This is a genomic window from Neisseria sp. P0009.S008 (genome assembly GCF_051958615.1).
GTDB lineage: Bacteria > Pseudomonadota > Gammaproteobacteria > Burkholderiales > Neisseriaceae > Neisseria > Neisseria subflava.
In genome coordinates, this window is sequence record NZ_JBQCVG010000004.1 from 57,672 (window position 1) to 115,342 (window position 57,671).

Annotated in this window: 51 protein-coding genes and 3 pseudogenes (2 of these 54 cut by a window edge); 24 read left to right on the top strand and 30 right to left on the bottom strand. The window is 47.6% G+C overall.

Annotated elements, in window-relative coordinates; translation table 11 throughout:
* The 4 genes and pseudogenes from ACTHSQ_RS04290 to clpP all read left to right on the top strand — a co-directional run.
* Positions 1-229: pseudogene (locus tag ACTHSQ_RS04290) on the top strand (DNA translocase FtsK 4TM domain-containing protein) (its annotated part extends 474 nt beyond the left edge of the window); the annotation flags it as partial.
* 98 nt (positions 230-327) lie between these two features.
* Positions 328-1,971: pseudogene (locus tag ACTHSQ_RS04295) on the top strand (DNA translocase FtsK); the annotation flags it as partial.
* A gap of 192 nt (positions 1,972-2,163) precedes the next feature.
* On the top strand, positions 2,164-3,474 hold the full coding sequence (gene tig / locus ACTHSQ_RS04300; protein ID WP_440371295.1) for a trigger factor: 1,311 nt from the start codon (positions 2,164-2,166) through the stop codon (positions 3,472-3,474).
* 90 nt (positions 3,475-3,564) lie between these two features.
* A complete protein-coding gene (clpP, locus tag ACTHSQ_RS04305; RefSeq protein ID WP_049352273.1) occupies positions 3,565-4,185 on the top strand; it encodes an ATP-dependent Clp endopeptidase proteolytic subunit ClpP in 621 nt (206 codons plus the stop codon).
* 65 nt (positions 4,186-4,250) lie between these two features.
* Here clpP and ACTHSQ_RS04310 read toward each other — a convergent pair whose 3' ends face one another.
* Both ACTHSQ_RS04310 and clpB read right to left on the bottom strand, forming a co-directional pair.
* Positions 4,251-6,239, bottom strand: coding sequence for a site-specific recombinase (locus ACTHSQ_RS04310; protein WP_440371296.1), 1,989 nt, complete (start codon positions 6,237-6,239; stop codon positions 4,251-4,253).
* A gap of 232 nt (positions 6,240-6,471) precedes the next feature.
* Positions 6,472-9,045 (bottom strand): ATP-dependent chaperone ClpB, encoded by a 2,574-nt coding sequence (gene clpB, locus ACTHSQ_RS04315; RefSeq protein WP_440371297.1) that lies wholly within the window; start codon positions 9,043-9,045, stop codon positions 6,472-6,474.
* A gap of 258 nt (positions 9,046-9,303) precedes the next feature.
* Here clpB and trpS point away from each other — a divergent pair, with 258 nt between their 5' ends.
* The 3 genes from trpS to tpx all read left to right on the top strand — a co-directional run bounded on the left by trpS (position 9,304) and on the right by tpx (position 11,472).
* Positions 9,304-10,314 carry a tryptophan--tRNA ligase gene (gene trpS / locus ACTHSQ_RS04320; RefSeq protein WP_440371298.1) on the top strand — a complete coding sequence of 337 codons (1,011 nt, stop codon included), beginning with the start codon at positions 9,304-9,306 and terminating at the stop codon, positions 10,312-10,314.
* 81 nt (positions 10,315-10,395) lie between these two features.
* Positions 10,396-10,935, top strand: a complete 540-nt coding sequence (locus tag ACTHSQ_RS04325; protein WP_440371299.1) for a hypothetical protein — start codon at positions 10,396-10,398, stop codon at positions 10,933-10,935.
* A 42-nt stretch (positions 10,936-10,977) separates the two neighbouring features.
* Positions 10,978-11,472 (top strand): thiol peroxidase, encoded by a 495-nt coding sequence (tpx, locus tag ACTHSQ_RS04330; protein WP_440371300.1) that lies wholly within the window; start codon positions 10,978-10,980, stop codon positions 11,470-11,472.
* 103 nt (positions 11,473-11,575) lie between these two features.
* Here the strand turns inward: tpx and ftsH are convergent, their stop codons facing one another.
* Both ftsH and ACTHSQ_RS04340 read right to left on the bottom strand, forming a co-directional pair.
* Positions 11,576-13,537: an ATP-dependent zinc metalloprotease FtsH gene (gene ftsH, locus ACTHSQ_RS04335; RefSeq protein ID WP_440371301.1), complete on the bottom strand. Its 1,962-nt coding sequence runs from the start codon at positions 13,535-13,537 to the stop codon at positions 11,576-11,578.
* A gap of 70 nt (positions 13,538-13,607) precedes the next feature.
* Positions 13,608-14,228 carry an RlmE family RNA methyltransferase gene (locus ACTHSQ_RS04340; protein WP_004520613.1) on the bottom strand — a complete coding sequence of 207 codons (621 nt, stop codon included), beginning with the start codon at positions 14,226-14,228 and terminating at the stop codon, positions 13,608-13,610.
* Positions 14,229-14,339: 111 nt separating this feature from the next.
* Here ACTHSQ_RS04340 and yhbY point away from each other — a divergent pair, with 111 nt between their 5' ends.
* The 6 genes from yhbY (at position 14,340) to ACTHSQ_RS04370 (ending at position 23,618) form a co-directional block, all read left to right on the top strand.
* Positions 14,340-14,627, top strand: coding sequence for a ribosome assembly RNA-binding protein YhbY (gene yhbY, locus ACTHSQ_RS04345; protein ID WP_049352285.1), 288 nt, complete (start codon positions 14,340-14,342; stop codon positions 14,625-14,627).
* A gap of 224 nt (positions 14,628-14,851) precedes the next feature.
* Positions 14,852-16,279, top strand: a complete 1,428-nt coding sequence (locus ACTHSQ_RS04350) for a tetratricopeptide repeat protein (protein WP_440371302.1) — start codon at positions 14,852-14,854, stop codon at positions 16,277-16,279.
* 620 nt (positions 16,280-16,899) lie between these two features.
* Positions 16,900-19,563, top strand: a complete 2,664-nt coding sequence (aceE, locus tag ACTHSQ_RS04355; RefSeq protein WP_440371303.1) for a pyruvate dehydrogenase (acetyl-transferring), homodimeric type — start codon at positions 16,900-16,902, stop codon at positions 19,561-19,563.
* Positions 19,564-19,707: 144 nt separating this feature from the next.
* The gene (gene aceF, locus ACTHSQ_RS04360; RefSeq protein ID WP_440371304.1) at positions 19,708-21,327 is read left to right on the top strand and encodes a dihydrolipoyllysine-residue acetyltransferase; all 1,620 of its coding nucleotides are present in this window, start codon (positions 19,708-19,710) and stop codon (positions 21,325-21,327) included.
* Positions 21,328-21,405: 78 nt separating this feature from the next.
* Positions 21,406-23,190, top strand: coding sequence for a dihydrolipoyl dehydrogenase (lpdA, locus tag ACTHSQ_RS04365; RefSeq protein ID WP_440371305.1), 1,785 nt, complete (start codon positions 21,406-21,408; stop codon positions 23,188-23,190).
* Between the two features lie 89 nt (positions 23,191-23,279).
* A complete protein-coding gene (locus tag ACTHSQ_RS04370) occupies positions 23,280-23,618 on the top strand; it encodes a P-II family nitrogen regulator (RefSeq protein WP_003683576.1) in 339 nt (112 codons plus the stop codon).
* A 218-nt stretch (positions 23,619-23,836) separates the two neighbouring features.
* Here ACTHSQ_RS04370 and ACTHSQ_RS04375 read toward each other — a convergent pair whose 3' ends face one another.
* On the bottom strand, positions 23,837-24,088 hold the full coding sequence (locus ACTHSQ_RS04375) for a hypothetical protein (RefSeq protein WP_440371306.1): 252 nt from the start codon (positions 24,086-24,088) through the stop codon (positions 23,837-23,839).
* On the opposite strand from ACTHSQ_RS04375, the gene ACTHSQ_RS04380 reads away from it, so the two are divergent.
* Both ACTHSQ_RS04380 and ACTHSQ_RS04385 read left to right on the top strand, forming a co-directional pair.
* On the top strand, positions 24,074-24,793 hold the full coding sequence (locus ACTHSQ_RS04380) for an aldo/keto reductase (RefSeq protein ID WP_440371307.1): 720 nt from the start codon (positions 24,074-24,076) through the stop codon (positions 24,791-24,793). The genes ACTHSQ_RS04375 and ACTHSQ_RS04380 overlap by 15 nt on opposite strands.
* Before the next feature lie 74 nt (positions 24,794-24,867).
* Positions 24,868-25,986 carry a low temperature requirement protein A gene (locus ACTHSQ_RS04385; protein WP_440371308.1) on the top strand — a complete coding sequence of 373 codons (1,119 nt, stop codon included), beginning with the start codon at positions 24,868-24,870 and terminating at the stop codon, positions 25,984-25,986.
* Here the strand turns inward: ACTHSQ_RS04385 and ACTHSQ_RS04390 are convergent.
* Positions 25,957-26,280, bottom strand: a complete 324-nt coding sequence (locus ACTHSQ_RS04390) for a BCCT family transporter (RefSeq protein ID WP_049352299.1) — start codon at positions 26,278-26,280, stop codon at positions 25,957-25,959. The two genes, ACTHSQ_RS04385 and ACTHSQ_RS04390, sit on opposite strands and share 30 nt — an antisense overlap.
* A gap of 58 nt (positions 26,281-26,338) precedes the next feature.
* Positions 26,339-26,458: pseudogene (locus tag ACTHSQ_RS04395) on the bottom strand (hypothetical protein); the annotation flags it as partial.
* A 199-nt stretch (positions 26,459-26,657) separates the two neighbouring features.
* Here ACTHSQ_RS04395 and mpl point away from each other — a divergent pair.
* Entirely contained in the window at positions 26,658-28,034 is a 1,377-nt protein-coding gene (mpl, locus tag ACTHSQ_RS04400) for a UDP-N-acetylmuramate:L-alanyl-gamma-D-glutamyl-meso-diaminopimelate ligase (RefSeq protein WP_440371309.1), read from the top strand.
* Between the two features lie 262 nt (positions 28,035-28,296).
* Here the strand turns inward: mpl and ubiT are convergent, their stop codons facing one another.
* Genes ubiT through ubiU form a run of 3 tightly spaced genes read right to left on the bottom strand, consistent with a single transcriptional unit; the run spans position 28,297 to position 30,661 of the window.
* A complete protein-coding gene (gene ubiT / locus ACTHSQ_RS04405) occupies positions 28,297-28,737 on the bottom strand; it encodes a ubiquinone anaerobic biosynthesis accessory factor UbiT (protein WP_440371310.1) in 441 nt (146 codons plus the stop codon).
* Entirely contained in the window at positions 28,724-29,641 is a 918-nt protein-coding gene (locus tag ACTHSQ_RS04410) for a U32 family peptidase (protein WP_049352306.1), read from the bottom strand. Before ACTHSQ_RS04410 ends, ubiT begins: the two co-directional genes overlap by 14 nt.
* 12 nt (positions 29,642-29,653) lie before the next feature.
* The gene (ubiU, locus tag ACTHSQ_RS04415) at positions 29,654-30,661 is read right to left on the bottom strand and encodes a ubiquinone anaerobic biosynthesis protein UbiU (protein WP_040564456.1); all 1,008 of its coding nucleotides are present in this window, start codon (positions 30,659-30,661) and stop codon (positions 29,654-29,656) included.
* Between the two features lie 455 nt (positions 30,662-31,116).
* Here ubiU and ACTHSQ_RS04420 point away from each other — a divergent pair, with 455 nt between their 5' ends.
* The gene (locus ACTHSQ_RS04420) at positions 31,117-31,770 is read left to right on the top strand and encodes a DUF1287 domain-containing protein (RefSeq protein ID WP_003683582.1); all 654 of its coding nucleotides are present in this window, start codon (positions 31,117-31,119) and stop codon (positions 31,768-31,770) included.
* A gap of 949 nt (positions 31,771-32,719) precedes the next feature.
* Here ACTHSQ_RS04420 and ACTHSQ_RS04425 read toward each other — a convergent pair.
* From ACTHSQ_RS04425 to lon, 5 genes are all read right to left on the bottom strand, one after another.
* Entirely contained in the window at positions 32,720-32,848 is a 129-nt protein-coding gene (locus ACTHSQ_RS04425; RefSeq protein ID WP_003683546.1) for a FeoB-associated Cys-rich membrane protein, read from the bottom strand.
* Positions 32,845-34,713, bottom strand: coding sequence for a ferrous iron transporter B (feoB, locus tag ACTHSQ_RS04430; protein WP_440371366.1), 1,869 nt, complete (start codon positions 34,711-34,713; stop codon positions 32,845-32,847). Before feoB ends, ACTHSQ_RS04425 begins: the two co-directional genes overlap by 4 nt.
* 27 nt (positions 34,714-34,740) lie before the next feature.
* A complete protein-coding gene (locus ACTHSQ_RS04435) occupies positions 34,741-35,010 on the bottom strand; it encodes a FeoA family protein (protein ID WP_049349822.1) in 270 nt (89 codons plus the stop codon).
* Positions 35,011-35,356: 346 nt separating this feature from the next.
* Positions 35,357-35,626 (bottom strand): HU family DNA-binding protein, encoded by a 270-nt coding sequence (locus tag ACTHSQ_RS04440; RefSeq protein WP_003683413.1) that lies wholly within the window; start codon positions 35,624-35,626, stop codon positions 35,357-35,359.
* A 185-nt stretch (positions 35,627-35,811) separates the two neighbouring features.
* Positions 35,812-38,271: an endopeptidase La gene (gene lon / locus ACTHSQ_RS04445; RefSeq protein ID WP_440371311.1), complete on the bottom strand. Its 2,460-nt coding sequence runs from the start codon at positions 38,269-38,271 to the stop codon at positions 35,812-35,814.
* Between the two features lie 216 nt (positions 38,272-38,487).
* On the opposite strand from lon, the gene ACTHSQ_RS04450 reads away from it, so the two are divergent.
* The 3 genes from ACTHSQ_RS04450 to lipA all read left to right on the top strand — a co-directional run bounded on the left by ACTHSQ_RS04450 (position 38,488) and on the right by lipA (position 40,478).
* Positions 38,488-38,763, top strand: coding sequence for an HP0495 family protein (locus ACTHSQ_RS04450; protein WP_250579846.1), 276 nt, complete (start codon positions 38,488-38,490; stop codon positions 38,761-38,763).
* Entirely contained in the window at positions 38,763-39,365 is a 603-nt protein-coding gene (gene lipB, locus ACTHSQ_RS04455) for a lipoyl(octanoyl) transferase LipB (protein WP_440371312.1), read from the top strand. Before ACTHSQ_RS04450 ends, lipB begins: the two co-directional genes overlap by 1 nt.
* Positions 39,366-39,494: 129 nt before the next feature.
* The gene (lipA, locus tag ACTHSQ_RS04460) at positions 39,495-40,478 is read left to right on the top strand and encodes a lipoyl synthase (protein WP_003683323.1); all 984 of its coding nucleotides are present in this window, start codon (positions 39,495-39,497) and stop codon (positions 40,476-40,478) included.
* A 203-nt stretch (positions 40,479-40,681) separates the two neighbouring features.
* Here lipA and hemB read toward each other — a convergent pair whose 3' ends face one another.
* From hemB to ybaK, 5 genes are all read right to left on the bottom strand, one after another.
* Positions 40,682-41,683, bottom strand: a complete 1,002-nt coding sequence (hemB, locus tag ACTHSQ_RS04465; RefSeq protein WP_003683488.1) for a porphobilinogen synthase — start codon at positions 41,681-41,683, stop codon at positions 40,682-40,684.
* A 32-nt stretch (positions 41,684-41,715) separates the two neighbouring features.
* Positions 41,716-42,426: a DUF6973 domain-containing protein gene (locus ACTHSQ_RS04470; protein ID WP_137040825.1), complete on the bottom strand. Its 711-nt coding sequence runs from the start codon at positions 42,424-42,426 to the stop codon at positions 41,716-41,718.
* 160 nt (positions 42,427-42,586) lie between these two features.
* A complete protein-coding gene (locus tag ACTHSQ_RS04475; protein WP_440371313.1) occupies positions 42,587-43,459 on the bottom strand; it encodes an EamA/RhaT family transporter in 873 nt (290 codons plus the stop codon).
* Positions 43,460-43,462: 3 nt separating this feature from the next.
* Positions 43,463-44,050, bottom strand: coding sequence for a DnaJ domain-containing protein (locus tag ACTHSQ_RS04480; protein ID WP_440371314.1), 588 nt, complete (start codon positions 44,048-44,050; stop codon positions 43,463-43,465).
* 15 nt (positions 44,051-44,065) lie between these two features.
* Positions 44,066-44,551, bottom strand: coding sequence for a Cys-tRNA(Pro) deacylase (gene ybaK / locus ACTHSQ_RS04485; protein ID WP_137040827.1), 486 nt, complete (start codon positions 44,549-44,551; stop codon positions 44,066-44,068).
* Positions 44,552-44,650: 99 nt separating this feature from the next.
* Between ybaK and ACTHSQ_RS04490 the strand changes: the two genes are divergently transcribed.
* The 3 genes from ACTHSQ_RS04490 to ACTHSQ_RS04500 all read left to right on the top strand — a co-directional run bounded on the left by ACTHSQ_RS04490 (position 44,651) and on the right by ACTHSQ_RS04500 (position 46,740).
* Positions 44,651-45,004 (top strand): RidA family protein, encoded by a 354-nt coding sequence (locus ACTHSQ_RS04490; protein ID WP_003683286.1) that lies wholly within the window; start codon positions 44,651-44,653, stop codon positions 45,002-45,004.
* Between the two features lie 128 nt (positions 45,005-45,132).
* On the top strand, positions 45,133-46,092 hold the full coding sequence (ttcA, locus tag ACTHSQ_RS04495; protein ID WP_003683461.1) for a tRNA 2-thiocytidine(32) synthetase TtcA: 960 nt from the start codon (positions 45,133-45,135) through the stop codon (positions 46,090-46,092).
* Positions 46,093-46,251: 159 nt separating this feature from the next.
* Positions 46,252-46,740: a DUF456 domain-containing protein gene (locus ACTHSQ_RS04500; RefSeq protein ID WP_036472395.1), complete on the top strand. Its 489-nt coding sequence runs from the start codon at positions 46,252-46,254 to the stop codon at positions 46,738-46,740.
* A 61-nt stretch (positions 46,741-46,801) separates the two neighbouring features.
* Here the strand turns inward: ACTHSQ_RS04500 and ACTHSQ_RS04505 are convergent, their stop codons facing one another.
* From ACTHSQ_RS04505 to ACTHSQ_RS04530, 6 genes are all read right to left on the bottom strand, one after another.
* Positions 46,802-47,461 carry a YecA family protein gene (locus tag ACTHSQ_RS04505; RefSeq protein WP_049352331.1) on the bottom strand — a complete coding sequence of 220 codons (660 nt, stop codon included), beginning with the start codon at positions 47,459-47,461 and terminating at the stop codon, positions 46,802-46,804.
* Positions 47,462-47,495: 34 nt separating this feature from the next.
* Complete coding sequence (locus ACTHSQ_RS04510; protein ID WP_440371315.1) at positions 47,496-48,287, bottom strand: TrmH family RNA methyltransferase; 792 nt, start codon at positions 48,285-48,287, stop codon at positions 47,496-47,498.
* A 118-nt stretch (positions 48,288-48,405) separates the two neighbouring features.
* On the bottom strand, positions 48,406-48,954 hold the full coding sequence (locus ACTHSQ_RS04515) for a sigma-E factor negative regulatory protein (RefSeq protein ID WP_440371316.1): 549 nt from the start codon (positions 48,952-48,954) through the stop codon (positions 48,406-48,408).
* Positions 48,955-48,959: 5 nt separating this feature from the next.
* Positions 48,960-49,559: an RNA polymerase sigma factor RpoE gene (gene rpoE, locus ACTHSQ_RS04520; RefSeq protein ID WP_440366413.1), complete on the bottom strand. Its 600-nt coding sequence runs from the start codon at positions 49,557-49,559 to the stop codon at positions 48,960-48,962.
* Between the two features lie 219 nt (positions 49,560-49,778).
* Positions 49,779-51,104, bottom strand: a complete 1,326-nt coding sequence (tilS, locus tag ACTHSQ_RS04525) for a tRNA lysidine(34) synthetase TilS (protein ID WP_250589875.1) — start codon at positions 51,102-51,104, stop codon at positions 49,779-49,781.
* Between the two features lie 88 nt (positions 51,105-51,192).
* Complete coding sequence (locus ACTHSQ_RS04530; RefSeq protein WP_440371317.1) at positions 51,193-52,152, bottom strand: acetyl-CoA carboxylase carboxyltransferase subunit alpha; 960 nt, start codon at positions 52,150-52,152, stop codon at positions 51,193-51,195.
* Positions 52,153-52,356: 204 nt separating this feature from the next.
* Between ACTHSQ_RS04530 and ACTHSQ_RS04535 the strand changes: the two genes are divergently transcribed.
* Positions 52,357-52,758, top strand: a complete 402-nt coding sequence (locus ACTHSQ_RS04535; RefSeq protein WP_003679090.1) for an RNA-binding S4 domain-containing protein — start codon at positions 52,357-52,359, stop codon at positions 52,756-52,758.
* 94 nt (positions 52,759-52,852) lie between these two features.
* On the opposite strand, the gene ACTHSQ_RS04540 is transcribed toward ACTHSQ_RS04535, so the two are convergent.
* From ACTHSQ_RS04540 to ACTHSQ_RS04555, 4 genes are all read right to left on the bottom strand, one after another.
* Entirely contained in the window at positions 52,853-54,052 is a 1,200-nt protein-coding gene (locus ACTHSQ_RS04540) for a hypothetical protein (protein WP_440371318.1), read from the bottom strand.
* Between the two features lie 96 nt (positions 54,053-54,148).
* Positions 54,149-55,912, bottom strand: a complete 1,764-nt coding sequence (gene recD, locus ACTHSQ_RS04545; protein ID WP_440371319.1) for an exodeoxyribonuclease V subunit alpha — start codon at positions 55,910-55,912, stop codon at positions 54,149-54,151.
* A 131-nt stretch (positions 55,913-56,043) separates the two neighbouring features.
* Positions 56,044-56,727 (bottom strand): lipoprotein-releasing ABC transporter ATP-binding protein LolD, encoded by a 684-nt coding sequence (gene lolD, locus ACTHSQ_RS04550; RefSeq protein ID WP_003683651.1) that lies wholly within the window; start codon positions 56,725-56,727, stop codon positions 56,044-56,046.
* Positions 56,720-57,671, bottom strand: the 3' portion of a protein-coding gene (locus tag ACTHSQ_RS04555; protein WP_004519734.1) for a lipoprotein-releasing ABC transporter permease subunit. 299 nt of this gene lie beyond the right edge of the window; the window shows 952 of its 1,251 coding nt (coding positions 300-1,251); the start codon falls outside the window, past its right edge; the stop codon is at positions 56,720-56,722. The genes lolD and ACTHSQ_RS04555 overlap by 8 nt, the downstream gene beginning before the upstream one ends.

A 57,671-nucleotide genomic window follows, 5' to 3' on the forward strand; every position in this document is an offset into this window, starting at 1 on the left:
GCCGCTTTGGCATTGTTTCTCCTGCTGGTGTGCAGCCCGATTATCGAACATTTCCTGTTTGACAATGCATTGAGCGAATCCCTTCCCGTCGGTGCGGGCGGCTTAGTCGGCTTGTTGGCCGGTTCAGGCTTGGCTTGGCTGTTGGGCAAATCGGGCAGTCTGTTAATTATGCTCGTAATGTTGCTTTTATCCATTTCCCTGCTGGCTCAGGTGTCATGGTTGGAAGTCATGGCCAAATCCGGCAGCCATATGGGCGGTCTGTTTGGCAATTTGATGAAAAAACTGTCTCAATTCCAAAATAAAAAAGAAGATATCCGCACCGAAGCTTTGGAAACTCAAAATACGCGCCGCATGGTTAAAGAGGCCAAAACCATTACCGCCACTCCGGTTGCTCCGTTGGCAGGCAGCAGCAGCAACCGTAAAACCGTTGCCGTATCCGTTGCGCCGCCTCCTAAAATCCAAACTTCCCTGTTTGACGATACTGAACCTAAAAACAACGGCGAATATCACAAGCCCAACATGAACCTGTTGCGTATGCCGTCTGAAGAACCGGTTGCCGTCAATCCGGATGAATTGCAACAGACCGCAGAATTAATTGAAGCCAAGCTGGCTGAATTCGGCATCGGCGTACAGGTTGTTTCCGCCACTTCCGGCCCCGTGATTACCCGCTACGAAATCGAACCGGCACAAGGTGTCAAAGGCAGCCAAATTGTCGCCCTGTCCAAAGATTTGGCGCGCTCGATGTCTCTGCAAGCGGTACGTATCGTAGAAACCATTGCCGGTAAAAACACCATGGGCATTGAATTGCCCAATGAGAAACGCCAAGACGTCATGTTGAGCGAAATCCTCTCTTCACCCGTATTTACCGACGCCAAGTCCAAACTGACTGTTGCCTTGGGTAAAGATATTGCGGGTACGCCCGTTGTCGGTGACTTGGCAAAAATGCCGCACCTTTTGGTCGCAGGCATGACCGGCTCTGGCAAATCTGTCGGCGTGAACGGCATGATTATGTCCATGCTCTTCAAAGCCACGCCTGACGAGGTCCGTTTCATTATGATTGACCCGAAAATGCTGGAATTGAGCATTTACGACGGCATTCCACACCTGCTCTGCCCGGTTGTGACCGATATGCGCGAGGCGGGACAAGCATTGAACTGGTGCGTTGCCGAAATGGAAAAACGTTATCGCCTGCTTTCCCATGCCGGCGTGCGTAATTTGGACGGTTTCAACCAAAAAGTTGAACAAGCCAAAGCGGCAGGCAAGCCATTACTCAATCCGTTCAGCTTAAATCCTGATGATCCTGAGCCTCTGGAAAAACTGCCGTTGATTGTGGTCGTTATCGATGAGTTGGCTGACTTGATGATGACCGAACGCAAATCCGTTGAGCAGCAAATCGCACGCCTTGCCCAAAAAGCGCGTGCAGCAGGCATTCACATGATTGTCGCCACCCAACGCCCGAGTGTCGACGTGGTTACCGGCCTGATTAAAGCCAACATTCCTACCCGCATGGCCTTTACCGTACAAAGTAAAATCGACAGCCGCACCATTCTTGACCAAATGGGTGCAGATGAATTGCTCAAATACGGCGACTCGTTATTCCTGCAACCGGGCAGCGCAGAACCGACACGCCTGCAGGGTGCATTTGTTTCTGATGATGAAGTACATCAAGTCGTCAATTTCGTCAAAGAACAGGCTCCGACCAATTATGTTGAAGGCCTGCTCAGTGGCGAAGCGGCCATCGAAACCACCAATATTGTCAATCCGAACGCAAACAGCGATGAGCTATTCGATCAAGCCGTTGCCTTCGTATTGGAGAGCCGCAAGACTTCCATTTCCGCACTCCAACGCCAATTGCGCATCGGCTACAACCGTGCCGCCAATTTGATAGATGCGCTTGAAAATGCCGGTGTTCTCTCTCCGGCAGACATCAACGGCAGCCGACGGATTCTGGCACAAAAAGACCAGCTGTAAAAAACAATAATATCGAAACGCAAAGGCCGTCTGAAAAGAATTTCCCACTTTTCAGACGGCCTTTTTATGTTATTCGTGAAACATTGTGTTATACTAAGCAGCTAAATTTTGACCTTATGCACGCTTCCGAAATTCTTCGGGATACTGAGCATAAGGATAACCGTTTAAACACAACAAATTTAAGGGCTTACGATGAGCGTAACTGTTGAAACTTTAGAAAATCTGGAACGCAAAGTAGTATTGTCTCTGCCTTGGTCCAAAATCAACGCAGAAACTGAGAAAAAACTGAAACAAACCCAACGCCGTGCAAAAATTGACGGCTTCCGTCCGGGTAAAGCACCGTTCAAAATGATTGCCCAAATGTACGGCGCAAGCGCACAAAACGACGTTATCAACGAATTGGTACAACGCGAATTCTACGAAGTTGCCGTTGCTCAAGAATTGAAAGTTGCCGGTTACCCACGCTTTGAAGCCGTTGAAGAACAAGACGATCAAGAGTCTTTCAAAGTTGCCGCTATTTTTGAAGTTTTCCCTGAAGTAACTATTGGCGACCTGTCTGCCCAAGAGGTAGAAAAAGTTACTGCGACTGTTGGTGATGCCGAAGTTGACCAAACTGTAGAAATCCTGCGCAAACAACGCACCCGCTTCAACCATGTTGACCGCGAAGCCCAAAACGGCGACCGCGTCATCATCGACTTTGAAGGCAAAATCGACGGCGAACCTTTCGCTGGCGGCGCGTCTAAAAACTACGCTTTCGTATTGGGCGCAGGCCAAATGCTGCCTGAATTCGAAGCCGGTGTTGTCGGCATGAAAGCCGGCGAAAGCAAAGATGTTACCGTAAACTTCCCTGAAGACTACCACGGTAAAGATGTTGCCGGTAAATCTGCCGTATTCACCATCACTCTGAACAATGTTTCTGAAGCTACTTTGCCTGAAGTTAACGCAGACTTCGCTAAAGCTTTGGGTATTGAAGACGGCGACGTTGCCAAAATGCGTGAAGAAGTGAAGAAAAACGTTGGCCGCGAAGTTGAGCGCCGCATCGGTGAACAAACCAAAGAATCTGTCATGAACGCCCTGCTCAAAGCGACTGACTTGCAAGTTCCTGTTGCTTTGGTCAACGAAGAAGCGGCCCGCTTGGCAAACGAAATGAAACAAAACTTCGTTAACCAAGGCATGGCTGACGCTGCAAACTTGGATCTGCCTTTGGATATGTTCAAAGAACAAGCAGAACGCCGCGTTTCTTTGGGTCTGATTTTGGCTAAATTGGTCGAAGAAAACAAACTTGAGCCAACTGAAGACCAAATCAAAGCCGTTGTTGCCAACTTCGCTGAAAGCTACGAAGACCCTCAAGAAGTTATCGACTGGTACTACGCAGAGCCTTCCCGCCTGCAAGGCCCGACTTCTTTGGCAGTAGAAAGCAACGTTGTTGATTTCGTTCTGAGCAAAGCTAAAGTAACCGAAAAAGCGCTGTCTTTTGACGAAGTAATGGGCGCACAAGCTTAATTGCTCTAAGGCCGTCTGAAACAGACAATCAAAAGCACCGAAGCGCTTTAAATGGCTTTGGTGCTTTTCCATCATTAACAGGAGACAAAAATGTCCTTCGATTTCAATAATTACCTTGTCCCTACCGTTATCGAACAAAGCGGTCGCGGCGAGCGCGCATTCGACATCTACTCACGCCTTTTGAAAGAGCGCATCGTTTTCTTAGTCGGCCCGGTGACAGACGATTCAGCCAACTTGGTTGTTGCGCAATTACTGTTCTTGGAGAGCGAAAACCCTGATAAAGATATCTTCTTCTATATCAACTCTCCGGGCGGTTCGGTTACTGCCGGTATGTCGATTTACGACACCATGAACTTCATCAAGCCTCATGTTTCTACTTTATGCTTGGGCCAAGCGGCAAGCATGGGCGCATTCCTGTTGTCCGCAGGCGAAAAAGGCAAACGCTTTGCCCTGCCAAACAGCCGCATCATGATTCACCAACCGCTCATCAGCGGCGGCTTGGCCGGTCAGGCCTCCGATATTGAAATTCACGCTAAAGAGCTGCTGAAAATCAAAGAGAAACTGAACCGCTTACTCGCCAAACATTGTGATCGCGATTTGGCCGACTTGGAACGCGATACCGACCGCGACAATTATATGTCTGCTGATGAAGCTAAAGAATATGGTTTGATTGACCAAGTTTTGGAAAACCGCGCCTCTCTGCAAGCCTAACCTTTATCGGTTTTAAATCAAAAGGCCGTCTGAAAAATATATATTCAGACGGCCTTTCTTCAATCTTACTTCGTATTTTCTTTGTTATTCACTTGAACCGGATACAGCAAAATCAAAGGATTGGCTTTCACTTGACTCCAGAAGCTCTTCAGAAGATTACGCATACTGCCCAAACGCGTACCGCGAGAACGAAGCGCAACAGCCAAAGCCAAAGAAAAACTGACCACCAGATTCACCATACCGATTGCCAATACACTTGCCAAGCCAAGTATAAAAGTGAATATATCTGCATGACCGCTAATCGCGGCATAACCCAAGTTTGCCGAAGAGAAAGCCACATGGCGAATATCCAGCGGCAAGCCGAAAAGATGGCCAAAATAGCCGGTCATCCCCAAGAGCATACCGAAAATAAAATTGCCCATAAGCGAGCCGTAATGCTTATGAATATAAGCGGCCAAACGGCGACGCGGCTGCGGACGCATGATTTTTCGTAAAAACGGATTAAACGGTAGGCGCTGACGCAGGTTCAGATAATCGGAACGGTTATCAAAGAAGCCGGCAATAATCCCCGAACAAAACAACCATACACCGGCAATAGCGGCATACCATAAGGTTGGCTGAGTAAAAATCTCAATAGATTTAAGCTGGTAGGCTGTAACCACCTCATTCAATAAAGGCTGGCCATGCGTGTAGGCATAACCCCAAGCGATCCCAGCCGCCAACAATACGGCAATCGATACATTACCAAACACGGCCACACTTTGCGAACGACACACGTCAATCAGCAGTTTTGCCAATTTATTGTCCACCGCTTTACTGCCTTCATTTGAGTCCACCTGCTCGGCAAAGCTCGCCGCTGTCATGGCAGGCTGCTTAGTCGCAACGGTGCAGTGCAGCATATGAATCAGCATAAAGCCTAAGCCATAGTTAAGTCCGGCAAGGAATGAAGTAGTAAACTCGCCGAACCCCAAAGACGCAATATGGATTTTATTCAATGCCATCAAAGCAATAATTACGCCGCCACCTGCTGCAGAATAAAACATTTTGAAATATTCGCTACGGTTGCGCGTAATGTAATGCTCACCATGATGACTTTTGTTTTCCGTAATACTGCGCGCCAGCATTCGGATACTGCTTTTACGCAAGTGGCTGGTACTGTATTGCTCTACCGCCGCATAAATCATCGCATTCATCAGATTGATGGTTAAGCGGGTACGGCTGCCGGTTTCAATTTGAATATTGGTCAACAGTTTCAGACGACTAATGGTTTGTTGCAGGCGCTCCAACAAGTGCGCCACTTTTACTGACGAACCAGACCCTGCCCCAGTCCCTCTACGACGCAGATACTCAATTTGCTTGTCGCACTGGTCAAACATGACCTCCAAGTGCGCCGTATCGTAAGTTTCTTCACTGTGGCGATAGTGTTCCACCAATTTTGCAATTTCACGTTGTAAGGCAACAAATGCCGAATCCGCCTCCAACAAACGGGGGGCAATCCGTATTAAATCCGGCTCAATCGCTTCGGAAGCAATCCAAATAGACAGCATTTCTACCGCTCGCAAACGGGCATCTGCCAACTGTCGGCTGGCCATCTGAAGCAAAGCAGGATCCGCTTTACCCAGCAACAATTCATACATGCTCAACCATTGGCGCAAACTCAGGGTTTGCAACCATTTATCATCGTTTTTCGAATGAAAAAGATATAAAAATACTTCGCGCAGATTAGAAAAATCTTTATAAGACGGGCTGAAACGTTCGTAAATCCGTATGCCCATTTCCCGAGTAAAACTATGGCGCGAGAAAATACCCAGCTTAATCAGCGCAGGATAGATGTGAACTTTAGACAACCAGGCATAGAAGCGCAGGCTGAATTGACGGCATAAAGCATCGTCTTGTTTTAAAGTAGATAAAATCAAATCGAAACGTTCGGAAGCCTGTTTTTTGCCTCCTCGGCGCAAAAATTTGATTAATGCATTGAGAATAAGAACAAAATCGGTATCATTTAAGCGTTCCGACAAAATAATATGAAGATTTTGATTAGTCAGTTTTTGCATTTTAGTAGTATTATTACATAAAATGAGATATTTAACAAGAACCTCGGCAAACAGGTCGGATTATATCTCATTCTTTATCAACCCATGGCACAAGATTTTCAATTAATATTCTCTAAAATTCAATGAATAATCAAATTACATAATAAATATATGATGTGAATCAATAATTAGGAAAGGCCGTCTGAATTCTTTCAGACGGCCTTTTACAACAGCATACTACATTGTTTTAACCTTATGCAAACAAGAGCTTGCCACCCTCTTCTTTAACATGGATTATGCTATCAGGTGCATATTTTCCTTCAAGCAATGCTTTTGCCAGCGTATTTTCGATTTCTGACTGGATGGCGCGTTTGAGCGGACGGGCACCATATACAGGATCAAAACCGGCTTTAGCAATCAGATCCAAGGCAGCATCATCGACTTTTAGATGCAGATGTTGTGCTTCCAAACGTTTTTCCAAACCTTTAAGCTGGATTTTCGCAATGCTGCGGATATTGGCTTGATCCAAACCGTGGAACACGACCACTTCGTCGATACGGTTGATCATCTCGGGGCGGAAGTAGGCTTTCACTTCTTCCATCACCGCTTCTTTCACGGCTTCGTAATCCTGCGTACCCATTTGTTGGATGTGCTGGCTGCCGATGTTGGAAGTCATGACGATGACGGTGTTTTTGAAGTCCACGGTGCGGCCTTGCCCGTCGGTCAAACGACCGTCATCCAACACTTGCAGCAGGATGTTGAACACGTCGGGATGGGCTTTTTCCACTTCGTCCAAAAGAATCACGCTGTACGGTTTGCGGCGGACTTGTTCGGTCAGGTAGCCGCCCTCTTCGTAGCCGACATAGCCCGGAGGCGCGCCGATTAGACGGGCAACGGCGTGTTTTTCCATGTATTCAGACATGTCGATACGGATGAGGTGGTCTTCGCTGTCGAACAGGAAGCCCGCCAATGCCTTACACAATTCGGTTTTACCCACGCCGGTTGGGCCTAGGAACAGGAAGCTGCCGTAAGGCTTGTTCGGATCGGCAAGACCAGAGCGGCTGCGGCGGATGGCGTCGGACACGGCGCGCACGGCTTCGTCTTGACCGACCACGCGGCGGTGCAATACTTCTTCCATTTTCAGCAGCTTGTCGCGTTCGCCTTCCATCATTTTGGACACTGGGATGCCTGTCATGCGCGATACGATCTCTGCCACTTCATCCGCGCCGACTTCGGTACGGAAAAGTTTGTTTTGTTTTTTGCCGTCGGGGTTGCTTTCCGCTGCCTGCAACTGCGCACCCAATTTCGGCAACTCGCCGTATTCGAGTTCGGACGCGCGGGCGAAGTCGCCTTGGCGTTTGGCCTGCTCGATTTTGACTTTGATGTCGTCCATCTGTTTCTTGATGTCGGCAGTGCTGGAAGACGCGGCTTTTTCGGCTTTCCAGATTTCGTCTAAATCGGCGTATTCTTTTTGCAGGCCGTCGATTTCCTCGTCTATCAGTTCCAAACGTTTTTTGCTGGCGTCGTCGCTTTCTTTGGCAACGTGCATTTTTTCCATTTTGAGCTGAATAATGCGACGGTCAAGTTTATCCATTTGCTCAGGTTTGCTGTCCAGCTCCATTTTGATACGACTGGCTGCTTCGTCAATCAAATCAATCGCTTTATCAGGCAGGAAGCGGTCGGTAATATAACGGTCGCTCAATTCCGCTGCGGCAACGATAGCAGGGTCAGTAATATCGATGCCGTGGTGGATTTCATAACGCTCTTGCAAACCGCGCAGAATAGCAATGGTATCTTCCACACTTGGCTCGCCAACCAATACTTTTTGGAAACGGCGTTCGAGTGCCGCATCTTTTTCGATGTACTGACGGTATTCGTCCAAGGTGGTTGCGCCGATGCAGTGCAGTTCGCCGCGCGCCAAAGCCGGTTTCAACATATTACCCGCATCCATTGCGCCATCGGTTTTACCTGCACCAACCAAAGTATGGATTTCGTCGATGAAAATCAGAGTGTTGCCATCGTCTTTAGCCAAGTCGTTCAACACGCCTTTCAAGCGTTCTTCAAATTCACCACGGTATTTTGCACCGGCAATCAAAGCCGCCAAATCCAAAACCAAAAGGCGTTTGTTACGCAGAGATTCAGGTACTTCGCCGTTAACAATACGTTGCGCCAAGCCTTCAACAATAGCGGTTTTACCCACACCTGGCTCACCAATCAGCACAGGGTTGTTTTTGGTACGGCGTTGCAATACTTGAATCGCACGACGAATTTCATCATCACGACCGATAACAGGGTCGAGCTTACCATCACGGGCGCGTTGAGTCAGATCAAGTGTGTATTTTTTCAAAGCATCTCGTTGGTCTTCGGCATTCGCATCGTTCACGTTTTGTCCTCCTCGTACCGCATCGATTGCGGCATTGATATTTTGTTCGGTCGCACCGGCTTCTTTCAAAATTTTGCCGGTAGCATCATTCTGCTGAACCAAAGCCAGCAGGAAAAGTTCGCTGGCGATATAGGCATCACCGCGTTTGGTTGCAGCCTTGTCCATCAAGTTCAATACAGCTTGTAGCTCACGGCTAGGCATAATATCGCCACCTTGACCGGATACTTTTGGCAAGCTGCTCAAATGTTGCTGCAAACGTTGTTTTACTTGAGGCACATTCACACCTGCATGAGCCAGCAACGCAGCAGCACCACTGTTTTGATCATCAAGCAACGCTTTTAAAATAAAGCCGGCTTCAAGGTAGCTGCTGTCCGCAGCCAAAGCCAAACTTTGACCTTCTTGCAGAGCTTGCTGAAATTTGGCAGTCAATTTATCAAATCTCATTTTACGTTCCTCTTCAAATATATTCTGTTAGAGCCTATATAAGCGCAAATGTGGATAACTCAATAGCCATTTACTCCATTAATCAATAATTTTTATTATATTATTGATTTATATAATTTTCTTTTTATTATTTTATGTGTATAACTTTTATAATCCAGTTACCCCTTACTCAAAAGGCCGTCTGAAAAATCAAGAATAATCAGGTATAATCGGCACCATATTTATTTTCAGACGGCCTTTGGGCCGAAGGATACTTTCATGAGCAAAAAACGAGTTTTAACAGGCGTTACCACAACAGGTATTCCACACTTGGGCAACTATGTCGGTGCCATCCGCCCGGCTATCCGCGCAGCGCAAGATTCCAATACCGAATCATTCCTCTTTTTAGCCGACTATCACGGCATCATCAAATGTCATGAGCCGGAAATGATTCATCAATCTACTCAAGCTGTTGCCGCCACATGGCTCGCCTGCGGACTCAATCCGGAACAGACTACTTTCTACCGTCAAAGCGACATTCCCGAAGTGATGGAGCTAAACTGGATTCTGACCTGTATCACCGCAAAAGGCCTGATGAACCGCGCCCACGCTTATAAAGCCGCAGTACAGACAAATACCGAAAACGGTCAGGAAGATCCGGATCACGGCGTGGAAATGGGCCTGTACAGCTACCCTATCCTCATGACTGCCGACATCCTTATGTTCAATGCCCATGAAGTACCAGTAGGTCGCGACCAAATCCAACACGTTGAAATGGCACGCGATATTGCCGGCCGCTTCAACCACCGCTTCCAAGAACTCTTCACCCTGCCAGAAGTAAAAATCGACGAAAATGTCGAACTCTTGGTCGGCTTAGACGGACGCAAAATGTCCAAGTCCTACGGCAATACCATTCCGCTTTGGGAAAACGACAAGAAAACCCAAAAATCGGTCAACAAAATCATCACCAATATGAAAGAACCCGGCGAGCCGAAACAGCCTGATGAAAGTCCTCTGTTTGAAATCTACAAAGCCTTCTCCACGCCGTCTGAAACTGCCGAGTTCACGCAAATGCTGGCCGAAGGCCTTGCTTGGGGTGAGGCTAAGAAACTCTTGGGCGCAAAAATCAATGCCGAACTCGCAGAGCCGCGCGAGCGCTACAATAAATTGACCGCCAGACCCTCTCAAATTGAAGACATTTTGCAGTCCGGCGCACAAAAAGCACGTAAAGAAGCACGCGAATTGTTGGATAAAGTACGCGACGCGGTAGGTATTCGTCCGTTGAAATAATAGCAAGGCCGTCTGAAAATTTCAGACGGCCATAGTATCGTTTATTATTTGAAATATAATCGTTTTTCTAGGGTTTCTCATATGAAAAAAACCTTTCCCCTTATCTTGCTCAGCCTTTCATTGGCTGCCTGCGGCGGTAAATCTGAAGATAATGCAGCCAATGATGCTGCTTCAGGCAAAGCGCCAAAGCCTACCTTCAAAGTTAAATATATCGATGAACAAGCCATAGCCGGTTTGGATTTGGGTACAGCTCAAGAAGGCGAAACCAAAGAAGGTAAAAAACAACGCACCTATCCGATTAACGGCATAGAGGGTGGCGTCATCAATCTGATTGGCAAGCACCCTACCGACTTAGAAGTCATCAGCGGCCAATGCATGGAAAAAAATGAAAAAGGCGTTTCAGCCGGCTGGTCAGCCAACGGAATCTGCCACACTGCCTTTGCAAAAATGGTGGATAATATTGCCCAAGATGGTAGCAAACTAACTGACTATCTGATATCACATGCTGCTTTGCAACCTTATACCGAAGGTAAAAGCGGTTATGCCGCCGTACAAAACGGCCGCTATATTTTAGAAATTGACAGCGAAGGCATGTTCTATTTCCGCCGCCGTCATTACTAACCCCCTGACTATCCTATTTTTCCCTGACACAAGGACTGAATCATGGCCCAAGTTACTTTCCAAGGCTCTCCTATTTCTACAAACGGCAATTTGCCTGCCATCGGCCAGGTTGCACCTGATTTCACATTGGTAGCGGCAGACCTATCTGAGAAATCATTGGCTGACTTTGCAGACAAACGCAAAGTGCTGAATATTTTCCCTAGTATTGACACTGGCGTATGCGCCCAGTCCGTCCGCACTTTCAACAAACGTGCCTCTTCTTTGGATAATACCGTCGTTTTGTGCATTTCTGCCGATTTACCGTTTGCACAAGCCCGTTTCTGCGGTGCAGAAGGTTTGGAAAATGTAGTGACACTTTCTACATTCCGCAGCAGCTTTTCTAATGATTACGGTGTTACACTGACAGAAAGCCCATTACGCGGCCTGACTGCCCGTGCAGTGGTGGTTTTGAACGAGCAAAACCAAGTTCTCCACACTGAGTTGGTCTCTGAAATTGCGAACGAGCCTGACTACGAAGCTGCTTTGGCTGTTTTGTAATTAACCAAATAAAATCAGGCCGTCTGAAGCTTTTCAGACGGTCTTTAGATTATCCTCAAAATAAAAACGGTAGCTTATAAGCTACCGTTTTCTGTTTCAAGCCTTATACAGATTTATCTGTTTTGTCTGCTTCTACTGACTCAGTATTCTGAACCTCATTTTGCTCAACAGGTTCAAGAGCTTCAGCAACAGGTGCTTCAGGCTCTTCTACTTTGTCATCGCGGACATTGTGGCTGTAATCCTTAGGCGGACTAGGCTGTTTACCGGCCATAATTTCCAAAACTTGGTCTCGATCGATGGTTTCCCAATCCATCAGTGCTTTACACATGGTTTCCATCTTATCGCGATTTTCATCCAAGATTTTGTAAGCCACTTGGTATTGCTCATCCAAAATACGGCGGATTTCCGCATCGATATCTTGTTGGGTTTTCTCGGAAATATTTTGAGAACGGGTTACGCTGCGACCCAAGAATACCTCACCTTCGTTCTCAGCATAAACCATCACCCCCATTTTGTCGCTCATACCATAACGCGTTACCATCTCGCGTGCCATTTGAGTTGCACGCTCAAAGTCGTTAGATGCGCCGGTGGAAATACGGCCGACGAAGATGTCTTCGGCAATACGACCGCCGAACAAGATGGAAAGCTGGCTCAGCATTTGGTCTTTGTACATGCTGATACGGTCGCGTTCGGGAAGCTGCCAAGTCAAACCGAGCGCACGGCCGCGCGGCATGATGGTTACTTTGTGAACCGGATCGGTAAACGGCAGGCTTTCCGCTACGATTGCATGGCCGGCCTCATGATAGGCTGTCGCACGTTTTTCATCTTCGTGCATCACCATGCTGCGACGCTCCGGACCCATGTAGATTTTGTCTTTTGCATCTTCAAAGTCGCTTTGATCGACTTTCACTTTATTGCGACGACCAGCAAACAAAGCTGCTTCATTGACCAAGTTTGCCAAATCCGCACCTGAAAAACCAGGTGTACCGCGTGCTAAAGAAGTCAAATCTACGGATGCATCCAAAGGTACTTTTTTAGCGTGTACTTTCAAGATTTGCTCACGGCCACGGATATCAGGCAATGGAACAACGACTTGGCGGTCAAAACGGCCCGGACGCTGCAACGCAGGGTCAAGTACATCAGGACGGTTGGTTGCTGCGATCACAATAACGGTTTGGTTGCTTTCAAAACCATCCATTTCAACCAACAATTGGTTCAATGTTTGCTCACGCTCATCATTGCCACCGCCCAAACCGGCACCACGCTGACGGCCGACAGCATCAATTTCATCAATAAAGATGATACATGGCGCATTTTTCTTAGCCTGCTCGAACATATCGCGGACACGGCTCGCACCGACACCGACAAACATTTCTACGAAGTCAGAACCTGAAATACTGAAGAATGGCACACCGGCCTCACCAGCAATCGCTTTAGCCAGCAATGTTTTACCCGTACCAGGGCTACCGGCCAACAAAATACCGCGCGGTACACGACCACCCAGGCTTTGGTAACGGTTAGGCGATTTCAAGTAATCCACGATTTCTTGTACTTCTTCTTTTGCCTCATCACAACCGGCAACATCGGCAAAAGTAACTTTATTGGAATCTTTGTCCAACAAACGTGCACGGCTCTTACCAAAAGAGAATGCGCCGCCTTTACCGCCACCGCCGCTTTGCATGCGCATGAAGTAGAACCATGCGCCAATCAATAACAAAACAGGCAGCAGGCTGTAAAACAGACTGGCCAGCATGCTTGGTTTTTCTTCCGGAGTCACTTTGACGCGTACTTTGTTGTCCAACAGTGTTTTAACCAAGTTGTCATCCAAAGGCGCATTGGTGTAGAAGGAAGTTTTATCGGTGCGCTCACCTTTAATCAGATAGCCGCTGACAACAGATCCTTCAATATTGACATTGGATACTTCGCCACTATTAACTTGCTGAATAAATTGAGAATATTCGATTTGCTGTTTATCTTCCTGCTTATCGCTGAGTGCATTGAATGCTGCTAAAAGCATAGCACCACCCACTACCCAGACTAATATGTTTTTAATGGTATTCCCCACTGAACAGGCTCCATGGTTACAAAATAAATAAAATCAAGGGAAAGAATTTTAAAGCACCCACCCTACATTGTCAGCGTTTATTTTTACCTAATAGGTAAATCTCACTGGAACGATTGCGGGAAGCATCCGGCTTTCGAGTTTGTACACTGGCAAAAATTTCACGCATAGCCGCCGTATACTCTTGATAACCCGCGCCTTGAAACACCTTCACCAAAAAACTGCCTCCGGTTTTCAAATGCTGGGAGGCAAAATCCAAAGCCAGTTCACACAAATAAAAACTGCGTGCCTGGTCGGTTACGGCATTGCCTGACATATTGGGTGCCATATCACAGATTACAAGGTCTAACGGACGATTATCCAATAAGGCTTCAAACTGCTCCAAAACAGCATCTTCCCTAAAGTCACCCTGAATAAACGACACACCTTCAATAGCATCCATTGGCAAAATATCCAAAGCGAACACTGCCCCTGTTTTACCGACCAGCTTGGCCGCAACCTGTGACCAACTTCCCGGCGCACTGCCCAAATCCGCCAAAACTGTACCTGGCTTGATTAATTTGTCTTTCTGATTGATTTCCAATAATTTATAAGCCGCTCTGGCACGATATCCGTCCTTTTGTGCCATATGGACATAATGATCGTTGACGTGCTCATGCAGCCATGCTTTTGAAGATTTTGAGCGTACAGCCATCTTGATTTGAAATGCTTAAGTTAAAATCAGCATTGTACGTTATTTCCCCCGTAAATGTTCTAAATCGCGTACAATATAGCCATTATTCTTTTTAATTGGATACTTATTAATATGAGCGACAACAAATTAAGCACCAAAGAAATTTTGGCCTTGAAAGCCCAAGCACACCACCTCCACCCTGTCGTTATGGTTGGCCAACAAGGCTTGACCAACTCGGTCATCAAAGAAACCGATGCCGCATTGACAGCACACGAATTGATTAAAGTCCGTGTTTTTGGCGATGATCGTGCTGAACGTATTGAAATTTGTGATGCCCTGTGTGAAACACTGGGTGCCCAACTGGTGCAACATATTGGTAAATTACTTGTTTTGTGGCGTAAAAAACCGGACGATGAATAATTTAAACTGAATAAACAGCAGAAGTATTTTCTCAACCCACTTTATCACACCCTTCTGTTGTATTTATGCAGCATAAAACAAATTATTCCATTATTCTAAGTATAAAAATACAAATCCGGTTGTCTGTTTTTGTAAATAACCTCAAAATTACAAAATCATAACGGCCGCACCTTGTCGGCCGATAATTTTATTCTTAATCCTTCACAAAATATAAAAGCAAACCGATGAATGCTCAACAATATGAAGAATCTTTTCTGCTAGCAGAAAAATTAATCACTCAAAACCCACCTGACTTTGCACGAGCCATTCCATTGCTCTACGAAGCAGCAGAAGCCGGGCATATTGAGGCTGCATTTCAGCTGGCAGGATGCCTGATCGAACACCATGAAAATGAGCAAGATTTAGTAATTGCAGTTGAATATTTAAAACAAGCTGCAAGAGCTGGTCATCCATATGCCCGCTATAATCTTCTCCAGTTACAAGAAAATAATGGAATAGAAGTAGAAAAGCTCATTGCAACCTATCAAGAGCTTGCCGAAGAAGGATTGGCTCCTGCCCAACTGCGCCTGATGCGTTTATACGCAGACAATGGCAATGACCAAGAAGCAGTCAAATGGGCATTAAAAGCTGCCGAACAACAAAATCCTCAGGCACAATACTTCTTAGCCCAACATTACCAATACTCCAGCTCTCCTGATTTGGAATATTCCCATAAACTTTATCAGCAATCCGCTGCACACGGATTTATTGCGGCACACTGGCAACTCGGCCTTCAATACAAATTGGGGCAAGGTGTTGCACAAAACCCTGAAAAAGCAATCGAACATTTGCGTATTGCCGCCGATTACGACATTGTTCCGGCGCAAACTTCTCTTGCAGAACTCTTAGTCGCATCAAATCCTGCTGAAGCATTGGAATGGTTTGAAAAAGCTGCCGAAAAAGGTGACAGCAACGCGCATGTAGCACTTGCCGAAATCTATCTATTGGGCAAAAACACCGAACGAGACCCTCAAAAGGCCTATCAGCACGCTAAATTTGCTGCGGATCAAAATGATCCGGAAGGATTGCGCCTTTTAGGTGATATCTATCGCTACGGATTGGGACAAGCAGTTGATGCAGACACCGCACGTCAATATTATCAACGCTCGGCTGATTTAGGTAATCTTGTCGCTTACCAAAAACTTCTGTCTGACAGCGCATTGAATAACCAGCAAAACTATGAGCTGACGAAAGAAATCGCCCTCCAACGTCAGGAGGCTGAACGTCTATACAAGCTGGCATTTGCAGCGCACTATGGCTTAAAACGCCAACAGAATTACGCTGAAGCACTGGATCTATACCACCAATCCGCAGAACGTGGGCACAGCAAATCCCAAACCAATCTTGGCATGATGTATTACAGTGGACAAGGTGTACCTGTCGACTATGCCCAAGCTGCAAAATGGTTTGAAGCAGCAGCCAAACAAAGAGACACGATGGCTCAATATAATCTTGCCTGTCTGTATTATCACGGTATGGGCGTAGAAAAAGACATCAATAATGCTTGTTTCTGGCTGCAAGAAGCCATCCAACATGGACATGAACAGCAAGACGTTCTCAAAGAGCTTTTGGCTCAATGGAAGCAATTCGCTCAAAAAGGCTCTGCCGATTAAAGGTCGTCTGAAATTCTAACTTCCTACATAAATGACATGTCAGAGCTAAACTAAACAGCCTGTACATGTCATTTTTTTCATTTACCCTTCCTCAATAATCGTTATCTTCAAATCCCATTCCCTCTTAATCTCTTTAAAGTCTTCAGACGGCCTACTCTCTTTGTAAAGAATCAGATAATCTAAATTTTCCCTTTCAAACCCTAAACCCAATCCAAACTTTCAATTTACAACAAAATTTTAAAAATGTTTTTCGTATTCGAATCTATTTACTCAAACACTTGATACTTTTTACTATATCCACTCAATATCTCGATTTAAAACAAACTCTATAACTCTTTTAAAAAATCCTAATTCCAACCTCTACATCCTATCAATATCTACAGCATGATTTGCCAGTTTGCCCAATTACTGATAGCATTTGCAGGTTAGCCGGTTCGCAAAAAGTTCAATTCTTTCTGATTTTTCATCAATGGTTATAACGTATTGAAAATATTTCAGTAATTAAAACTTTTTCGAATTTGACTCTAGGAATTTTCGTTTTTAACTCACATTTGTTCGCAAACGAAAATATCGGAGTAATACTCCGTCATTGAAAAACACTCAACACAAGGATAGATATTATGTCCACCCAATTACACGATGTTGACCCAATTGAAACCAAAGAATGGTTAGACGCGTTAAGCTCTGTTTTAGAATATGAAGGCAGCGAGCGCGCCCAATACCTGCTGGAAAGTTTGGTCAAATACAGCCGTGACAAAGGCATCCGTATGCCTCACGGCACCACTACTCCATACTTGAACACTGTTTCCGTTGAAGACGAAAAAGGCATCCCCGGCGACCAAAACATCGAACACCGCATCCGTGCATTCGTTCGTTGGAACGCTGCCGCCATCGTTTTGCGCGCGGGTAAAAAAGATTTGGAATTGGGTGGACACATTGCATCTTTCCAATCAGCCGCCACTATGTACGAAGTCGGCTTCAACCACTTCTGGAAAGCTAAAGGCGAAGGCGAAGAAGGAGATTTGGTATTCTTCCAAGGCCACGTAGCCCCTGGCATCTATGCACGCGCTTTCGTTGAAGGCCGTCTGACTGAAGACCAGCTGAACAACTTCCGTCAAGAAGTTGACGGCAAAGGTCTGCCTTCTTACCCTCACCCTCACCTGTTGCCTGACTTCTGGCAATTCCCAACCGTATCTATGGGTCTTGGCCCATTGATGGCAATTTACCAAGCACGCTTCCTGAAATACTTGGAATCTCGCGGTCTGGCTAAAACCAAAGGCCGTAAAGTATGGGTATTCTGTGGCGACGGCGAAATGGACGAACCTGAAAGCCAAGGTGCTATTGCTCTGGCTTCACGCGAAGGCTTGGACAACTTGGTATTCGTCATCAACTGTAACCTGCAACGTTTGGACGGCCCAGTACGCGGTAACGGCAAAATCATTCAAGAGCTGGAAGGCAACTTTGCCGGCGCCGGCTGGAATGTTGTGAAAGTCATCTGGGGTCGTCGTTGGGACCGCCTCTTGGCAAAAGACAAAGACGGCATTCTGCGCAAACGTATGGAAGAGTGCTTGGACGGTGACTATCAAACTTACAAATCCAAAGACGGTGCATACGTTCGCGAACACTTCTTCAATACACCTGAACTGAAAGCATTGGTCGCCGATATGACTGATGACGAAATTTGGGCATTGAACCGCGGTGGTCATGACCCTCAAAAAGTGTACAACGCTTACGACCGCGCTGCGAACCATGCCAACGGCAAACCTACTGTAATCTTGGCAAAAACCATTAAAGGCTACGGTATGGGTGCATCCGGCGAAGGTCAAAACGTTGCCCACCAAGCCAAAAAAATGGACAAAGCGTCTCTGAAACAATTCCGTGACCGCTTTGATATTCCTGTAACTGACGAGCAAATTGACAGTGGCGACCTGCCTTACCTGACTTTTGCTCCTGACAGCGAAGAATACAAATACCTGCACGCACGCCGTGAATCTTTGGGTGGTTACCTGCCTAAACGCAATCCTACCCAAGATGTTCTGGAAGTGCCTGAGCTATCAGCATTTGATGCTCAACTGAAATCCAGCGGTGACCGTGAATTCTCAACCACCATGGCTTTCGTACGCATCCTGTCTACTCTGCTGAAAGACAAAAAAATCGGCAAACGCGTTGTACCTATCGTTCCTGACGAAAGCCGTACTTTCGGTATGGAAGGTATGTTCCGCCAATACGGTATTTGGAACCCTAAAGGCCAACAATATACTCCTCAAGATAAAGACCAACTGATGTTCTACAAAGAATCTGTTGACGGTCAAATCTTGCAAGAAGGTATTAACGAGCCAGGCGCAATGGCTGACTGGATCGCGGCTGCAACCAGCTACGCCAACAACAACTTTGCGATGATTCCTTTCTACATTTACTACTCTATGTTCGGTTTCCAACGTGTCGGCGATTTGGCATGGGCTGCCGGCGATATGCACGCACGCGGCTTCCTGCTGGGCGGTACTGCCGGCCGTACAACACTGAACGGTGAAGGCCTGCAACACGAAGACGGCCACAGCCATATTCAAGCCGATTTGATCCCGAACTGCGTTTCTTACGATCCGACCTTCCAATACGAAGTAGCCGTTATCGTACAAGACGGTCTGCGCCGTATGTATGCCAACAACGAAGACGTGTTCTACTACATCACCCTGATGAACGAGAACTACGCTCATCCGGACATGCCTGAAGGCGTGGAACAAGACATCCTGAAAGGTATGTACTTGCTGAAAGCCGGTGGCAAAGGCGACAAGAAAGTTCAATTGATGGGTTCTGGTACCATTCTGCAAGAAGTCATTGCCGGTGCTGAATTGTTGAAAGCCGACTTCGGCGTGGAAGCAGACATCTGGTCTTGCCCATCTTTCAACCTGTTGCATCGCGACGCTATCGAAGCAGAACGTTTCAACCGTCTGAATCCTTTGGAAACTGCAAAAGTACCGTTTGTTACTTCTCAACTGCAAGGTCATGACGGCCCAGTAATTGCCGCTACCGACTATATCCGCAGCTATGCTGACCGCATCCGTGCCTACATCCCTAACGACTACCATGTCTTGGGTACTGACGGCTTCGGTCGCTCCGACAGCCGTGCCAACCTGCGCAGCTTCTTCGAAGTTGACCGCTACAACGTTGCCGTTGCTGCATTGAGCGCATTGGCCGAGCAAGGCAAAGTCAGCAAAGAAACCGTTCAACAAGCTATTGAAAAATATGGTGTCAAAGCTGATTCAGCTCCTAGCTGGAAACGCTAATTGATGTTTCAGACGGTCTGTTTGTTTCATTCAGACATCAGGCCGTCTGAAAACCGAATGCTTGAATGGTTTGAACAAACTGTACCGATGCCGTGTGAAACAGTTTTCAGACGGCATCAAACTGAAAATATTAAAGGAACTCAAATGAGTATCGTAGAAATCAAAGTCCCTGATATCGGCGGCCATGAAAACGTCGACATCATCGCCGTAGAAGTTAAAGTGGGTGACACTATTGCCGTTGACGACACCCTGATTACGTTGGAAACCGACAAAGCCACTATGGACGTACCTGCTGATGCAGCCGGTGTTGTTAAAGAAGTTAAAGTTAAAGTTGGCGATAAAATCTCTGAAGGCGGCGTTATTCTGACCGTTGAAACCGGTGCTGCCGCTGCAGACGCCGCTCCTGCAGCAGAAGCTCCTGCTGCTCCAGCTGCTGCGCCTGCAGCCGCTCCTGCCGGTGGCGCTACCGTACAAGTTGTTGTACCTGATATCGGCGGTCACTCTGACGTTGACGTTATTGCCGTTGAAATTAAAGTCGGCGACACTGTTGCCGTTGACGACACCCTGATTACTCTGGAAACCGACAAAGCCACCATGGACGTACCATGTACCGAAGCCGGTGTGGTTAAAGCCGTATTCCTGAAAGTTGGCGACAAAGTATCCGAAGGCTCCGCCATTATTGAAGTAGAAACTGCCGGCTCTGCCGCAGCAGCCCCTGCTCCTGCCACTCAAGCCGCTGCGCCTGCACCAGCTGCCGCTCCTGCTCCTACTGCACCAGCAGCTGCGCCTGCACCTGCTGCTCCTGCTGCTCCTGCTGCTCCTGCTGCTGCCAAAATCGATGAAGCTGCATTTGCAAAAGCGCATGCAGGTCCTTCCGCACGTAAACTGGCACGCGAATTGGGCGTAGACTTGGGTCAAGTCAAAGGTACCGGTCTGAAAGGCCGAATCATGGGCGAAGACGTTAAAGCCTTCGTTAAATCCGTTATGCAAAGCGGTGCAGGCAAACCTGCAGCTGCCTCTTTGGGTGGTGGTCTGGACTTGTTGCCATGGCCTAAAGTTGACTTCTCTAAATTCGGCAGCGTCGAAGTTAAAGAACTGTCACGCATTAAGAAAATCTCCGGTCAAAACCTGTCTCGCAACTGGGTTGTGATTCCTCACGTTACCGTACACGAAGAAGCGGACATGACCGAATTGGAAGAATTCCGCAAACAGCTGAACAAAGAATGGGAACGCGAAGGCGTGAAACTGTCCCCATTGGCGTTCATCATCAAAGCTTCTGTTGCTGCGCTGAAAGCCTTCCCTGAATTCAACGCCTCTCTGGATGGCGACAACTTGGTGCTGAAAAACTACTTCAATATCGGTTTCGCTGCCGACACGCCAAACGGCTTGGTTGTTCCAGTCATCAAAGACGTGGATCAAAAAGGCTTGAAACAAATCAGCCAAGAGTTGACCGAATTGTCTAAAAAAGCCCGCGAAGGCAAGCTCAAGCCACAAGAAATGCAAGGCGCATGCTTTACCATTTCCAGCTTGGGCGGCATCGGCGGTACAGGCTTCACGCCAATCGTGAATGCTCCTGAAGTTGCTATCTTGGGCGTGTGCAAATCCCAAATCAAACCGGTTTGGAACGGCAAAGAATTTGCTCCTCGCCTGATGTGCCCGTTGAGCCTGTCCTTTGACCACCGTGTCATCGACGGTGCCGCCGGTATGCGCTTCACCGTATTCCTGGCTAACCTGTTGAAAGACTTCCGCCGCATTACTCTGTAATCCGAGCATTTTCAGACGGCCTAAATAAAAAGGCCGTCTGAAAAAAAGAAGCCCGAACATCATTCAGAAAGATTAGACATGAGCTTAATTGAATTGAAAGTGCCCGACATTGGCGGTCACGAAAATGTAGATATTATTGCGGTTGAAGTAAATGTGGGCGATACCATTGCTGTGGACGATACACTGATTACTTTGGAAACCGATAAAGCGACTATGGACGTACCTGCCGAAGTTGCAGGCGTAGTCAAAGAGGTTAAAGTTAAAGTCGGCGACAAAATCTCCGAAGGCGGTTTGATTGTTGTCGTTGAGGCCGAAGGTGCGGCTGCTGCTCCTAAAGCCGAAGCGCCTGCCGCTCCTGCACAAGAAGCACCTAAAGCAGCCGCTCCTGCTCCTCAAGCTGCTCAATTCGGCGGTTCTGCCGATGCCGAATACGATGTAGTCGTATTGGGTGGCGGCCCTGGCGGTTATTCTGCGGCATTTGCCGCTGCTGACGAAGGCTTGAAAGTTGCCATCGTTGAACGTTATAAAACTTTGGGCGGCGTTTGCTTGAACGTCGGCTGTATCCCTTCCAAAGCCCTGTTGCACAATGCTGCCGTTATCGATGAAGTACGCCACTTGGCTGCCAACGGTATCAAATACCCTGAGCCTGAACTCGATATCGACATGCTGCGCGGCTACAAAGACGGCGTGGTTTCCCGCCTGACTACCGGTTTGGCTGGTATGGCTAAAGGCCGTAAAGTAGACATTATCCAAGGTGACGGCCAATTCTTAGATCCGCACCACTTGGAAGTTTCTCTGACGACCAGCGAAGTATACGAGCAAGCTACTCCTACCGGCGAGAAAAAAATCGTTGCCTTCAAAAACTGTATCATTGCCGCAGGCAGCCGCGTAACCAAACTGCCTTTCATCCCTGAAGATCCACGCATCATCGACTCCAGCGGCGCTTTGGCTCTGAAAGAAGTACCGGGCAAACTGTTGATCATCGGCGGCGGTATCATCGGCCTTGAAATGGGTACGGTTTACAGCACGCTGGGTTCACGCCTCGACGTCGTTGAAATGATGGACGGCCTGATGCAAGGCGCAGATCGCGACTTGGTTAAAGTATGGCAAAAACAAAACGAATACCGTTTTGACAACATCCTGATCAACACCAAAACTGTTGCTGTCGAGCCTAAAGAAGACGGCGTTTACGTTACCTTCGAAGGTGCAAATGCGCCTAAAGAACCACAACGTTACGATGCCGTACTGGTAGCTGCCGGTCGTGTGCCTAACGGCAAACTCATCAGCGCAGAAAAAGCCGGTGTTGCCGTTACCGATCGCGGCTTCATCGAAGTGGACAAACAAATGCGCACCAACGTGCCACACATCTACGCTATCGGCGATATCGTCGGTCAACCGATGTTGGCACACAAAGCCGTTCACGAAGGCCACGTTGCCGCTGAAAACTGTGCCGGCCACAAAGCCTACTTCGACGCGCGCGTTATTCCGGGCGTTGCTTACACTTCTCCTGAAGTGGCATGGGTTGGCGAAACCGAGTTGTCTGCCAAAGCCTCCGGCCGCAAAATCACCAAAGCCAACTTCCCATGGGCTGCTTCCGGCCGTGCGATTGCCAACGGTTGCGACAATGGTTTCACCAAGCTGATTTTTGATGCTGAAACCGGCCGCATTATCGGTGGCGGTATCGTTGGCCCTAACGGCGGCGATATGATCGGCGAAATCTGCTTGGCCATCGAAATGGGCTGTGATGCAGCCGATATCGGTAAAACCATCCACCCACACCCAACCCTTGGCGAATCCATCGGTATGGCTGCGGAAGTGGCATTGGGCGTATGTACCGACCTGCCGGCTCAGAAAAAGAAATAAGTTCACTCAAATAAAATTTGAACGAACTTGATGGAACAAAGGCCGTCTGAATGTTTCAGACGGCCTTTTCGCAAACAAGGAGACTCAATATGAAAAAAATCGAAGCCATTATCAAACCTTTCAAACTCGACGATGTACGCGAAATCCTGACTGAAATCGGTATTACCGGCATGACTGTCAGCGAAGTCAAAGGTTTCGGCCGCCAAAAAGGCCATACGGAAATTTATCGCGGCGCGGAATACGCAGTCGATTTTCTGCCTAAAGTAAAAATTGAATTGGTATTGGCTGACGACAAAGTCGATCAGGCTGTGGACGCCATTTTAGAAACCGCGCATTCCGGCAAAATCGGTGATGGTAAAATCTTTATTTATCCCGTTGAAGAAGCGATCCGTATTCGTACCGGAGAACGCTCAGAAGCAGCACTTTAATAGAAATCGTAAAATACAGAAGACAAATGCCGTCTGAAAATAAGTCGTAGCGTGGTTTGCTCAGAACTTATTTTTCAGACGGCATTATTTTCACAATTACAGCCACAACTTTTCTAAGACATCAAACCATCACTGCCAGCCTGAATAAACATAGAAACCATAGATAATAAAAATGCCGCTTATCAAACATGTATCCGTTTTCTATGATTGACTTAGGTTCAATCTACCAAAAATCTCACATTATCAAGCATTAAGAAATTCGAGCAGATTTTTCCGCCTACTTTCAGAGCATTGACGAATATGTTGACTTTCTCTTGTTGCGCTTGAGTATGGCTTACCGTATACAACCAGCCTTCCAGCGTGATTGTGTAGTTGATGCCCAAGCCGCCTACTGAAGTCGGTGCAAAAGCAAAATTTACTACCGTACTGTTGTCGCCTACAGTTGGATCGGCATTGTGGGGCAAACTCATTCCGCCAGCAGCGTGGAGAATGTGCTGGACAGCCGCCCCGAATCCATCCGCAAGCAAGTGGACGAATCCTTACACAATCTGCAAACCGACTACATCGACCTGTATTACCAGCATCGCATTGACCCGAATGTACCCGCCGAGGCGGTAGCGGAAGTAATGGGCGAATTGATTAAGGCAGGCAAAATCCATCATTGGGGCGTGTCCAACACGCCGATTGAGTATATGGCCGCCGCCCACGCCGTTACGCCCATTACCGCCATGGAGAACCAATATTCCATGGTGTTCCGTGCCCCCGAAAAAGCATTGTTTGCTTTTTGCGAAGCCAACCATATCGGCTTTGTAGCATATAGCCCGCTGGGGAACGGCTTTTTAAGCGGCCGTTTTAACGCGCAGACCCAGTACGCCGAAAGCGATTTCCGCCGTACCATGGGGCGTTTCCGCGCCGAGGTGATGGCGAACAATCAACCGGTATTGGATTTATTAGCCGAAATCGCCGCCGCCAAATCCGCCACCGCCGCGCAAATCGTGTTGGCGTGGGAACTGGCGCAAAAGCCCTTTATCGTACCGATTCCGGGCACCACCAAAAAACACCGCTTGGCGGTGGCGGAAAACCTCGGCGCACTGCGAATCCGCCTGACTGCGGACGAATTGCACGCCATTAACCAAAAATTGGGCAAAATGGACATTGATGAGAGCCATTTTTAAGCTGCGCGGGCAATGGTACTTGTCAGTAAAAACTGTTATTCTTCAATAAATTATTCATCATAACCGGAGGGCTTATGCCTGTTGGAGAGAAAAAAGTCGGGCTGCCCGAGCTGTTTTATGATTTGGTGTTTGTATATGCTTTGTCCCGCACCACCGAGCTGGTGCACCACGCCGACGAAGCCGATTACGTCACGTTTCTGATTTCGCTGGTGATTCTGTTTACCGTTTGGTTATACCAGAGCATTTACATCAACCGCTTCGGCGACAACTCTTGGCGGGATCGGCTGTTTTTGTTTGCCGATATGTTTTTTCTGCTGTTTTTGTCCAATGCGGTGGGCAGCGACTGGCTGGCGAATTTTGTGCCGTTTAATCTTGCGCTGGGGCTACTGGTCGGCAGTGTCTGCCTGCAATATCTGTTGCAGCTTGCCCGCCACGCTTCCCCCGAACAACGCCGCAGAATCAAGCTGGTGGCGGGATTGCGCGGATTGACGGCGGCGACGGTGCTCGGTTCGCTGTTGTTTCCCGCCCATATCGGACAGTGGGTTGCGCTGGGCGGTTTCGGTTTGGGTTGGATTTTACCCACCTTTGTCAGCCACAAGCAACCTGCGGTGAATTTTCCGCATCTACTCGAACGCCTAAACGGGCTGGTGATTATTTTTTTCGGCGAAACCGTGATCGACATCGCCCCTTATTTCCACGTGGCGAAGTTTGAAATCGGCGCACTGCCCGTGATTGTGATTCTGTTTGCGATGTTTACGGTTTATGTGATGCAGTTTTCCTATTTTATCGACGAACACAAAGCGCAAAACTCGGGCGCATTGCCCTCGTACAGCCATTATGCCGTACTGATCGGCATCGCTTTGGTAACGGTGGCACTGGCTTGGCTGCACCAAAACAGCACCGCTACCGCTGAGTCCGTCCGAATGCTGTGGCTCGGTTTGGGCGTGTTTTATCTCGGGGTTGCCGCCAACACGCCGTACAACAAGCCCGAACACCGCCGACCGCAACGGCTTTGGATTTTTCAGACGACCTTATTCGTTATCGGCGCAGGGCTGGCCGCCGTTTTACCGCCGCAGCCCCTTGTTATCTTAACCACAACGGCATTGATGACCGCTGCGATTGCCATGGCAACAGTGTATTTTGAACGTCGCACCCGACAACTTTCACAAACAAACCAGAACCACGAAACCTAAGAACAGGATAACGGTCAATGGTTTGGTTGCAAAAGACAGAGGCAGCATATTGAGCAGGTAATAGAATGTACCTTCGTAGTCGCCTTTATTGACAATTTCTGCCAAGCGTCCAGTACCTTCAACAGTATCAAGCAGGCTGAAGCCGGAGAATACGGAGAACCAAATCACGAGGAAGCCGACTGGTACCATAATGGATGCCAGCACGAATTCGCGCAAAGTACGGCCTTTGGAAATTTTCGCTAAGAACACGCCCACAAATGGTGCCCAAGTAATCCACCATACCCAGTAAGCCATTAGACCAATCGCGGTTGTGGAACAAGTACAGCTCGAAAGAATGGTGAACGGTTTGAGTAAGGATATTACCGATAGAGACAACCAAGTTGCTGAGGAAGTAGTGAGTCGGGTCAACCAAGAAAACAAACACCAGCATGAGCAAAGACAGAACTACAGTCATATCGCCCAGCCATTTCATACCTTTTTCAATCGGCAACACAGCGCCCAAAGTATAAATATTTCAGTAGCAACTATAACCTAAAAATTCCCTATTAAGATTCAATCCTCCCTATCTCTCCCCTATTCTTATTGCCGCTTTACTTTTCAGACGACCCCTTTATCCAAACTCCGTTATAATGACGGCTTTAAAATTAATTCATTCCCAAGACGGTCTTATCATGAAACACATCCACATTATCGGTATCGGCGGCACATTTATGGGCGGCGTAGCGGCTATTGCCAAAGAAGCAGGTTTTAAAGTCAGCGGTTGCGATGCGAAGATGTATCCGCCGATGAGCACCCAGCTCGAAGCCTTGGGCATAGACGTACACGAAGGCTTCGATGCCGCGCAGTTGGACGAATTTAAAGCCGATATTTACGTTATCGGCAATGTTGCCAAACGCGGCATGGATGTGGTTGAAGCGATTTTAAACCGCGGCCTGCCTTATATTTCCGGCCCACAATGGCTTGCTGAAAACGTATTACACCAACACTGGGTACTCGGCGTAGCCGGAACACACGGCAAAACGACTACCGCCTCTATGCTGGCATGGGTCTTGGAATATGCCGGACTCGCGCCAGGCTTCCTCATCGGCGGCGTACCGGAAAACTTCAGCGTTTCCGCCCGCCTGCCGCAAACGCCGCGCCAAGATCCTAATTCAAAATCCCCATTCTTCGTTATCGAAGCCGACGAATACGACACTGCCTTTTTTGACAAACGCTCCAAATTCGTACATTACCGTCCGCGTACCGCCGTGTTGAACAATCTCGAATTCGACCACGCCGACATCTTTACCAACTTGGGCGCAATACAGACCCAGTTCCACCACCTCGTGCGCACCGTGCCGTCTGAAGGTCTAATCGTCTGCAACGGACAACAACAAAGCCTGCAAAATACTTTGAACAAAGGCTGCTGGACACCGGTGGAAAAATTCGGCACCGAACACGGCTGGCAGGTCGGCGAAGTCAATGCTGACGGCTCGTTCGACGTGTTGCTTGACGGCAAAAAAGCCGGACACGTCGCATGGGATTTGATGGGAGGACACAACCGCATGAACGCGCTTGCCGTCATCGCCGCCGCACGTCATGCCGGCGTCGATATTCAGACGGCCTGCGAGGCCTTGAACGCATTTAAAAACGTTAAACGCCGCATGGAAATCAAAGGCACGGTGAACGGTATCACCGTTTACGACGACTTCGCCCACCATCCGACCGCCATCGAAACCACCATCGAAGGCCTGCGCCAGCGCGTCGGAAATGCCCGCATCCTCGCCGTCCTCGAGCCACGTTCCAACACCATGAAACTTGGCACCATGAAAGCCGCTCTGCCCGAATGCCTCAAAGGTGCCGACCAAGTGTTCTGCTACGCCGGCGGCGTGGACTGGAACGTCGCCGAAGCTCTCGCGCCTTTGGACGGCAAGCTGCACGTCGGTCAAGACTTCGATGCCTTCGTCGCCGAAATCGTGAAAAATACCGAAGCAGGCGACCATATTTTGGTCATGAGCAACGGCGGTTTCGGCGGGATACACGGGAAGCTGCTGGAAGCGTTGAAATAAGAGTTTGTTGAAAGTTTTAAATGATTGAGGCCGTCTGAAAACCGGAATTTGGTTTTCAGACGGCCTTTTTGTTGTGGATTGAGACTTTTGCAAAATACCTTTTTACCCGGTGGCCAAAATCCAAACACAAATTCCCAAATCCCTAAATACCTTGGTAGAAATTTAGGGATTTGGGAATTTTGTAAAAGGTATTGGATATTTTATTTTTAAATCATAAACTTAATGGATGAATGCTTTGCTTTATTCTTGCACGAACCGGCATTCAGTCGAACATCTGCCGCTTCAAAAACCAATCTCCGAACGGCCAGTCCACGCTGTCGAGCAGGTTTTTGGTAATCAGCCCAAGCTCGGTATCGCCTTCGATTTGCAGTTTGCGATTGAAAAACAAAGTATCCGGGTCTTCCTCGCGCATCATCATGCGCATAAAGTCGATGCCGTTGGCGGCAAGGCGCAAATCGGGCGTACCCAAAAAATCCGCATCGATGAATTTTTCGGCATTGGCGGTGAAACGCACCTTGATGCCTGCGTCCAATACGTCAATTTCGAAGGTTCGACCGTCAAACAGGCTCATATCGGCGGGCAGCAATCCGCGTTTGAGCATGGTGTTGAGGGTAAAAACCAAAGCGAAGCGCGGCGGCCTGCCCGGTAATTTTCCGCCGATTTTTCCCGCCCATGCGGGCAATACAATTTCAGGCAACGCCATAATATTCCTCCTTCACGGCTTCGATACCCGGCTGACCGTGCCAATAACCGTCCACCAGCGTGCCGGTGGTCAGTCTTTCCAATTCGGGCAGCGCATCCGCCAGTGCGGTTTTGCCGTCCAATACATCGCGGTGGATACGGACGATTTCCGCCATGCCGTGCATTTGCGGCGACAGGCGCAGCATGTTCACACCGATTTGTCGCAAATCCTCATGGTGCGGCAGCAGGTTTTGGCAGCCGTAAGACATGGTTTGGATGCCGTTGATGGTTAAAAACGGCTTGCCCTCGCGGGTGTTCATGTCCATACCTTGCTCGTAATCCAAGCAGCGGAATTCACAGCCGTCTTTGTTCAGGTTGTAATGTCGCGCGGTAAAGCAGCGTGAAGAGTACGCCAAAGGCATTTTGCCCCAAGCAAACAATTCCGTTTCGATGTCGTCTGAGGCCTTGATAATTTCAGCAACTTTGTCGCGGCTCAACTCGGACGGCGCAATCCAGCGGTATGCGCCAAGTTTCTGAAACAATGCCAGCGTACTTTCATTGTAAATGTTCAGGCTGGCGCCGGCGACAAACGGAATACCGTGTTCGCGCGCCAATTTGACCGCGCCCATATCGTTGGCTTCGACTTTGAATTTGTCCTGCCCCGTGATTTTACGCAGGCGTTTCAAATCGGATTCGCTTTCCAGCAGCACCTGCGACGACAAAATAATCTCTTTGCCGCTTTCCGCCAAATCTTCCGCCAGGCTGACCCAGTCGGCAAAACGCATTTTCTGGCGACGCGAACACACCACTTCGCCCAGATAAATGGTGTCCACCGGCGCATCCAGCATGGCGGTGTAAAATTCCAGCAGGGCTTCCTTCTGCCAGAAAAACAAGACCGGCCCCAGCGATAGTTTCATCGGATTCATTTTCCCTCCCCCTTATTTCCACGGACGGCTGTATGCGCCCAAGGTCGTCTGATGCCCTTCCGAAACCTTACTCAGCGCGTTGTTCCACACCGGATTGACTTTGAAATGAGCCGGATCGGCCGCGGCAGCGTCCAAAGCCTGCCGCAGCGATTTGGTAACCTGCGCCGTGTACATCGGGCTGCGCTGGCGGCCTTCGATTTTGATGGCGGATACACCAATTTTAATAAGTTCGGGCAGCATTTCCAAAACATTCAGGCTGGTCGGCTCTTCCAGCGCGTAATAGGTTTCGTCGTTCACCTCGAAACGGCCTTTACACAAGGTCGGATAGCCTGCCGGTTCGTCCGGTTTGTACTGGTCGATTAATACTTGGTTCAGCCGCACGTTCATGCGGTCGGGCAGCTGCTCCCAGCGCACAGCCTTCGCCGGCGAACACACGCCTTGCATATTCGGCGATTCACCCGTCGCATAACTCGATAAAATGCAGCGCCCTTCTACCATCACACACAAACTGCCGAAACCGAACACTTCGATTTCCACATCCGTATTGTCAATCACATGCTTGACCTGATCGACCGTTAAAACGCGCGGCAACACGGCACGGCGGACGCCGAACAGTTCCTTCATCATATTGATGGCTTCGTAATTGGTGGCCGAACCCTGCACCGACATGTGCAGCCTCAAATTAGGATGACGCTCGGCGGCATAAGCCATAATCGCAGGGTCGGCAACGATTATCGCGTCCGCCCCCAGTTGCACCGCCGTATCGACAGCCCGATGCCACCGCTCGATTTGCCCCGCCTGGGCAAAAGTATTGATTGCCATCAACACATTGCGGCCGCGCGCATGGGCGTAAGCTACCCCTTCCTGCGCCGATTTCATATCGAAATTCAGTCCCGGAAAATTGCGCGCATTCGTCGCATCTTTCAGCCCCATATAAACTGTGTCAGCGCCATTGTCCACCGCCGTCTTCAAAGCAGGCAGATTACCGGCAGGACAAACCAACTCAGGGATTTTCGGCATTTTGCGTTCCTCGACTCTTGTAGTTTGTTATTCGAAAATCAATATCTAATATGATTTCGGGTATTTTAGAGATTTGGACACAAGACATTATGATTTAAATCAACTGTGAAATCAGGTTTGGATAGCGTATGTTTTAGTTAACATAATTTAACCATATAAAATATCAAGTTAATCAGCGGGTTATCTTTTCTAGCTTGATAATATGAGAATAGTTATTATCTATTAAATTTATAGATTTTTACAATAAAAGGTCGTCTGAAACCTGTTTCAGACGACCTTTTATCATGTACCAATTTAAAATCTATATTTACGAAAAACGTTTTAGTAATACCCAAATAACACTCATCTATTATTTACCCATACATACTTGCTAAAGACCATTTTTCCATTATGCATTGCCAACCCACCCAAAAATTTGATAATAATGCAAACAACATCTAAGCCGTGTATATATCATGAAACACAAAACAGCCTTTAAGCCCATAGTTATCAGTATTGTGCTTTCTATCCTTCTGATTACAACAGCTGTATTTTTTGCCCGTCATCACAACTCTATCCCAAGTATTAATACCGATTTCCTACAACAGGAGATTACCGAACCCGAAGAACCATCTCCGCAAATTGTCCAATCTGCACGAAATCAAATTGGTAAAACCCTTCGTTACGACCCGGCTTACACGAAGCTCACTTATCCGATGGGCGATGTACCGATGGAAAAAGGCGTTTGCACAGACGTGGTCATCCGTGCATTGCGTGAGCAAAATATAGATTTGCAAGAGCTTGTTCATCAAGACATGAGCCGCAACTTTTCCGTCTATCCTAAACGCTGGGGTTTGAAACAACCTGATACCAATATCGACCACCGCCGTGTCCCTAACCTAATGACTTATTTCACGCGTCAAGGCTGGGCCGTTCAAGATACAAACTATCAAGCTGGCGATATTGTAACTTGGGAACTAAAAGGAAACCGTCCCCATATCGGCATTGTCTCCGATCGAAAAATCGGCGATAGGCCACTGATTATCCATAATATCGGTTCGGGAACCCGTGAAGACGACGTCCTCTACCGCTACACCATCACCGGACATTTCAGGCTTCCCGTTCAATAAATCATGAGACTACTGAAAGATTCACTTCAATATCATACCCAATCTGTAATTTTGCGCTTTTTTTACAATCCACCTTTCGAGGCCGTCTGAAACCATAGATGAGATAACCATCCGACAAAATATTAGAGACAGTGCGACATATTCCATATCACTGATATATATGATAGTGTGATGAACTTTTACGATTTTAATTATATTGGAATCATGGATGGAGAAAATCGGTAAGTGGATAAGCTATCGAAACTAAAGATTAAATATACAATTTTTATATCAATATTTTTTGTCGGTTTTTACAAGAGAGCTGAGTTTTATACATATACAGTCGATAATGTGCCTTCATATTTTATAGATTGGGAAAGGAATATTCCTTTCTTGCCCATCTTTATGTTGCCTTATATGACGTCACCGTTTTTCTTCTTGGTCACTATATTTTTGGAAAAGAACGAAAGCAGTCTGAAATTACTGATAAAAAGAGCAACCTTTTTAATCGGAGTTTCTACTGCTCTATTTGTAATATTTCCTATGAAATTTTATTTTCCCAAGCCTGAAGTCGATAACCAAATTTTAAAATCCTTCTTTTATATTTTGGGAAAATTGGACAGTAGTTTTAATCAATGCCCGTCATTACATGTGAGTTTCGCTTTTCTTTCGGCTGAGGTTTATTGTAGAGAATTCAAATCCAAATTCTTAAAATCATTTTTTGGTATATGGGGTTTTTACTCGCCATTTCGGTCTTATTTGTCTATCAACACCATTTAATTGATTTCGTAGGGGGAACATTGATATTTTTAATCACTTGTATCCTTTTCCCAAGAAAAAAGACAGTTTAAGCATTTTGTCACATAATCTTAGAAAGCCCTGCAACAATGATTGACCCATAGTTTAAACATACAAAAAGGCCGTCTGAAACCATTTCAGACGGCCCTTTTACTTTTACCTAACCCTCTATTTAACCGCAACCGCCACATTTGCCGCAGCCGCTGCTGCAGTCGCGTTTTTTCGGTTTGAACACGAATTTTCGCAAGAGGAAGAATACGCAGGCGAGCATAATCAAGCCGACGATAATATATTGAGTCATGACGATAGTATCCTTGAAGAAATTTGGTAAACCACAAATGCGGCAAAATAAGCCATCAGGAACAAATAGCCTGTAATCATAAGCATATTTTTCGTGGATTTAGTTTCGCGTTTAATCACGGCCAAAGTCGCGGCACACATCGGAGCATACACATACCAAGCCAAGAAGGCAAAGGCAGTTGGCAAGCCCCAGTTGTTGTGTACGATAGGAATCAGTGCGTTTTGTACCGCATCTTCAGACGACGCGCTGACGGCGTAAACGGTACCCAATGCGGCAACAACCACTTCGCGCGCGGCAATACCCGGAATCATGGCGATACACATTTCCCAAGTAAAGCCCAAAGGTGCAAACAACGGCTGAATAGCATGACCAAGCGTACCTGCCAAGCTGTAATCGATGGCTGCACCGGTTGCGCCTTCAGGCGGTTGCGGCCAGCTTACCAAGCCCCACAGAACCACGGCCAACGCAAAAATGATGGTACCCGCGCGTTTCAGGAAGGCTTTTACCCTATCCCACAGACTAGTCATGATGTGTTTAAAGTTAGGCGTACGGAAAGTCGGCAATTCCATCAAGAGTGGGAATTGTTGCACGTTGCCTTTCATTCGCGCCAAGCGTTTCATGATATATGCCGCCAATGCAGCCGACAGGATGCCTGCGATATAAAGAATAAACAGTGTCAGGCCTTGCAGGTTGAAAATACCGCCCACTGTACGGTCAGGAATGACGGCGGCGATAATCAGCGCATACACCGGCAAACGTGCGGAACAAGTCAGCAACGGCGCAACCGCAATGGTAACAAGGCGTTCGCGCGGGTCGTTAATGGTTCGCGCCGACATCACGGCAGGAACGGCACAGGCAAAGCTGGACAAAAGGGGAATAAACGAACGGCCGGACAAACCGCTTTTCGCCATGATGTTATCCAACAGGAAGGCTGCACGCGGCAGATAGCCCGAGTCTTCCAAAAGCAGGATAAAGGCAAACAAAATCGTAATCTGAGGCAGGAACACCAACACGCTGCCCAAACCGGCAATGACGCCGTTGACGAGCAAGTCGTTGAGGATGCCCGGCTCCATGTTGGCGCCTATCCATTCGCCCAGCGCGGCAAAGCCGCCTTCGATAGCATCCATAATCGGAGCCGCCCAAGTGTATACCGCTTGGAACACCATAAACAGGATAACCAGCAGCATAATCATGCCCCAAACGGGGTGCAGCACGATGTCGTCGAGTTTTTTGTGCCATGCGGGCAGCGTCATCTGGGTGCGTACCACTTGTGCCAAAATCGATTCGACTTCTTGATAAAGTTTGTCGCTATCCAGCGCATCGAGCGTGCGTTCGGCAGAGGCGGGGTTTGCGGGGAAAGAGCGTTTGCGCGGCAGCTTCGCCACGGCTTCGCGTACAGCCTGTACGCCCGACGCGCTCACTGCAACTGTTTCCAAAACAGGTGCATCCAACAACTCGCTCAGTTTGGCCGCGTCGATATTCAAGCCCCTTTTGCGGGCCACGTCGCTCAAATTCAGCGACACCACCATAGGCAGTCCCAGCGTTTTCAGTTCCAAAATCATGCGCAGGGTCATACGCAGGTTGGTCGCGTCGGCAACGGCAATAATGGCATCGGGCGGAATGCCCATCTTGCCTACCATTACATCTTTCGCCACCGCTTCGTCGGGGCTGGTCGTGCGTAGGCTGTATGTGCCCGGCAGGTCGATAATGCGGACGGCCTCGTCGTCGAGGAAGGCGCCCTCGCGCTTATCGACAGTTACGCCCGGATAATTGGCAACCTTGGCATGTGCGCCGGTCAAACCGTTGAACAAAACGGTTTTGCCGCAGTTTGGCGCGCCAATCAAGGCAAAATAGCTTAGTTCCATCATTTTTCCTTATTCTTTCAGACGGCCTTAAACGGCCTCAACGATACGACACATAATCTTCCCGGCCTCTTCCAAACGCAGGGAAAATTGGGATTGATTGCCCAAGCGTACTGCAAACGGTCCTCTTCCAAAACCGCCCACGGCAATCACTTGCAACGGCATTCCGCTGGAAAAACCCAAATCCGAAAGACGACGGGTTACCAAGGTATCCAAATCACCAAAAACAGGGTTGGGAGCAATGGAATCAATATGTACGACTGCGCCTTTTTTAAGGCTTGATAAAGGAATGGTAGACATAAGCCTCTCTTTTCATTTGTTTTAAAATCAGATTATTGAAAAAATGTGAGAAGTATGACGAGTGCGTGGCACATTTGAAAGATTGGTTATGAATGGCTATTTGCCCCTTCTTTCGATAAGTGCGGTTTGTTTTGAATACTGTGTTTCCGTTAATGATAAGGTATATCAATATAAAAATCAAATGTAACAAGATAAACTAAAAAGGCTGAAATCCTTTTATCATTAGGATTTCAGCCTTTTTATGCACTCAACAAACTAAAGGCCGTCTGAAAGGTTTCAGACGGCCTTCAAAATAAAAAACCGAATCAAATCGGTTTTTTATTCCCATTCAGGGAAAGACTCTAAATTACAGAGCGTCTTTCAATGCTTTACCGGCACGGAATTTAGGAGTTTTAGCAGCAGCAATAGTCAAAGGCTCGCCAGTTTTAGGGTTGCGGCCTTGACGTTCGGCGCGTTCGCCGACGTAGAAAGTACCGAAACCGACCAGAGTAACAGTGTCGCCGTTTTTCAACGCGTTGGTTACGGCATTAGTAGTAGCATCCAAAGCTTTTTGCGCAGCAGATTTGGAAATGCCGGCTTCTTGAGCAATTGCTTCGATCAATTCAGACTTGTTCACAATTAGTCCCTTCCTATCGTAAAAAATGATGAAATGCCCGAATACTCGGGGCTTAAGCACTTTTAAAGCACATACGCACTTTATAGCAATTCTCAAATTATCATGTCAAGTAAAAGATGTGGAATTGCCCTATTTTTGTGGCATTCAGGGCAAAACCACATTTTTTGCAACATCAGACGGCCAACTTAATGCTTGGTTGCTTTTGTCCTTGACTTCGCCTTAGAAGTTTGCGGGGTCTCGGCAACCGTCAATTCAGCTGCCCATTGCTCAGGCTGAGTTTCCAAGCCCAAAGCCAACACTTCATCAATCCATTTGACCGGATGAATGGTCAGACCGGTTTTGACATTTTCAGGGATTTCTTCCAAATCTTTGACGTTGTCTTTTGGAATCAATACATGCTTGATCCCGCCGCGCAAAGCAGCCAGCAGTTTTTCTTTCAAACCGCCGATAGGCAAAACTTCGCCACGCAAAGTGATTTCGCCAGTCATCGCCACGTCCGCACGCACCGGAATTTTGGTGAAGGCAGAAACCATCGCCAAAGTCATGGCAATACCTGCGCTCGGACCGTCTTTTGGCGTCGCACCTTCAGGCACATGGATGTGAATGTCTTTCTTCTCGTAAAAATCAGGAGCCAAACCCACTGATTCAGCACGGGAACGGACAACCGACCATGCGGCCGATACCGATTCTTTCATGACATCGCCCAGTTGGCCGGTACATTGAATCGTACCTTTGCCCGGCAAGGCAACCGCCTCAACAGTCAACAACTCACCACCGACTTCCGTCCAAGCCAAACCGGTTACCTGACCGATACGGTTTTCGCTTTCAGCCACACCATAGTCGAAACGGCGTACGCCCAGATAGTCATGCAGATTTTTCTCAGTAACTTTAATCGCTTTAGGCTTGGCCTTGCTTACTGTTTTGGATTTAGACGCTTTTTTCTTATCCTCATTCAAAGTAACCTGCATTACCACTTTGCGGCAGATTTTGGCAATTTCACGATCCAACGAGCGGACACCGGCCTCGCGGGTGTAGTAACGGATAATATCGCGTACCGCACTTTCATCAACCACCAATTCGCCCTCTTTTACACCATTGCGCTTCATTTGTTTCGGCACAAGGTATTGCATGGCGATATTGATTTTTTCGTCTTCCGTATAACCGGACAGACGGATAATTTCCATACGGTCAAGCAGCGGAGTCGGGATATTCAAGCTGTTTGAAGTTGCAATAAACATCACATCGCTCAAATCATAATCAACTTCGGCATAGTGGTCGGCAAACTTGTTGTTTTGCTCAGGATCCAGCACCTCAAGCAAAGCACTGGCCGGATCACCACGGAAATCGCTGCCCATCTTGTCGATTTCATCGAGCAAGAACAATGGATTTTTCACACCGGCTTTCGCCATGTTTTGCAGGATTTTGCCCGGCATAGAGCCGATATAGGTACGGCGGTGGCCGCGGATTTCGCTTTCATCACGCACGCCGCCCAACGCCATACGCACATATTGGCGGCCTGTGGCTTTGGCAATCGACTCACCCAAGGAAGTTTTGCCCACCCCTGGAGGACCAACCAGGCACAAAATCGGGCCTTTGAGCTTGTCCATACGTTTTTGAACAGCCAAATATTCCAAAATGCGCTCTTTGACTTTTTCCAGACCATAGTGGTCAGCGTTCAACACCAAATCGGCTTTGGCAATATCTTTGCTGACACGGGATTTTTTCTTCCACGGCAACTCAAGCAAAGTATCGATATAGTTGCGCACGACGGTAGATTCCGCAGACATCGGCGGCATCATTTTCAGTTTTTTCAATTCAGACAGACATTTTTCTTCAGCCTCTTTGCTCATGCCAGCTTCTTTGATTTTGTTCTCCAGCGCATCCAGCTCGCCGCGCTCGTCTTCTTCGCCCAACTCTTTCTGAATCGCTTTCACTTGCTCATTCAAGTAATACTCGCGTTGGGATTTTTCCATTTGACGTTTCACACGGCCACGGATACGTTTCTCGACCTGCATGATGTCGAGTTCGGCTTCCAACTGCGCCAGCAGAAATTCCAAACGGTCAACAATGCCGGCAGTCTCCAATACATATTGACGCTGCTCCAATTTCAGCTGCAAATGCGCGGCAATGGTATCTGCAAGGCGGCTGTTGTCATCAATGCTGCTGATGGTACTGATGACTTCGGCAGGGATTTTTTTGTTCAACTTCGCATATTGCTCAAATTGAGTCAGCAGAGTCCGGCGCAAGGCCTCAATTTCAGGATTGTCCTTGTCGCTATTCTCATCAATCGCCTCAACATGAGACAAAAACAATCCGCCTGTTTCATCAACCGTCAACGCACGCGCACGACGGATACCTTCTACCAATACTTTAACGGTGCCGTCAGGCAGCTTCAAAACCTGCAAAACTTGGGCAACAGTACCGGTCTGGTGCAAGTCTTCAGCTTTAGGGTCTTCTGTATTAGGGTCAAGTTGGGCCAACAGGAAAACCGGATCATCATTGGCCATTGCCGCCTCAAGGGCAGCAATCGATTTAGGACGACCGACGAACAGCGGCAATACCATATGCGGATACACCACGACATCGCGTAAAGGCAAGGTAGCCAGCGCACTGTATTCCTCGAAATATTTGTCTTTTGTCGGCATAGTTAGAAATCTCAATCATTGTTAAATCAGAATGTAGCTCAAAATTGGGCTGAAGCGCTCCATTTCAAGACTTGAAAACAGCTTATCCGCACCTATTTTCGAAAACATCATTTTTAATAGCCCGATATGGACGTTTACGATAAAATATATCGGATTTCGGGCCGTCTGAAAACTTTTCAGACGGCCCGAGCAAACCAAACAAGGTAGTAAAAAACCATGACAGACTCAACTGAAAAAAAATCACTGATTGAATTCCCCTGCACTTTCCCTTTGAAAGTTATGGGCGCAGTTCATCCCGAATTTGAATCCGCCATCTTGGAAACCGTGCGCAAACACGCTCCCGATACCGAGCCGCACCACATCACTACGCGCCCAAGCAGCAAAGGCAACTACACCGGCGCAACCGTCAAAGTAAATGTCGACAACCAAGAACAGCTCGACAATATCTACCGCGACCTGACTGCACACGAATTGGTAAAAGTGGTGCTGTAATGATAATCGTGCACAAAGGCTTGGTCGATTACCTGCCGACTTTCGAAGCCATGAAGGCATTTAATGCCTCGCGTGACGAAAATACCGAAGACGAATTATGGGTGGTCGAACATCCGCCCGTATTTACCCAAGGCTTGGCCGGCAAGCCCGAACACCTCCTCATCCGCGACGATATTCCCGTTGTCCAAATCGACAGAGGCGGTCAAATTACCTATCACGGCCCAGGTCAATTGGTCATCTATACGATGATCAATTTCAAACGCCGTAAAACCAGCGTCCGCCATATCGTTTCCGCACTTGAAAACAGCATCATCGCCACCTTGGCAGAATATGGCATCGAAGCAGCCGCCGATCCCAAACGCCCCGGCGTTTATGTCGGAGAGCGTAAAATCGCTTCCCTTGGCCTGCGTATCAAAGACGGATCCGTTTACCACGGTTTGGCGCTTAATGTGAACATGGATTTAAGTCCGTTTACCCATATCAACCCCTGCGGTTATGCCGGTATGGAAATGACCCAAATTGCCGACTATGTCTCTCCGGCACCTAGTTTGGCAGAAGTTGCAGACAAACTGACCAAGCATTTACAAAAAGAGCTGGCATAAGGCCGTCTGAAAATATTTGACCCCAACGCTATCCTTTAACAGCCCCTCTGAACCCACAAGCCCTTAGGCCATAAAGGCCGCAATCAGCTTTTCAGACGGCCTTTATAACGACAGAAAGAACACATCACCATGAGTGAAGAAGTAAAAAACGACCCCAAACGCGGCATCAAACTGAAAGGCGCAGACAAAACTGCACGCATTCCGATTAAAGTTGTTCCATTGGAACAAAAATTGAAAAAGCCCGAATGGATCCGCGCCAAATTACCGGGTAAGAAATTCTTTGAAATCAAAAACATTCTTCGCGAACAAAAAATGCATACCGTGTGCGAAGAAGCATCTTGTCCAAATATCAGCGAATGTTTTACCAAAGGTACGGCCACATTCATGATTATGGGCGATATTTGTACCCGCCGCTGCCCGTTCTGCGACGTTGGCCATGGCCGCCCCAACATGTTGGATCCTGACGAGCCTAAACACTTGGCCGAATCCGTCAAATCCATGAACCTGCGCTATGTCGTGATTACTTCCGTCGACCGTGACGACCTGCGTGATGGTGGCGCACAACACTTCGCCGACTGCATTAAAGCCATCCGCGAAACCAGCCCGAATACCAAAATCGAAATCCTTGTTCCCGATTTCCGAGGCCGTCTGGACATCGCACTGGAAATCTTGGCAGAAACACCGCCCGACGTGATGAACCACAACTTGGAAACCCATCCAAGCCTGTATAAAAAAGCCCGTCCGGGTGCCAACTACCAACATTCCCTCGAGCTTCTGCGCCGCTACAAAGAAATGATGCCCCACATCCCGACCAAGTCCGGCATCATGGTCGGCTTGGGCGAAACAGATGAGGACGTGCGCGAAATCATGCGCGATATGCGTGCCAACAATATCGAGATGATTACCATCGGCCAATATCTGCAACCTTCAGACGGCCACCTGCCCGTCTTGCGCTATGTAACACCTGACCAATTCAAAGTTTTTGAAAAAGAAGCATACGAATTGGGCTTTACCAATGCCGCCATCGGCGCAATGGTTCGCTCCAGCTACCACGCAGACGAGCAAGCAGCCGAAGCTTTGCGTGAAACACACGGCGGTTGCAGCCATCACTAAGGTTTAAATCATATAAGGCCGTCTGAAAAATCAGGGAACTGTTTTTCAGACGGCCTTTATTTAGTCAAAATGACTATACAAGATTTTTTAGATTTTAAAAAATTAATTTTAGTCGGTTCCCTATTGAGCCAATCTTAAGTAATACAAAAAAGCGGCTAAACAGGATAAACACTGTTTGCCGCTTTTTGATTTATTTCTTTATTTTACTTCTTCAACAATTTTGCCGCTTCAATCGCATAGTAAGTCAAAATGCCATCGGCACCGGCGCGTTTGAATGCCAACAGGCTTTCCAAAATGGTTTTTTCGCCATCCAGCCAACCGTTTTGAATGGCAGCCTGAAGCATGGCATATTCGCCGGAAACTTGGTAAGCATAAGTCGGTACGCCGAACTCATCTTTAACTCGGCGGACGACATCCAGATACGGCAGACCTGGTTTTACCATTACCATGTCTGCACCCTCTTGAATATCCAATGCGACTTCGTGTAAGGCTTCGTTAGTGTTTGCAGGATCCATTTGGTAGGTTTTCTTGTCTGCCTTACCCAAATTGCCGGAGCTGCCGACAGCGTCGCGGAATGGGCCGTAGAATGCTGAAGCATATTTTGCCGAATATGCCATGATGCGTGTATGGATATGTCCGGCATCTTCCAAAGCTTCGCGAATGGCAAGAATACGCCCGTCCATCATATCTGATGGGGCAATGACTTGTGCGCCCGCATCAGCATGACACAAAGCCTGTTTTACTAAAACTTCAATGGTTTCATCGTTGAGGACATAGCCATTTTCATCGGTTAAACCGTCTTGGCCGTGAATGGTATAGGGATCCAAGGCAACGTCGGTCATGATACCCAGCTCTGGGAATTTCTCGCGCAGTGTTCGTACCACTGTCGGCACTAAGCCTTCAGGGTTATAAGCCTCCTCCGCAAATTCGGTTTTGTTTTGCGTTACCACGGGAAACAAAGCCAGCATAGGAATGCCGAGCTTCAGTGCTTCTTCAGCGGTAAACAACAATTTGTCCAAACTTTGGCGTTTGACGCCAGGCATGGATGGTACTGCCTCTTCCTGATTCTGACCTTCCAATACAAAAACCGGATAGATCAAATCATCTGCCGTCAAAGTATGCTCGCGCATCAGGCGACGTGAAAAATCGTCTTTACGCATACGGCGCATACGGGTGTTTGAGACATAACGCGGAGGGAAATTCATAATAATTGCCTTTAAATGATGAAATCTTAAAATCAGTCTTCGACTTGACGCATGGCCTTAACCGAACGCTTGATTTCGCTGAGCGTATTGGTTTTATAACCGCTACGTTCCTGTTCGGTCATGCCGTTTTGATCCAATTTGGCGATGTTTTTCAATGCCTCGGCATACTGGCCGTCTGAAAGTTTTTCCTGTTTGATGTGCCAACGGTTGTTCACTTCGGAAGCCGTCCACAAGCCTACTTTGTTGTAGTAGAACAAAATGCTTGCCGCTAGCGTTTTCATATCGCGGTCGGGCTTGGCACTGCCGATACTGCGGCCGATACGGTTGTTGCGTTGATCGACCGCTTGGTCGGCAAGGTAGCGGCTGAAGTAGTCGTCTTTACCTTCACGCAACTCCATATCCGTCAGACGCGCATTACCTGCTTTTTCTGCAATAATACTGTCGAATTTGGAAGCAATCGCCGCCTGCCACAATGCTTGGCGTACGGCATTGACTTGTGTCCCCCTGCTGTCGCCGTTTGCTTTATCGTCCAGACCTGAACGCTCGGCAAAACGTGCTGCATTGCTGGTCATATTGATTAAACCTTCGTCTTCCATGCCGATAACTTGGGCGGCTACGGGATGGTTCAGCGCGAATTGAGCCATTTTGCTACGGCGGCTTTGATCTTCCTGATAAGATTGACAACCGGACAATACCAGCATGCCGAGAACGGCGCATTGAATGTGTTTTTTAATATGTTTCATGATGTAACTATCGATATTATTGTGTGAGTTCAACTTCTTTGTTTAACATAGAAACGCCCGTAAGCGTAAAATAATTTCCATACGGCCAAATCGGCGCATGAATGGCTATTTTATAATAAAAATAAGGCCGTCTGAAAATTTTCAGACGGCATAAGTATTTTTAGCCTACCAAGCTGCGAATCTGCGGCCAGTAAAACAGGCAGGCTATCGAGCAAATAGCAACGCTGATACCGGCTGCATTAATGCTGCTGATTTTTTCCTTAAATATTGCTGCACCAATCAGCGTACCCAAAACAATCACGCCAATATTCATACCGGCAAATACCAAGGTCGGATTATCTTTCATGATTTGGTGTGCAGAAATGTAGGTAACAATATTCAAAAAGTTCAGGCAACCCAAAATCATACCGCCCACTATGCCCTCTTTGGTCCATTTGCTTCCTTTGGCAAACAGGTAGCCAAACATCAAGATACCGGCCAAACAAAACGCTACCAGCAAATTACCGGCAAACGCGGTACTGCTTTTCGCCACTTGTTTGAACAAAATATCAATGACACCATAGCCGCACCAAACGCCTAAAAGCAGCATCACTTGCGTGCTAAAGCCGCCGGATTTCTTGCCGCCATCGCTTTTCCAAAGTAAGAAAAACAGTGCCGTAAATGCCAATACCAAACCAATCAGACGGCCTTCGGTCAGTTGCTCATGAAACAACGTAAACGAAGCAACAATGGGTAAAAACAGCGATAGGCGTTGCGCTGCATCCGACTTGACGATACCTGCTGCATCTACGGATTTGCCCATAATGACAAACACGCTTGGCAGCAAAATGCCCAAGGCCGCAAAAAGCCACCAAGTCGGCAAAAATACCTGCGGATTGCTCAAATCAGGCTTTAACACCAGCATGGTCAAAGTGATGGCAACGATATAGTTCACCGCCACCGCCTGCTCGATATTGATTTTTTGCTTGCGCGCCACTTTCAACAATACGGAAACCAACACGCTGCAAACGATACTTGCCAATAAATATGCCATGCTTTAAAACCATCCTTGAGTGGAGACGGGCTTATCTTCATTCAGTTTAATCAGTCCGATGACTACACGGTAAATAAACCAAATGGCAGTTACCAACAGAATCAACCAACCAATTAAGATCAGTGTAGTAAAAGTTCCCAAAACCGTACCCACCAAAGACACCCAAAATGTCTTAATCAAATAATCGATATGGCTGGCGTAAATACTACCTTGAGCCTCATCGCGTTTAACATACGCCATAATCACACCGACAACAGGGGTAAACAAAATTAATAAGCCCACAGCGTATGTAACATAAGCAATAAAAACATAGTTTTTCACGTCAGAGTTGGGCGTATTGACCACATTTGTCGCCATATTAGTGAAGTTGTCGGTATTGTTTTCCTGACGCTCGTACTGCATAGCCGCATCATAAGCCAGACGTTTTTCCGGATGAGACAATACTTCAAACGCCTGTCCGATGGCTTTAAACCGCTCCGCATCTTTCTGAATATCCGGATTAGCCACCAATTTGCCGTAAGCCTCGCGAATAACGTTGATATCAGCATCCTGAGAGACACCCAAGATTTCGTATAAATTTAATTGTTCCATCTGTATTCCTATCCTTTATGAATTGACTGCAACATGAACATTTTGCGGATTGAGCGTCCGCAGGTTTTCAGGCTTCATGCCCACAATAAACCCACGTTTGCCGCCATTGATAAAAATCTCGTCTAAAGTCCAAATACTTTCTTCCACATAAACCGGCAACGCGGTTTTCATACCGAATGGCGACGTACCGCCGACCAAATATCCTGTCCATTTCGCCGCCTGATCCGCCGTTGCCGGCTCGATGTGTTTCAAGCCCAGTTCACGCGCCAGATTGCGGGTGGAAATATGTTTGTCGCCGTGCATTAAAACAACCAAGCCTTTTTTATGCTCATCCTGCAAGACAATCGTTTTGATGACTTGATGCTCGGGCTTGCCCGCACATTCGGCAAAACGCGCCGTACCGCCGTGTTCTTCATACGCGTAAACATAAGGGACAAAATCGATTTTATTACTGCGTAAAAAGCGTACTGCCTGTGTAACCGGATATTCTGCTTTACTCATGGGTTGTTTTCCGCCATCCTTTTCAGACGGCCCCTCTTAAATGTGGAACGTAAACAGTCGCAATGTTACCATACCTTCTTTTTGAAATCAGGAGACAACATGGACATCCGCTATCTTGGTGCAAGTAAACGCTATTCGGAAGCCGTCGTAGCCAACGGCTTGGTTTTCCTCTCCGGCATGGTTCCCGAAAATCCTGAAGCCGATGCCAAAGCGCAAACTGAAAATGTTTTGGCGCAAATCGATTCATGGCTCGCACAATGCCAATCCGACAAAGCCCATATTTTAGAAGCCACCATCTATCTGCCCGATATGAACGATTACGCCGCTATGAACGAAGCCTGGGATGCATGGACAGCTCCTGAACGCGCTCCGGCCCGCGCCTGCGTGGAGGCGAAACTGGCTTCGCCCGACTGGAAGGTTGAAATCAAAATTACCGCCCTTCAAATCAAATAAAGCACAAATATCAGGCCGTCTGAAAACGCCGCTTCAATCAAGCACTCGCAGTTTTTCAGACGGCCTTTATTCTTTTGCGGTACAATACCGCCCTTAAATTTTTCTATTATTTCAAAGCACAAACAGCCATGTCCAAAAAAACCAAGCAAGAATTAGAAAACAACAAACTCAGCAAACGCCTGCGCCACGCCGTCGGCGATGCCATTAACGATTTCAATATGATCGAGCCGGGCGACAAAATCATGGTCTGCCTCTCAGGCGGCAAAGACAGCTACGCCCTTTTAGACATTCTGCGCCAACTTCAAGCCAGCGCGCCGATTGATTTTGAACTGGTCGCCGTCAATCTCGACCAAAAACAGCCGGGCTTCCCTGAAGAAGTATTGCCGACCTATCTCGAAAGCATCGGCGTTCCCTACAAAATCGTTGAAGAAGACACTTATTCCACCGTCAAGCGCGTATTGGAAGAAGGCAAAACAACTTGCTCGCTGTGCAGCCGTTTACGCCGCGGCATCCTCTACCGTACTGCAAAAGAATTGGGCTGCACCAAAATCGCCTTGGGACACCACCGCGACGACATCCTCGCCACCATGTTCCTGAATATGTTTTACGGCGGCAAACTCAAAGCCATGCCGCCCAAACTGGTAAGCGACAACGGCGAACACATCGTCATCCGTCCTCTCGCGTATGTCAAAGAGAAGGACTTGATTAAATACGCCGAGCTGAAGCAATTCCCAATTATCCCATGCAACCTCTGCGGCTCTCAGCCCAACCTGCAACGCCAAGTCATCGGCGATATGTTGCGCGACTGGGACAAACGCTTCCCCGGCCGTATCGAGTCTATGTTCTCCGCTCTACAAAACGTCGTTCCATCGCATTTGGCCGATACCGAACTTTTCGACTTTGTCGGCTTGGAACGCGGTCAAAGCCTGAAACACGGCGGCGACTTGGCGTTTGACAGCGAAAAAATGCCGGAACGTTTCTCCGACGGCAGCGAAGAAGACGAAAGCGAAATTAAAATCGAACCGCAAAAAACCGAACGCAAAGTCATCAATATTTTGGCAAACAAACCCAAAACCTGCGGTATGTAACTGCGTTTAGACATTCAGACGGCCTTTCGGTAGCTATTGACTGAAAGGCCGTCTGAATATTTAGGCATATTTTCATTTTCTTGCATAAACCTTTATCGCAATCCGGCAAAACGCCCTCATAATACCGCCGTTATCCACCCCTCCATCAAAAGGAAAACCATGACCACCATTCTGATTATCCTCGGTTTAATCGCCATTGTTGTCGGCATTTTAGGCACTATTTACCCTGCCTTGCCCGGACTGGGTTTGATGTTTGGCGGCGCATGGCTGTTGGGTTATGCCGGCGATTATCAAGTGTTTGGCTCGGGTACGTTGACCTTTTTGGCCATTGTTGCCGTATTCGGTACTGCAATGGATTATGTGGCGGGTGCATTGGGTGCAAAATATACCGGCGCAAGTAAAACCGCGGTTTGGGGTGCATTTATCGGCGGCATCGTCGGCGCATTCTTCTCTATTCCCGGCTTGTTGCTCGGCCCGCTGACCGGCGCGGCCATCGGCGAATTTATTGCACGCAAAGACACTTGGCAGGCAGGCAAAGTCGGTATCGGTACGTTTATCGGCTTCATCATCGGTACCGTAGCCAAAATCGGCTGCGCATTGACCATCGCACTGACCATCCTGTTTGTTTGGTTAGCCTCATTCTTCTAAATAAAAAATATTAAAGGCCGTCTGAATTTCAAGTATTCAGACGGCCTTTTTATTTCATTGGTTATTTGCCGCAGCAAGCTTTGTACTTTTTACCGCTGCCACACGGGCAAGGATCGTTACGCCCCACTTTTTCGCCTTCACGGCGTACGGTTTGCGGCTTATTGATGATGGCCTGCCAGTACCAGTAAATATCCAGCAGGACATGTGGCAAATCAGATTCCAGCTGGGTCAGCTCTTTTTCATTCAGATGCAAGATGACTTCGCCGTTTTCCTCATCATCATAGATACCACCCAAAGCCATAATCGGATAGAACAAATCTTCAAATTCTTCCTGTTCGACTGCTTCAAACCAATCGGTAGGCACAATATCCAGTGCGTAAAGGTAGGCATTACACCAAGTGTAGAAATCCGGATTACCGGCTTCATCTTCATAAAACCACAGATCAGGCAGGATTTTTTCGTTGAGCTTCATGCGCATATCGGCGGCCATTGCCATGACCAAACGTTCGATTTCGGTGCGCTCTTTGGCATCAAACAAAGATTCCTCACCCAAAATCTCTGGCAGCCAGTTGGTCGGATTCAAAGCATCCGGACCGCTCAATAGAGCCATCATAAAACCTTGAACCTCATCACAACGCATGGTGTTATGGGCTTCAGATTTATCATCCAGCAATTCCATCAAGCGGCTGCGTGCCGCTTCATCAAAAGTCAGTATTTGCATTTTTGTTCCTTAAAATAAAATCGTATTATTGTTTTCAGACGGCCTGGGTATGGATACGCTGCCGCATTTGTTCAAACAGACAAACCGTCGCCGCCATCGCGACATTCAAGGATTCGGTTTGCCCCAACATAGGAATTTTGACACAGGCATCGGCCTTTTCTTTTGTCGTTTCGCTCACGCCGCTGCCTTCGTTGCCAAACACCCAAGCACAAGATTGACTGAGGTCCATCTCATACAAACCGATATTGCGACCGCCCAAGGCAGTTGCCCAAATTTGATGCTGATACGTTTCCATCCAAGCGGATAATTCCACTCGATTGAAAATAGACAGCAGAAAATGCGCACCCATCCCCGCTCGCAACACTTTGGGCGACCAGATATCCACGGAATCATTGCCGCACACGATTTGCCTGATTCCGGCTGCCGCCGCGCTGCGCAAAATCGTGCCTGCATTGCCGGGGTCTTGTACCCGCTCCAATACTACGCAATCGCCGTCTGAAGGCAAACCTGCCTGCTGCGGAATATCAATCCAAGTCATCACATCATCGGCATCGGTCAGACTGGTGATTTTAGACAGTGCTTCGTTACCGACCCAAGTAATCAATCCCTCGTCCAACTGCGCCGTAATTTCTTGAATTTCAAGATGTTGCTTTTTCTTTTCAGGCAAGTAAACCTGTTTGGGCGTACCGCCGCTTTGCAAATAAGTTTGCAGCAGATGTACGCCTTCCAATACGGTTTCACCGCTTTCACGCCTTGCTTTGGCCTGCGTCAGCAGACGGAATAAATGTTTGAGCTGTTCGTTTTGAGCAGAGGTAATCAGTTTCATGGAGCGCATTATAACTGTTTTAACTTCCTTGAAGCTATGCTTTCAGACGGCCTGATGGTTTTACTTAGAAAATAAAAAACCCTTACAATGAAGCAAGGGTTTTACATGATTTCATTTTTTACTGCACAACTGTCTGCTGCTCATTTTGCTGCTCGGTACGGACAGTCGGACGGTTTTCAAGTTTGCCGTCTTTTGCCGCATTTGGCACAACAGTTTCGCCAGGCTCGGAAGCTGCTTTATCACTAGGCGTACCGCTTACCGGAATAATATTTTGGGCTGGCTGAACATTAGACTTCTCTGCAACCGGCATAGCGTCACGAGAAGTTTGCGGTGTAAATTGCCATACTGCAACAGCAATCGCACACACGCTGGCAGCAGCCGCGAAGAATTTGAAGAAGCCGCTATTGGCCGCTTCATGCTGAGCATATTTTTCCTGTTTGCCTTCAGCCTCGGTTTGAGGCACTGTAAATGCTTTGCTTTGCATGGTTTCACCGGCCATACTCGCTGCTGCACTCTGACGGATACAGTCGCCGATAATGTGGTACTCATGCCAAGCGCGCAAGGCCTCCTCGTCTGCCAATACGGCATCCAGCATCTCATCAGTCAATGCTTCACCGTCCATCAATGCAGACACATACTCCAATGCTTTATTTGTTTTGTCATTCATTTTTATTACCACCTTTGATCTTCAGAAGTATCCAACAGCGGCCGCAAATCTTTTGCAATCAGTTCACGCGCTCTGAAAATACGCGAACGTACAGTACCTATCGGACAATCCACTACCCGAGCTATTTCTTCGTAAGACAAGCCATCCATTTCCCTAAGTGTAATGGCTTGACGCATATCGTCTGGCAGTTGCGCAATGCTTGCTTCGACGGTCTGCAAGATTTCCCGATTCATCATTTCAGCTTCCGGCGTATGGTAATCTGCAATCTGATCGGTTAAATCGAGAACATCTCCCTCCTCATTGGCTGCTTCCGAACTGACAAAAAACTGGCGACCCGAAGTGGTCAGAAAATTCTTTGCCGTATTGATACCGATACGGTACAGCCATGTATAAAATGCACTCTCACCGCGAAAATTAACCAGCGCACGATAAGCCCTAATCATTGCCTCTTGGGTTACATCGTATACTTCGTGCTCATCCTGAATAAAACGGGAAATCAGTCTGTTTAGCCGACGCTGATACTTGGACATCAGCATCTCGAATGCCTTATGGTCACCTTTCTGCGCGCGCTCCACCAAAACTTGATCTATTTGGCGATCGTTCATACCCAACCTTTAATCGTTTTACTGCTTTAAACCAAAAAATAGTAAAGCGTGCTGTGCACAATAAAGACAGCATCGCTTTGAAAAAGTTCCACAAGATTACATTTAATCGCAAAAGTTTATTCGTATAGATACTCTAATATAAGCTGTATTGCATATTATATCTACACTTAGCACAAGTAGTTAAATTACTAATACTTATTAAATTTAAAGTTAGTCTCTTTACTTTTCTACTATATATTTAGCTAACTTTTCATGAACAGGCAGATAGCCTTCCCCTATTTGAACATCGCTTCCCACCCGAAGATTAATAACAGCAAGGCACTTGTTGCCCATACTTAGGATAATCGGCCAATATTTACGGACAAATGGCACAATATGACACTCTTGCAATAGTTTTTCGACTGATTTTTCCCTCTGCCCCGACTGAATCACATCACCTTTGGCCACATTTCGAAATACCGCCTGCTTCTCCAACTCCTCTTCTGACAAACCTCCCTTAAAGGGTAATAAAACGAAACCGTTTTCCAGCAAAATATCTTTCAGACGGCCTCGAACTTCCCTGCCATTACACCAAGGCAGTTTTTGAAACTCACTTTCCTGACAAACAAACAGCTTATCTCGATATACGACTAGTTTCCCGTCTGGCAAATTCAACTGCGCTTGATCAGCGGTTTCTAATACTCGGGCAAAATCGGCAATGCTGTGATAAGAAGGCAATGATTCCGTTTGCTTTCGCAAAAAATACCAAAGCAGCCGACGACGCAAAAGCGGGGTACACTGCCGCCATAGACTGATGCTGAATATTCCGTTTGGACTGATGCGCTGGTATTCAGACTCAATCAATTCATCTAAAAGCTGCAAATCTTCCTGCAATAATCGAACATTGGTACAAATTTGCTGCTCAAAATTCGGGATACGCTGCTGCCATTTCGGCAAAGCCTCATTTCTCATCCAATTGCGTAAATAGCCGGAGTCTTCATTACTTTCGTCTTCAACAAAAGATAATCCCCATTGTTGCGCATACTCAGCCAGTTCCTGACGGGAAAATGCCAAAAGCGGCCGCCAAATTTGAATCTCTTCATTTAAATCACGCCATACCGGCATGGCCGCCATACCGCGTAATCCACCCCCTCGCACAGCCGACAACATAAATGTTTCGATTTGATCATTGCGGTGATGGGCCAAAACAATAATTTTCTTCAGGCCGTCTGAAAATGCCTGATATCGGGCAGCCCTGGCCGCAGCCTCCAAACCTTTTCCTTGTTTTTCCACATTGACACGGCACACGCGCAAGGTCACATTCAAACCCCGACAATAATCCTGACAAAATTTTGCCCAACTGTCGGCATTAGTGCTTAAACCATGATGAACATGGACGGCACGCAAATCAAAATGGTGAAATTCACGCGTCCGGTGCAAAAGATGCAGCAGGACGACAGAATCCAATCCGCCACTCAAACCAACTTCAACAACAGTATGGCTCGGCAAATCAGGAAAAGCTGCGTGAAAACTTTTAAATAGGGAATCAGGGGATAGTTGCGACATTTCAGACGGCCTGAAATTGTGAATTACTCAAAAATAGAACACAAAAAAAGCAAGCAGCGACATCTGCTTGCTTTTTCAGCAGTCAAACTTATTTATCGGTAAATTTACCGTAAGCCATGATGCGGTCGAAACGGCGAGAAAGCAAGTCAGGCATGGTCATGCTTTGCGCTTCGCTTAATTGCCGTTCCAAAACGGTTTTGACGTTTTTCATCGTGGTTTCAAAATCACGGTGTGCGCCGCCCAAAGGCTCATCAATTACTTTATCAATGAGATCCAACTCTTGCAGGCGTTTGGCGGTAATACCCAATGCTTGCGCGGCATCTGCTGCTTTTTCAGCAGTTTTCCAAAGAATAGAAGCGCAACCTTCGGGAGAAATCACCGAATAAGTCGAATATTGCAGCATATTGACGTAGTCGCCGACAGCCACTGCCAACGCGCCACCTGAACCGCCTTCGCCAATGATAGTACACAATACCGGCACATGCAGACGGGTCAGTTCGTACAAATTACGGCCGATGGCTTCAGACTGGCCGCGTTCTTCTGCACCAATGCCCGGATACGCGCCCGGAGTATCGACAAAGGTCATGACCGGAATATTGAATTTTTCGGCAGTCTTCATCAAGCGCAGTGCTTTACGGTAACCCTCAGGACGCGGCATACCGAAATTGCGGCGGATTTTTTCTTTGGTATCGCGGCCTTTCTGATGGCCGATGACCATCACGCTTTGGCCGTTGAAACGCGCCAAACCGCCGACAATGGCATGATCGTCAGAATAATGGCGGTCGCCGTGCAACTCTTCAAAATCGGTAAAAATACCGTTGATGTAGTCCAAAGTATAAGGACGTTGCGGATGGCGGGATACTTGTGAAATTTGAGCCGGAGTCAGCTTGCTGAAAATTGACTTGGTCAACTCACTGCTTTTCTTTTTCAGTCTGGCAATCTCGTCAGAAATATCAACGGCAGATTCGTCTTGTACGAATCGCAACTCGTCAATTTTATTGGTTAATTCGGCGATGGGTTGTTCGAAGTCCAAAAAAACGGGTTTCATAAAACAAAGCTCTCGGTAACGGTTGCTGACATGATACGCTAATCAGACGCATTTGACAGCATTTCTCAAAGGGAAACTGCCATCTTTTGCAATAAAAAATCTTTCAGACGGCCTTTAACAAAGAAATAGTATGGCTGCACTAAACGCATGAAGTGCCGTATCTTATGATAAACTTCAATTCAGTTCAATCATTTCAAACAGGCTATGAAAAACGATCATGACAATTCGTCCATGCGCTTGGACAAATGGCTGTGGGCCGCGCGCTTTTTCAAGACCCGCGCACTGGCACAAAAACACATTGAGCTGGGCAGGGTTTTGGTAAACGGCTCGAAGGTGAAAAACAGCAAAAACATTTCCGCCGGCGACACCATCGACATGACTTTGAACTCCCTTCCCTACAAATTCAAAGTTGCCGCGCTCAATCATCAACGCCGCCCGGCACCGGAAGCGCGTTTACTCTACGAAGAAGACATGAAAACGGCTGCCGAACGCGAAGCTCAAAAACAGCTCGACCAAGCCAGCCGCATCAGTGCCGCTTATCCGGACGGACGCCCAACCAAACGCGACCGCCGCCAGCTTGACCGTATGAAGCGCGATAGCTGGTAAAGTGTTTCATCCATTGTTTCAGACGGCCCTATATTCATGCCGTCTGAAAACCAAAAACAGGCAGGACATCCTGCCTGTTTTTTATTTGTGATGATTAAAATTTATATTCTAACTGGCCACGAATAACGTTTACGTCCTGCTTATCCGTGCCGACGGTAGGCGTAACCTGTTTGCCGGCCAAATAGAAACCTTTGAATTTCCAGTTTTTCCAAGGAATATAGGTCGCACCGATTTGCACGCCTTGGACGTTTTTGCTGTAATCCTCAACAGAAGAGACACCGGACAATGAACCGACACGGCGGTAGTTCAAGAATACGTCATAAGAATTACGGACGCTCCAGTCGGCCAATTTATAGCGTACTTCAGTGAACACGCCATCATTTTTAATTTTTTGTCCGGCATCATTATAGGCTTTGATATTGGACTTGCTGACTGCGGCCATCCAATGCCAATCATCATTAAACTTGATGTCCGTACCGATTTCTCCGAAGACCGCATTTTTCTTCGCACCGCGTACATCGATGTCTTTCATGTAACTGACGGTTGCGCCGACGTTGATATTCTCATTCACAGGCAACATGCTTTGCACTGCGGCAAAATGTCTGCGACGGCCGCCAATGCCCCATGCGTTGTCATTCAGATTGCCGGTACGGCGACCCGCATAGATTTTGGTAGGCAGGGTTTTATTGTCGAAGAAGATTTCACCGCCGGTTACTTCGGTATCCCATACGCAGCCGTATGAAGAGAACGCACCAAATTTACCGACACGCGCTTTAATGTTGTTGTACAAAGTGCCTTCGGCATACAGTTTATTCACCGGAACATCATGATCGCCGTTGAATTTACCGGTTTCCAAATCGATATTCGGCTCGATTTGGGCCACCAATTTCCAATCTTTATACAGTTTTGCGCGTAACCAAAACTCCGCATTGAAGTTGGCATTGGTATCTTCAGGCGTAGGATTGATGCTGCTGTTGTTGGCATTGATGTCTTTGGTGTCTGCCCGTACGCGCAAGCCACCATTTACAGTCAACAAATCATTGAAAATGCTGATTTTATCGTCATCTTTGCGAATGATACTACCGAAATTGACGTAATCGTTGGTGGTGGCCAAAGCCGTTGCATCACGTCCGCCATCAGCATTCTCTGCCAAAGAATAAGATGATGAAGCCAATAAAATACAGGTTGCAATCAGTTTGGTTTGAAATTTCATGCCGACTCTCCAAAAGAAGGTATTGAAAGTGAAGTATTCGATAAAGCGTACAAAATTATGAATTTCGTATAAATTATTCATTTTATTTACTAATTATTTTTATCGTATGTAAATTAGTGTAATCAATCAAGCAGATTTAAACGCTTTATCCTCTTTCAGACGGCCTCTTGATTCAGGTCAAACGGAAGCCTGCTCATCAGGCTGTTCAAACTGCCATTTCAAGGCATCGGCCAATGCCGTCCTGCGTTTTTGATGGCATCCCACAGCCCGACACAATTCCTCCGCATTTCCCCAAAACACAAAACGTTCACGCGCACGGGTAATGGCCGTGTAAAGCAGAGCCTTATCCAAACCTCGGGCTTCCTCTTCGCTTTCCGTCGTTGCAGGCACTGACGGGGGCAACAGCCATACTTCCCGATATTCCGAACCTTGGCTCTTGTGCACCGTCATGGCAAAAGCCGATTCAAAATCGGGCAAACGGCTGATGGCAATTTTTTTGAATCCATCTTTCTCAGGAAAATATGCAGACAAACCATTCAATGATTCTTCATCTTTCATAATCAGCCCGATGTCGCCGTTAAACACTTCCAGCATGTAATCATTGTGCGTAATCATGATGATTTGTCCGGCAAACCAAGGCGTTTCGCCCGAAACCTTGCCTTGCCGTTGCAAGTATTCTTGATAAGCCTGATTCAAATCATCAGCATCCTGCCGCCAAGCCGCCAATACCACCACATCGGCCGCATGACCATAGGCGAGTGCAACATTATTCTCTGCCACGGCCTGCCAATAATCCTGTTGCTTTTGATACAGCAAGGCGACCTGCTCTTTCAGACGGCCTGATTTCATTTCCAATTCTTTGGGGAACTTGTCAAACTGTTCGACCGCAGTTTGTTTTTCCCCGGACACCACCGCCCTTGCCAAACAGCCGATACCGCTGTCTGCACCAAAACGGTGGCTGACCGTCAATTTGGCATTGTTTTGCGATAAAGCCTGTGGCCGCTCTTTAATCTCAAAGCCATGATCGTGCAGGTACACTTCCAGCTTCTCAGCGGTTTCTTTATCCAAAGCCGTCGGACGCGACAATGCCTCCAACACAGCCCCCAAACCAACCGACGGCAACTGGTTTTCATCGCCAAGCAACACCAAACGACAGCCGCTCGGCACGGCACGCAACAAATCCAACACCAGCGGCAAATCCAACATCGAAGCCTCATCCACCACCAAAACATCCAAAGCGAGCGGATATTCACGATTGAACGCAGGGCGCATTTGCGGTGGACGCAGTTTCAACAATCGATGAACAGTCTGCCCTTCCAAATTTTCCAAATGCGCTTTAATGCTCGGAGACAAATCAAAACCATCCAAAGCACGCTGCAAAGCCCGTGCTATATGAGCAGCCGCTTTGCCCGTCGGCGCCGCCAATGCGATACGGGGCAGCTTCGTACTGTTATTGCAAATCAGACCCAAAAGCTTTGCTACGGTCGTCGTCTTACCCGTACCCGGCCCACCGGTAATCAGCATAAAGTTTTGCAGCAATGCCAAAGCCGCAGCATCCCGTTGCTCTTTACTGTCTTTAGGGTCAAACCAGTCGCTCAGGCTTTTTGAAGCTGCCATGAAATTCACTTCTTCCGCCTTGGCACTGGCCAGCCGTTTGATTTCAACAGCCAAATCATGCTCCAACTGCCACATCCGCCCCAAAAACAATTTCCGGCCTTGCAGGATAAGCGGTTTATCCGCATTGCCGACCAAATTCGGCAAGTTGCTTAAGGCATCGATATCCTCTTTATCTAAATAAATGAACGAATGCCCGTTTTGCAAGGCTGCAAACAGTCGAACTACATAAGGCTCAATAACGGATGCGCCCTGTACTTCGTGGCGGCGGAAAAACGCTATGGCCGCATCTGCGGCAGAGGAAAGGATAGAGTTGGTCGGATTCATGGTTTAGGCTTGATTGATACGGACAAAAGAAAGGCCGTCTGAAAAACAGCGTTTCCATAAATGAAAACCTATTTTCAGACGGCCTCTATTATACCTTTCAAAGCATAAAATATTTGCCTGAAATAATAACCTTATTGCAGCACTTGCAGGCTGCCGTCTTTCATGGTCATTACCCGGTCGAAACGCTCAGCCAACTCGTCATCATGGGTCACCACAATCAGGCTGGTGTTCAATTCTCGTTTCAAATCTAGCATCATGTCCAGCACATTTTGCGCATTTTTACGGTCAAGGTTCCCTGTTGGCTCATCTGCCAATAAGCATTTCGGCTCATTAACCAAAGCACGGGCAATGGCCGCACGCTGACGCTCGCCGCCGGAAAGTTCGCTCGGACGGTGCAGCATACGCTTATCCAAGCCAACCTTTTTCAGCATCTTGACAGCCTTCTCCTCAGCCATCGCTTTGGGCATTTTGCCGATTAAAAGCGGCATCATGACATTTTCCAACGCAGAAAACTCAGGCAATAGATGGTGGAACTGATACACAAAGCCCAAATAACGGTTGCGCAATTCGCCCAACTGTTTTTGGCTCAAACCGCCCAAATCCTGATCCATCAGTATTACCTTGCCTTCAGACGGCATATCCAAACCGCCAAGAAGGTGCAGCAATGTGGATTTACCGCTGCCTGACGAACCGATGATACTCACGCTTTCCGCTTCGGCAACTTCAAAATCTAAATGATTCAACACTTGTACATTCAATGCGCCGTCATTATAGCTTTTGCCAACGCCGGTACATTTCAAAATTGTCTTACTCATAACGCAAAGCCTCCGCGGGTTGGGTTTTTGCAGCACGCCAGCTTGGATACAGTGTGGCGATAAATGCCAAGCCAAGCGAAATGCAGGCAATAACGGCAACATCCTTCAAATTCACATCACTAGGCAGGTAATCGATGAAATAAACCTGTGAGTTAATCAAATGCACGCCAAACAGGTCTTCAAAAAACGCGACAATCTTGCCGACATTCCAACCCAGCAATACACCGCATACCACGCCCACAAGCGTACCGAAGAACCCCGCAAATGCGCCCTGCACCAAGAAAATCTTCATGACGCCGCCCGGAGACAAACCCAAAGTGCGCAAAATCGCAATATCGGCTTGTTTTTCCGTTACCGCCATTACCAAGGAAGAGACGAGGTTAAACGCAGCAACCGCGATAATCAGTGTCAAAATGATGAACATCATGCGTTTTTCCAACTCAACGGCTTCAAAATAGCTGCGGTTGTTAAACGTCCAGTCGCGCACCCATACTTCATCTTTTTTAGCATCAGGAATCAACTTGGCAATAAAAGACGGCGCATTCTGAGGATCAGCCAATCGCAAACGCAGCCCACCGACGTTTTCTCCCAGTCGATATAAGACTTGCGCATCCTTAATATGCGTCATGGCCAATGTGTTATCGACTTCATAAACACCGGTTTTTACCACACCGACCACATTAAACTGCTTCAAGCGCGGTACCACGCCGGCAGGGGTAACGTTACCCTCTGGCGTAATCACTGTAACCTTGCCGCCAATCTCCGTGCCCAATGCCTCAGCAAGCCCTTGACCCAAAATAATATCAAATTCGCCCGGCTTCAAATCATCAAAACTGCCGGCCGGCATATCCTTGCCATAATCAACGACATTTTTTTCTTCAGACGGCAAAATACCGCGTATCTGCACACCGCGCACTTCACCGGCATTAGCAAGCAAAGCCTGA

Coding starts and splice junctions, on each gene's coding strand:
- rpoE (WP_440366413.1), bottom strand. CDS start 49,559: ATGAACGATCGCCAAATAGATCAAGTTTTGGTGGAGCGCGCGCAGAAA.
- lpdA (WP_440371305.1), top strand. CDS start 21,406: ATGAGCTTAATTGAATTGAAAGTGCCCGACATTGGCGGTCACGAAAAT.
- ACTHSQ_RS04510 (WP_440371315.1), bottom strand. CDS start 48,287: ATGAAACTGATTACCTCTGCTCAAAACGAACAGCTCAAACATTTATTC.
- ACTHSQ_RS04435 (WP_049349822.1), bottom strand. CDS start 35,010: ATGTCTACCATTCCTTTATCAAGCCTTAAAAAAGGCGCAGTCGTACAT.
- ACTHSQ_RS04325 (WP_440371299.1), top strand. CDS start 10,396: ATGAAAAAAACCTTTCCCCTTATCTTGCTCAGCCTTTCATTGGCTGCC.
- ACTHSQ_RS04515 (WP_440371316.1), bottom strand. CDS start 48,954: ATGAATGACAAAACAAATAAAGCATTGGAGTATGTGTCTGCATTGATG.
- lipA (WP_003683323.1), top strand. CDS start 39,495: ATGAGTGAAGAAGTAAAAAACGACCCCAAACGCGGCATCAAACTGAAA.
- feoB (WP_440371366.1), bottom strand. CDS start 34,713: ATGGAACTAAGCTATTTTGCCTTGATTGGCGCGCCAAACTGCGGCAAA.
- trpS (WP_440371298.1), top strand. CDS start 9,304: ATGAGCAAAAAACGAGTTTTAACAGGCGTTACCACAACAGGTATTCCA.
- ACTHSQ_RS04375 (WP_440371306.1), bottom strand. CDS start 24,088: ATGAGTTTGCCCCACAATGCCGATCCAACTGTAGGCGACAACAGTACG.
- ACTHSQ_RS04385 (WP_440371308.1), top strand. CDS start 24,868: ATGCCTGTTGGAGAGAAAAAAGTCGGGCTGCCCGAGCTGTTTTATGAT.
- tilS (WP_250589875.1), bottom strand. CDS start 51,104: ATGTCGCAACTATCCCCTGATTCCCTATTTAAAAGTTTTCACGCAGCT.
- ACTHSQ_RS04500 (WP_036472395.1), top strand. CDS start 46,252: ATGACCACCATTCTGATTATCCTCGGTTTAATCGCCATTGTTGTCGGC.
- tpx (WP_440371300.1), top strand. CDS start 10,978: ATGGCCCAAGTTACTTTCCAAGGCTCTCCTATTTCTACAAACGGCAAT.
- ACTHSQ_RS04535 (WP_003679090.1), top strand. CDS start 52,357: ATGAAAAACGATCATGACAATTCGTCCATGCGCTTGGACAAATGGCTG.
- ACTHSQ_RS04505 (WP_049352331.1), bottom strand. CDS start 47,461: ATGCAAATACTGACTTTTGATGAAGCGGCACGCAGCCGCTTGATGGAA.
- lon (WP_440371311.1), bottom strand. CDS start 38,271: ATGCCGACAAAAGACAAATATTTCGAGGAATACAGTGCGCTGGCTACC.
- ACTHSQ_RS04480 (WP_440371314.1), bottom strand. CDS start 44,050: ATGGAACAATTAAATTTATACGAAATCTTGGGTGTCTCTCAGGATGCT.
- lipB (WP_440371312.1), top strand. CDS start 38,763: ATGATAATCGTGCACAAAGGCTTGGTCGATTACCTGCCGACTTTCGAA.
- ACTHSQ_RS04410 (WP_049352306.1), bottom strand. CDS start 29,641: ATGAATCCGATGAAACTATCGCTGGGGCCGGTCTTGTTTTTCTGGCAG.
- ACTHSQ_RS04490 (WP_003683286.1), top strand. CDS start 44,651: ATGGACATCCGCTATCTTGGTGCAAGTAAACGCTATTCGGAAGCCGTC.
- ACTHSQ_RS04420 (WP_003683582.1), top strand. CDS start 31,117: ATGAAACACAAAACAGCCTTTAAGCCCATAGTTATCAGTATTGTGCTT.
- tig (WP_440371295.1), top strand. CDS start 2,164: ATGAGCGTAACTGTTGAAACTTTAGAAAATCTGGAACGCAAAGTAGTA.
- ubiU (WP_040564456.1), bottom strand. CDS start 30,661: ATGCCGAAAATCCCTGAGTTGGTTTGTCCTGCCGGTAATCTGCCTGCT.
- ACTHSQ_RS04450 (WP_250579846.1), top strand. CDS start 38,488: ATGACAGACTCAACTGAAAAAAAATCACTGATTGAATTCCCCTGCACT.
- ACTHSQ_RS04475 (WP_440371313.1), bottom strand. CDS start 43,459: ATGGCATATTTATTGGCAAGTATCGTTTGCAGCGTGTTGGTTTCCGTA.
- ACTHSQ_RS04470 (WP_137040825.1), bottom strand. CDS start 42,426: ATGAAACATATTAAAAAACACATTCAATGCGCCGTTCTCGGCATGCTG.
- aceE (WP_440371303.1), top strand. CDS start 16,900: ATGTCCACCCAATTACACGATGTTGACCCAATTGAAACCAAAGAATGG.
- aceF (WP_440371304.1), top strand. CDS start 19,708: ATGAGTATCGTAGAAATCAAAGTCCCTGATATCGGCGGCCATGAAAAC.
- ubiT (WP_440371310.1), bottom strand. CDS start 28,737: ATGGCGTTGCCTGAAATTGTATTGCCCGCATGGGCGGGAAAAATCGGC.
- yhbY (WP_049352285.1), top strand. CDS start 14,340: ATGAGCGACAACAAATTAAGCACCAAAGAAATTTTGGCCTTGAAAGCC.
- ACTHSQ_RS04340 (WP_004520613.1), bottom strand. CDS start 14,228: ATGGCTGTACGCTCAAAATCTTCAAAAGCATGGCTGCATGAGCACGTC.
- clpB (WP_440371297.1), bottom strand. CDS start 9,045: ATGAGATTTGATAAATTGACTGCCAAATTTCAGCAAGCTCTGCAAGAA.
- ACTHSQ_RS04540 (WP_440371318.1), bottom strand. CDS start 54,052: ATGAATAATTTATACGAAATTCATAATTTTGTACGCTTTATCGAATAC.
- mpl (WP_440371309.1), top strand. CDS start 26,658: ATGAAACACATCCACATTATCGGTATCGGCGGCACATTTATGGGCGGC.
- ACTHSQ_RS04390 (WP_049352299.1), bottom strand. CDS start 26,280: ATGGCTTACTGGGTATGGTGGATTACTTGGGCACCATTTGTGGGCGTG.
- ACTHSQ_RS04350 (WP_440371302.1), top strand. CDS start 14,852: ATGAATGCTCAACAATATGAAGAATCTTTTCTGCTAGCAGAAAAATTA.
- ACTHSQ_RS04370 (WP_003683576.1), top strand. CDS start 23,280: ATGAAAAAAATCGAAGCCATTATCAAACCTTTCAAACTCGACGATGTA.
- lolD (WP_003683651.1), bottom strand. CDS start 56,727: ATGAGTAAGACAATTTTGAAATGTACCGGCGTTGGCAAAAGCTATAAT.
- ttcA (WP_003683461.1), top strand. CDS start 45,133: ATGTCCAAAAAAACCAAGCAAGAATTAGAAAACAACAAACTCAGCAAA.
- ACTHSQ_RS04310 (WP_440371296.1), bottom strand. CDS start 6,239: ATGCAAAAACTGACTAATCAAAATCTTCATATTATTTTGTCGGAACGC.
- recD (WP_440371319.1), bottom strand. CDS start 55,912: ATGAATCCGACCAACTCTATCCTTTCCTCTGCCGCAGATGCGGCCATA.
- ACTHSQ_RS04530 (WP_440371317.1), bottom strand. CDS start 52,152: ATGAAACCCGTTTTTTTGGACTTCGAACAACCCATCGCCGAATTAACC.
- clpP (WP_049352273.1), top strand. CDS start 3,565: ATGTCCTTCGATTTCAATAATTACCTTGTCCCTACCGTTATCGAACAA.
- ybaK (WP_137040827.1), bottom strand. CDS start 44,551: ATGAGTAAAGCAGAATATCCGGTTACACAGGCAGTACGCTTTTTACGC.
- hemB (WP_003683488.1), bottom strand. CDS start 41,683: ATGAATTTCCCTCCGCGTTATGTCTCAAACACCCGTATGCGCCGTATG.
- ACTHSQ_RS04425 (WP_003683546.1), bottom strand. CDS start 32,848: ATGACTCAATATATTATCGTCGGCTTGATTATGCTCGCCTGCGTATTC.